57 protein-coding genes, 3 tRNA genes and 1 pseudogene (2 of these 61 running past the window's edge) are annotated in these 57,671 nt (G+C 63.3%); 16 read left to right on the forward strand and 45 right to left on the reverse strand.

All coding sequences use genetic code 11. The annotated features are described in order from the left end of the window. Positions 1–479: the end of an amidohydrolase gene (locus HPY55_04845; protein NPV69965.1), read on the forward strand. It extends 1,069 nt beyond the left edge of the window; only the last 479 of its 1,548 coding nucleotides appear in the window; its start codon lies off the left edge, out of view; its stop codon occupies positions 477–479. Positions 480–549: 70 nt separating this feature from the next. On the opposite strand, the gene HPY55_04850 is transcribed toward HPY55_04845, so the two are convergent. From HPY55_04850 to HPY55_04950, 21 genes are all read right to left on the reverse strand, one after another. Further along, on the reverse strand, positions 550–1,833 hold the full coding sequence (locus HPY55_04850; protein ID NPV69966.1) for a hypothetical protein: 1,284 nt from the start codon (positions 1,831–1,833) through the stop codon (positions 550–552). A gap of 141 nt (positions 1,834–1,974) precedes the next feature. Beyond that, a tRNA-Thr gene (locus HPY55_04855) sits at positions 1,975–2,049 on the reverse strand. A gap of 85 nt (positions 2,050–2,134) precedes the next feature. Then, a tRNA-Gly gene (locus HPY55_04860) sits at positions 2,135–2,209 on the reverse strand. 88 nt (positions 2,210–2,297) lie between these two features. Beyond that, the gene (locus HPY55_04865) at positions 2,298–3,578 is read right to left on the reverse strand and encodes an adenylosuccinate synthase (GenBank protein NPV69967.1); all 1,281 of its coding nucleotides are present in this window, start codon (positions 3,576–3,578) and stop codon (positions 2,298–2,300) included. Positions 3,579–3,669: 91 nt separating this feature from the next. Beyond that, complete coding sequence (locus tag HPY55_04870; GenBank protein ID NPV69968.1) at positions 3,670–5,067, reverse strand: NAD(P)/FAD-dependent oxidoreductase; 1,398 nt, start codon at positions 5,065–5,067, stop codon at positions 3,670–3,672. Between the two features lie 220 nt (positions 5,068–5,287). Beyond that, positions 5,288–5,944, reverse strand: a complete 657-nt coding sequence (locus HPY55_04875; GenBank protein ID NPV69969.1) for a hypothetical protein — start codon at positions 5,942–5,944, stop codon at positions 5,288–5,290. Positions 5,945–5,970: 26 nt separating this feature from the next. Further along, positions 5,971–7,284, reverse strand: coding sequence for a replicative DNA helicase (gene dnaB, locus HPY55_04880; protein ID NPV69970.1), 1,314 nt, complete (start codon positions 7,282–7,284; stop codon positions 5,971–5,973). Positions 7,285–7,378: 94 nt separating this feature from the next. Next, a complete protein-coding gene (gene lonC / locus HPY55_04885) occupies positions 7,379–9,262 on the reverse strand; it encodes an ATP-dependent protease, Lon family (GenBank protein ID NPV69971.1) in 1,884 nt (627 codons plus the stop codon). A gap of 41 nt (positions 9,263–9,303) precedes the next feature. Continuing rightward, positions 9,304–9,768: a 50S ribosomal protein L9 gene (locus HPY55_04890; GenBank protein NPV69972.1), complete on the reverse strand. Its 465-nt coding sequence runs from the start codon at positions 9,766–9,768 to the stop codon at positions 9,304–9,306. A 6-nt stretch (positions 9,769–9,774) separates the two neighbouring features. After that, the gene (locus HPY55_04895) at positions 9,775–10,740 is read right to left on the reverse strand and encodes a YybS family protein (GenBank protein ID NPV69973.1); all 966 of its coding nucleotides are present in this window, start codon (positions 10,738–10,740) and stop codon (positions 9,775–9,777) included. Between the two features lie 417 nt (positions 10,741–11,157). Further along, positions 11,158–11,388 carry a 30S ribosomal protein S18 gene (locus HPY55_04900; GenBank protein ID NPV69974.1) on the reverse strand — a complete coding sequence of 77 codons (231 nt, stop codon included), beginning with the start codon at positions 11,386–11,388 and terminating at the stop codon, positions 11,158–11,160. Between the two features lie 69 nt (positions 11,389–11,457). Beyond that, positions 11,458–11,853, reverse strand: a complete 396-nt coding sequence (gene ssb, locus HPY55_04905) for a single-stranded DNA-binding protein (protein NPV69975.1) — start codon at positions 11,851–11,853, stop codon at positions 11,458–11,460. 17 nt (positions 11,854–11,870) lie between these two features. After that, positions 11,871–12,158 (reverse strand): 30S ribosomal protein S6, encoded by a 288-nt coding sequence (locus HPY55_04910; GenBank protein ID NPV69976.1) that lies wholly within the window; start codon positions 12,156–12,158, stop codon positions 11,871–11,873. A 222-nt stretch (positions 12,159–12,380) separates the two neighbouring features. Further along, a complete protein-coding gene (locus tag HPY55_04915) occupies positions 12,381–13,514 on the reverse strand; it encodes a hypothetical protein (GenBank protein ID NPV69977.1) in 1,134 nt (377 codons plus the stop codon). 55 nt (positions 13,515–13,569) lie between these two features. After that, positions 13,570–14,664, reverse strand: a complete 1,095-nt coding sequence (gene ychF / locus HPY55_04920; protein NPV69978.1) for a redox-regulated ATPase YchF — start codon at positions 14,662–14,664, stop codon at positions 13,570–13,572. 1 nt (position 14,665) lies between these two features. Continuing rightward, complete coding sequence (locus tag HPY55_04925; protein ID NPV69979.1) at positions 14,666–14,905, reverse strand: DUF951 domain-containing protein; 240 nt, start codon at positions 14,903–14,905, stop codon at positions 14,666–14,668. Then, the gene (locus tag HPY55_04930; protein NPV69980.1) at positions 14,902–15,849 is read right to left on the reverse strand and encodes a mechanosensitive ion channel family protein; all 948 of its coding nucleotides are present in this window, start codon (positions 15,847–15,849) and stop codon (positions 14,902–14,904) included. Before HPY55_04930 ends, HPY55_04925 begins: the two co-directional genes overlap by 4 nt. Next, positions 15,846–16,286: a hypothetical protein gene (locus HPY55_04935; protein NPV69981.1), complete on the reverse strand. Its 441-nt coding sequence runs from the start codon at positions 16,284–16,286 to the stop codon at positions 15,846–15,848. The genes HPY55_04930 and HPY55_04935 overlap by 4 nt, the downstream gene beginning before the upstream one ends. A 22-nt stretch (positions 16,287–16,308) precedes the next feature. Next, a complete protein-coding gene (locus tag HPY55_04940) occupies positions 16,309–16,947 on the reverse strand; it encodes a hypothetical protein (GenBank protein ID NPV69982.1) in 639 nt (212 codons plus the stop codon). 15 nt (positions 16,948–16,962) lie between these two features. Next, positions 16,963–17,352, reverse strand: a complete 390-nt coding sequence (locus HPY55_04945; GenBank protein NPV69983.1) for a hypothetical protein — start codon at positions 17,350–17,352, stop codon at positions 16,963–16,965. Between the two features lie 17 nt (positions 17,353–17,369). Then, positions 17,370–18,533 (reverse strand): hypothetical protein, encoded by a 1,164-nt coding sequence (locus HPY55_04950; GenBank protein ID NPV69984.1) that lies wholly within the window; start codon positions 18,531–18,533, stop codon positions 17,370–17,372. A gap of 269 nt (positions 18,534–18,802) precedes the next feature. Here HPY55_04950 and yyaC point away from each other — a divergent pair, with 269 nt between their 5' ends. Further along, a complete protein-coding gene (gene yyaC / locus HPY55_04955; GenBank protein NPV69985.1) occupies positions 18,803–19,447 on the forward strand; it encodes a spore protease YyaC in 645 nt (214 codons plus the stop codon). Here yyaC and HPY55_04960 read toward each other — a convergent pair. The 18 genes from HPY55_04960 to rpmH form a co-directional block, all read right to left on the reverse strand. After that, positions 19,444–19,698 carry a YkuS family protein gene (locus tag HPY55_04960; GenBank protein NPV69986.1) on the reverse strand — a complete coding sequence of 85 codons (255 nt, stop codon included), beginning with the start codon at positions 19,696–19,698 and terminating at the stop codon, positions 19,444–19,446. The genes yyaC and HPY55_04960 overlap by 4 nt on opposite strands. Positions 19,699–19,749: 51 nt before the next feature. Next, on the reverse strand, positions 19,750–20,403 hold the full coding sequence (locus tag HPY55_04965; GenBank protein ID NPV69987.1) for a phosphoribosyltransferase: 654 nt from the start codon (positions 20,401–20,403) through the stop codon (positions 19,750–19,752). Positions 20,404–20,432: 29 nt separating this feature from the next. Beyond that, the gene (locus tag HPY55_04970; GenBank protein ID NPV69988.1) at positions 20,433–21,332 is read right to left on the reverse strand and encodes a diacylglycerol kinase family lipid kinase; all 900 of its coding nucleotides are present in this window, start codon (positions 21,330–21,332) and stop codon (positions 20,433–20,435) included. 102 nt (positions 21,333–21,434) lie between these two features. Next, a complete protein-coding gene (locus HPY55_04975) occupies positions 21,435–21,833 on the reverse strand; it encodes a polymer-forming cytoskeletal protein (protein NPV69989.1) in 399 nt (132 codons plus the stop codon). A 25-nt stretch (positions 21,834–21,858) separates the two neighbouring features. Further along, positions 21,859–22,806, reverse strand: coding sequence for a peptidoglycan DD-metalloendopeptidase family protein (locus HPY55_04980; protein NPV69990.1), 948 nt, complete (start codon positions 22,804–22,806; stop codon positions 21,859–21,861). A gap of 121 nt (positions 22,807–22,927) precedes the next feature. Next, positions 22,928–24,106, reverse strand: a complete 1,179-nt coding sequence (gene alr / locus HPY55_04985; GenBank protein NPV69991.1) for an alanine racemase — start codon at positions 24,104–24,106, stop codon at positions 22,928–22,930. 19 nt (positions 24,107–24,125) lie between these two features. Then, entirely contained in the window at positions 24,126–24,809 is a 684-nt protein-coding gene (locus tag HPY55_04990) for a DUF554 domain-containing protein (GenBank protein NPV69992.1), read from the reverse strand. A 215-nt stretch (positions 24,810–25,024) separates the two neighbouring features. Beyond that, positions 25,025–25,924: a ParB/RepB/Spo0J family partition protein gene (locus tag HPY55_04995; GenBank protein NPV69993.1), complete on the reverse strand. Its 900-nt coding sequence runs from the start codon at positions 25,922–25,924 to the stop codon at positions 25,025–25,027. After that, positions 25,902–26,678, reverse strand: a complete 777-nt coding sequence (locus HPY55_05000; protein NPV69994.1) for a ParA family protein — start codon at positions 26,676–26,678, stop codon at positions 25,902–25,904. Before HPY55_05000 ends, HPY55_04995 begins: the two co-directional genes overlap by 23 nt. A 209-nt stretch (positions 26,679–26,887) precedes the next feature. After that, positions 26,888–27,757: a ParB/RepB/Spo0J family partition protein gene (locus HPY55_05005; GenBank protein NPV69995.1), complete on the reverse strand. Its 870-nt coding sequence runs from the start codon at positions 27,755–27,757 to the stop codon at positions 26,888–26,890. 105 nt (positions 27,758–27,862) lie between these two features. Then, a complete protein-coding gene (gene rsmG, locus HPY55_05010; GenBank protein ID NPV69996.1) occupies positions 27,863–28,561 on the reverse strand; it encodes a 16S rRNA (guanine(527)-N(7))-methyltransferase RsmG in 699 nt (232 codons plus the stop codon). 10 nt (positions 28,562–28,571) lie between these two features. Further along, a complete protein-coding gene (gene mnmG / locus HPY55_05015) occupies positions 28,572–30,449 on the reverse strand; it encodes a tRNA uridine-5-carboxymethylaminomethyl(34) synthesis enzyme MnmG (GenBank protein ID NPV69997.1) in 1,878 nt (625 codons plus the stop codon). A 13-nt stretch (positions 30,450–30,462) separates the two neighbouring features. After that, the gene (gene mnmE, locus HPY55_05020; GenBank protein NPV69998.1) at positions 30,463–31,851 is read right to left on the reverse strand and encodes a tRNA uridine-5-carboxymethylaminomethyl(34) synthesis GTPase MnmE; all 1,389 of its coding nucleotides are present in this window, start codon (positions 31,849–31,851) and stop codon (positions 30,463–30,465) included. Between the two features lie 125 nt (positions 31,852–31,976). Then, a complete protein-coding gene (locus HPY55_05025; protein ID NPV69999.1) occupies positions 31,977–32,597 on the reverse strand; it encodes a protein jag in 621 nt (206 codons plus the stop codon). Then, positions 32,594–33,199, reverse strand: a complete 606-nt coding sequence (locus HPY55_05030; protein ID NPV70000.1) for a membrane protein insertase YidC — start codon at positions 33,197–33,199, stop codon at positions 32,594–32,596. Before HPY55_05030 ends, HPY55_05025 begins: the two co-directional genes overlap by 4 nt. 100 nt (positions 33,200–33,299) lie before the next feature. Further along, complete coding sequence (yidD, locus tag HPY55_05035; protein NPV70001.1) at positions 33,300–33,512, reverse strand: membrane protein insertion efficiency factor YidD; 213 nt, start codon at positions 33,510–33,512, stop codon at positions 33,300–33,302. 47 nt (positions 33,513–33,559) lie between these two features. Then, positions 33,560–33,904, reverse strand: coding sequence for a ribonuclease P protein component (gene rnpA / locus HPY55_05040; GenBank protein ID NPV70002.1), 345 nt, complete (start codon positions 33,902–33,904; stop codon positions 33,560–33,562). 125 nt (positions 33,905–34,029) lie between these two features. Then, positions 34,030–34,164 carry a 50S ribosomal protein L34 gene (gene rpmH / locus HPY55_05045; GenBank protein ID NPV70003.1) on the reverse strand — a complete coding sequence of 45 codons (135 nt, stop codon included), beginning with the start codon at positions 34,162–34,164 and terminating at the stop codon, positions 34,030–34,032. A 339-nt stretch (positions 34,165–34,503) separates the two neighbouring features. On the opposite strand from rpmH, the gene dnaA reads away from it, so the two are divergent. The 14 genes from dnaA to HPY55_05115 all read left to right on the forward strand — a co-directional run bounded on the left by dnaA (position 34,504) and on the right by HPY55_05115 (position 50,052). Beyond that, complete coding sequence (gene dnaA, locus HPY55_05050) at positions 34,504–35,895, forward strand: chromosomal replication initiator protein DnaA (GenBank protein ID NPV70004.1); 1,392 nt, start codon at positions 34,504–34,506, stop codon at positions 35,893–35,895. 221 nt (positions 35,896–36,116) lie between these two features. Then, positions 36,117–37,238 carry a DNA polymerase III subunit beta gene (dnaN, locus tag HPY55_05055; protein NPV70005.1) on the forward strand — a complete coding sequence of 374 codons (1,122 nt, stop codon included), beginning with the start codon at positions 36,117–36,119 and terminating at the stop codon, positions 37,236–37,238. Between the two features lie 44 nt (positions 37,239–37,282). After that, positions 37,283–37,528, forward strand: a complete 246-nt coding sequence (locus HPY55_05060; protein NPV70006.1) for an RNA-binding S4 domain-containing protein — start codon at positions 37,283–37,285, stop codon at positions 37,526–37,528. Then, a complete protein-coding gene (gene recF / locus HPY55_05065) occupies positions 37,525–38,673 on the forward strand; it encodes a DNA replication/repair protein RecF (GenBank protein NPV70007.1) in 1,149 nt (382 codons plus the stop codon). Before HPY55_05060 ends, recF begins: the two co-directional genes overlap by 4 nt. Positions 38,674–38,702: 29 nt before the next feature. Further along, complete coding sequence (locus HPY55_05070) at positions 38,703–39,233, forward strand: DUF721 domain-containing protein (GenBank protein ID NPV70008.1); 531 nt, start codon at positions 38,703–38,705, stop codon at positions 39,231–39,233. Positions 39,234–39,275: 42 nt separating this feature from the next. Continuing rightward, entirely contained in the window at positions 39,276–39,533 is a 258-nt protein-coding gene (locus tag HPY55_05075) for a DUF370 domain-containing protein (protein ID NPV70009.1), read from the forward strand. Between the two features lie 123 nt (positions 39,534–39,656). Beyond that, a complete protein-coding gene (gene gyrB, locus HPY55_05080) occupies positions 39,657–41,600 on the forward strand; it encodes a DNA topoisomerase (ATP-hydrolyzing) subunit B (GenBank protein ID NPV70010.1) in 1,944 nt (647 codons plus the stop codon). Positions 41,601–41,643: 43 nt separating this feature from the next. After that, complete coding sequence (gene gyrA, locus HPY55_05085) at positions 41,644–44,094, forward strand: DNA gyrase subunit A (protein NPV70011.1); 2,451 nt, start codon at positions 41,644–41,646, stop codon at positions 44,092–44,094. A gap of 1 nt (position 44,095) precedes the next feature. After that, positions 44,096–44,521, forward strand: coding sequence for an archease (locus HPY55_05090; protein NPV70012.1), 426 nt, complete (start codon positions 44,096–44,098; stop codon positions 44,519–44,521). Positions 44,522–44,552: 31 nt separating this feature from the next. Then, entirely contained in the window at positions 44,553–46,013 is a 1,461-nt protein-coding gene (locus HPY55_05095) for an RtcB family protein (GenBank protein NPV70013.1), read from the forward strand. A 500-nt stretch (positions 46,014–46,513) separates the two neighbouring features. Beyond that, positions 46,514–47,317: an S-methyl-5'-thioadenosine phosphorylase gene (locus HPY55_05100; protein ID NPV70014.1), complete on the forward strand. Its 804-nt coding sequence runs from the start codon at positions 46,514–46,516 to the stop codon at positions 47,315–47,317. Further along, entirely contained in the window at positions 47,318–48,397 is a 1,080-nt protein-coding gene (gene mtnA / locus HPY55_05105; GenBank protein NPV70015.1) for an S-methyl-5-thioribose-1-phosphate isomerase, read from the forward strand. Between the two features lie 12 nt (positions 48,398–48,409). Beyond that, entirely contained in the window at positions 48,410–49,699 is a 1,290-nt protein-coding gene (gene serS, locus HPY55_05110; protein ID NPV70016.1) for a serine--tRNA ligase, read from the forward strand. Positions 49,700–49,960: 261 nt separating this feature from the next. Next, positions 49,961–50,052 (forward strand) — tRNA-Ser (locus HPY55_05115). A 127-nt stretch (positions 50,053–50,179) separates the two neighbouring features. Here HPY55_05115 and HPY55_05120 read toward each other — a convergent pair. The 6 genes and pseudogenes from HPY55_05120 to HPY55_05145 form a co-directional block, all read right to left on the reverse strand. Beyond that, a pseudogene (locus HPY55_05120) lies at positions 50,180–50,707 on the reverse strand (molybdenum cofactor guanylyltransferase). Positions 50,708–50,713: 6 nt separating this feature from the next. Continuing rightward, positions 50,714–51,922: a 2-isopropylmalate synthase gene (locus HPY55_05125; protein NPV70017.1), complete on the reverse strand. Its 1,209-nt coding sequence runs from the start codon at positions 51,920–51,922 to the stop codon at positions 50,714–50,716. Between the two features lie 52 nt (positions 51,923–51,974). Continuing rightward, positions 51,975–52,643, reverse strand: coding sequence for a 4Fe-4S binding protein (locus HPY55_05130; GenBank protein NPV70018.1), 669 nt, complete (start codon positions 52,641–52,643; stop codon positions 51,975–51,977). Next, positions 52,643–54,991, reverse strand: coding sequence for a molybdopterin-dependent oxidoreductase (locus HPY55_05135; protein NPV70019.1), 2,349 nt, complete (start codon positions 54,989–54,991; stop codon positions 52,643–52,645). The genes HPY55_05130 and HPY55_05135 overlap by 1 nt, the downstream gene beginning before the upstream one ends. Further along, positions 54,981–56,867 carry a TRAP transporter permease gene (locus tag HPY55_05140; GenBank protein ID NPV70020.1) on the reverse strand — a complete coding sequence of 629 codons (1,887 nt, stop codon included), beginning with the start codon at positions 56,865–56,867 and terminating at the stop codon, positions 54,981–54,983. Before HPY55_05140 ends, HPY55_05135 begins: the two co-directional genes overlap by 11 nt. A 37-nt stretch (positions 56,868–56,904) precedes the next feature. Next, a protein-coding gene (locus tag HPY55_05145) for a hypothetical protein (GenBank protein ID NPV70021.1) crosses the window boundary here: on the reverse strand, positions 56,905–57,671 show its 3' portion. It continues 118 nt past the right edge of the window; the window shows 767 of its 885 coding nt (coding positions 119–885); the start codon falls outside the window, past its right edge — the gene reads right to left on this strand; it ends in the stop codon at positions 56,905–56,907.

Below are 57,671 nucleotides of genomic sequence, written 5' to 3' on the forward strand. Positions count from 1 at the left end.
ACTTCAGTGTGCCCACACACGATCAGATAGAGCGTGCCGCCAGGATTGGCGCCGCGGTATGCATCCAGCCCGCGTTTGACCTCTATACCAGCTACACGATGATGCCGGTGAGGCTCGGCCCCGAGAGGTTTCAGAGGGCGTACCCGCAGAGAACGCTGCTGGAAGCGGGGCTGCTGGTCGGGGGCGGTTCTGACTCCAGCATAACACCCATCAACCCGATGCTGGGGGTGCACAGCGCCGTAAACCACTCCCACTGCGAGGAGCGCCTGAGCGTGTTCGAGTCTTTGAGACTCTTCACGCTGGATGCGGCAGCCCTGGCTTTCGAAGAGGGCGCTAAAGGCACTATTACGCCCGGCAAGCTCGGGGACATTGCGGTCCTGGCGGAGAACCCGTTTACCGCGGATACTGACTCGTTGAAAGATATAACAGTCCAGATGACAATCGTCGGAGGCAAGGTAGTGTATGAGGCCAACTACTGAAACCCCGGAGGGCGTTGCGGGGGTTATCGCGCAGGTCTCCGATGGTATCCGCGACGTCCACGTCCGCAGGCTATCGCTCCTGGGAGCGATCTGAGGAGGGTTCGGGGCGCAGGAGCGCGTGGATGAGGAATCCGAGATACAGTCTAAACCGGTCATTCGCGTCGCTGATGCGGTGGCCGGTTATCTCCTCTATTTTCGTGAGGCGATAATCCAGCGTGTGACGGTGAACGAACAGCGCCTTTGCCGCGTCCTTACGGCTACTCACTCTCAGGAAAGTGTCCAGGGTGCGGCACAAATCCGTTGAGTTCTCCTTGTCGTACTCCGCAAGTGGGCCTACAGTCCTGTTGTAGAATTCCTCCAGGCTCGACTTGTCCTTGACACTGACCAATATTGATAGGGGTTCGATCTCGGAGTACTCGGACACGAATCCACTTCTCCAGAGACAGCGGCCAACCTCCAGGGCCTTGATCGCCTGCCGAAAGCCCTTCTGGAATTCAGGCCAGCTCCTGACGGGCAAACCGACTCCGACGGAGACCGGCGTGTCACCCGCAGCTGCAATCTCCCTCCGCACGGCGGTCCAGTCCATGGCCGCCGGTCTTGACCCCTTCCCTCCGGCTTCGTCGGTTGAATAGACAACAACGACCAGGTTCCCGATCACTTTGGCCATGGTACAGCGCCGCGCCAGGATGCTTCGGACCATGGCCGTGCTCCTTCGAGCCTCCGGGACGGCGGTATCCTCCCCATCACCCAGACTAACGACGGCGACCTTATACGTCCTCGAGAGCGTTATTCCCAGAGCACCCGCTCGAATCAGGGCTCCGTATCTCGAGACAGAGCTGCTGTCGAGTATCTCGTCGAAGAATTCCCCGATGAATGACCCTTCGTCTTCGGAGCCGTCTTCGACTTCCCGAGGAGTGCGGATGGGTGCGACCAGATTACCCAGCTGTCTCGAGTTCTCCAGCAGGCGGATGTGCCTGTTGGTCAGCTCGTCGAGTAGTGCCCTCGTGATCTTCCCGAAGGTGATCTTGGGAGGTATCTCGATAACCGGCAGGCCGTGCCGGTCCGCGTCATCGATGAGGCGGGCCGGAATACTGTTGATGTAATACCCGGGCTGAATGGCCAGCGCCGCCAGGTTTCGCGAGCAGAGATTGCCCACCAGCCCCTCGAGCAAATGGGAGCCCTCGAAAAGCCCATAACCTGTCGAGATCAGGAATTCTCCCTCCTGGAGCTGCTCGAGGGAGTCAAGGATCTCCATCAAGTTAACCCAGGTAACCCTTCTGTCGCAGTGTTCTTTGCCGGCTACCAATCTGGCGCCCCGCAGGACATCCAGTGAAAGGACGTCCCAAACGTTCATTGCTTCTGCCCCCAACGCGTATCATGATCGCCGACCAGACAACAGCGCAGGATTTCTCCGCTCTGGCCCACGACCCCTTTGGGAATTACTGAGCGCGTCCACATATCCGCTTAAGCAACGTGCACTACGCTGGCCAAAGAATGGAGCCGGCGGTGGGATTCGAACCCACGACCTGCGGTTTACGAAACCGCTGCTCTGCCACTGAGCTACGCCGGCTGGTGCTGGGACGTTTGGATGGGAGGCATCCAACTCTCAATCGGGCGGTTACCTCTGTACCCTCAAGTCCCCATATGCAAAAAAATGGAGCGAGAGACGGGATTCGAACCCGCGGCCCTCGGCTTGGGAAGCCGATGTTCTACCACTAAACTACTCTCGCTCGGGCTCTCGCATCCTGTATTATATCGTTACGCGAGCAAAAGATCAAGGAACGGCGCCAAACGTCGCTGCCCAGACGCGCGGATTCCCTAGAAGCATTCCTCCACGCAGATGGTTTGCGCCCTGTCGCGGCCGGCCGAGATGATGGACATCTTTGCTCCTACCAGATCCTCGAGCCGCGCGATGTAGCGGCGAACGCCCGCGGGCAACTGCTCGAACGATGTGGCCGACGAGCAGTCCTCCCACCCGTCCATCTCCTCGTAAACCGGCTCGCACTTCGCCAGTTCCGCAATGCTGTTCGGGTAGCCGGTGGTAACCTTCGACCCCACGCGGTACGCGGTGCATATCTTGACCTTCGGGAGTCCCGACAGGGTATCGATCTTTGTCATGGCGAGGCTGGTGACGCCGTTTATCGTGGCGGCATAGCGCAGCATGACCGCGTCGACCCAGCCGATGCGCCGCGGCCGGCCGGTGGTCGTCCCGTATTCGGCGCCCTTCTCCCGGAGCCAGGCGCCCGTCTCGTCGAGCAACTCGGTAGGGAACGGGCCGCTGCCGACTCTGCTGGTGTACGCCTTGACCACGCCGATGACCTTGCTTATCCTCGTCGGCCCAACGCCCGCTCCAACGCATGCGCCGCCCGCGATTGGGTTGGAGGCCGTGACGTACGGGTAGGTGCCGTGGTCGATGTCGAGGAACGTACCCTGCGCGCCCTCGAGCAGCACCCTTTTGCCGGCGTCGATGGCCTCGTTGACGATGGACACGGTGTCCGCCACGAACGGTCGCAGCCGTCGTGCGTAACCGGCGTACGCCTCGTATACTTCGTCGAAAGCGAAGCCCGGGTCGCCGTAAAGGCGGTCGAGCACCTTGTTCTTCTCAGGCAGCACAGCCTGAAGCCGCTGCTTGAACCCATCATTGTCCATGAGATCGCCGATGCGAATGCCTATCCTGGAGTACTTATCCACATACGCGGGACCAACGCCCCGCCTGGTCGTGCCTATCCTGTTCGCCCCGAGGGTATCCTCCTGGAGCTCATCGAGGCGGCGGTGGTACGGCATGAGCACGTGTGCGGACGCGCTGATGCGCAATCCCGACACGTCGCGGCCGCGCGTGACCAGCCTGTCGAGCTCCTGCACCAGCACCGAGGGGTCGATCACCACGCCGTTGCCTATGATGCAGGTCTTCCCGGGGTACAGGATCCCTGACGGAACCAGGTGGAGCCTGTGCTCCTCGCCATCGACCACGACGGTATGGCCAGCGTTGTTGCCCCCCTGGTAGCGGACGACGACTTCGGCTTGCTCGGCAAGAACATCGGTAATTTTACCCTTACCCTCGTCGCCCCACTGCATTCCTACTACTACCGTAGCCGCCACCTGGCGTCCCTCCGTTCTGCCCTGTAGAGTTTTGATTGGACTATTACCGTGAGCCACCGTGCTACCGACAACGCAACCTCCGTCCCGTCCTCTACTGCTCGCGCGCGATGATGGCCCGCGCTGCGTGCACCCCCGAGGCCGACGCCTGCGCCAGACCGCGGGTTATACCCGCGCCATCACCCGCGGCGAACAGGTTCCTTACCTGTGATTCAAGCCCGGGCCCGACCTCCAGCCTCGACGAGTAGAACTTCACCTCGACGCCGTAAAGCAGCGTGTGGCTCGAATTCAGCCCGGGGGCAACCCTATCCAGCGCTTCCAACATCTCAAGTATATCAATCAGGTGACGGTAGGGAAGCACCAGGCTGAGGTCGCCCGGCGTTGCGTCCTTGAGAGTCGGCTGGACCATACCCTTGGCTAAGCGCTTGTCGGTAGTGCGGCGCCCCGCCTGCAGGTCGCCCAGGCGTTGCACCAGCACGCCACCCCCCAGCATGTTTGCCAGGCTCGCGATGTACTTCCCGTACGCGATCGGCTCCTTGAACGGCTCCGTGAAGCTTTTCGAAACCAGCAGCGCTAAGTTCGTATTGCTCGTCTGATAGTCGCGCCGGCTGTGGCCGTTCACGGTCACGAGCCCGCCGCTATTCTCGAGGACGACCTCGCCGTGCGGGCACACGCAGAACGTCCTGATGAGGTCGTCGAACGAGCGCGAGTAGTAGATGATCTTCGGTTCGTAGACCTTCTCCGTAATCGACTCGAGCACCACCGCGGGGACCTCGACTCTGACGCCGATGTCCACGGGGTTGGTAGCCAGGGTAAGGCGGAGCCGCTTGGCCTCCGTCGAGAACCACTCCGAGCCTCGCCTGCCGGGGGCGCAGACAACATACCTCGCGAGGATCTCTTCACCCGACTCCGTAACCACGCCGCGCACTGCGCCGCGGCCGGCGAGAATCCGTTTTACCGGGGTCTTCGTCCGTATCTCCACGCGCCCGGAAAGGTACTCGTGCATCTTCCTCAGTATTTCCGGGCAATTCTCTGTGCCGAGATGCCTGATCCTGCCGTGAAGAAGCTGCAGGCCGACGCTGGAGCATATCCTCGTCAGGTTGGCGACGGATTCGCGGTCGGTTCCGTAGACTACCTCGTTGGCGCCGAATTCAAGGTATGCCCTGTCGACGTAGTCGACGAGACCCTCAACGTCGGACTTGCTCATGTATTCGCCGAGGAAACCACCGAACTCGGACGTCAGCGTCAGCTTCCCGTCCGAGAACGCCCCGGCGCCTCCCCACCCGCTCAGCACGGAGCAGGGGGAGCAGTCGACACACTTGGCCGATCTGATGTGTCGCGGGCAGATCCTCGCGGATATATCCGCGCCGGCCTCGAGCATGAGGACCTTGAGCTGCGGCGCCTTGCGCGCGAGCTCCAGGGCGGTGAATATGCCGGCGGGACCGGCGCCCACTATGATGACATCGTAGGTGGCGCCCTTACTCGTTGCCAACCCGACTCAAACCCCCCGTCCAACGTCAGGCGCGACCACCACGCGCAGTCGCGCAAAATAATAGACCCAAATAGAAGTATGCCTGCTTCCTATCTGGGCTCACCGTATGTCCAACGAAGCCAAATCGGTTTATGTCCGCTAGTTCAAACCTTGGACCCGTATCATAATAGCAGACGACCGGCTGGAAGTCAAAAGCCACTGCGGCGGGCGTGGCTGGGGATTACTCCATCTGCTCCTCCGTGGTGGGCAGGGTGAAGCCCTGGAACCCATTCACGTGGATGAACTTGCCTGGATCGGTGGGCCTTCCCACCTTAGGCGGTAGCACCTTCGGGTATCCGACCGGCAGTAGAGCGGCTATCTCCCAGTCTGCGGGCAGGTTGAGCATGGCCTTCGCCTTCGTGGTGTCGTCCGGTGGCATTGTGCAGGAATACAGGCCGTCCTCTGCCAGTGATAGCAAGAGGTAGGCGATGGCCATCCATATCGCGGCATGCGCGTTCAGGTCGGAAGGGTCTTTGGGCACGCGTTCGTGCTTCTTCGTCCGGTACACGGGGATGATGAGTTCGGACGCAGACAAGAGCATCTCACGCTGTACGGGGAGGGCCCTGAGATATATCTTCCTGGCCTCCGGCGGAAGCCCCGCAAACCACCGCTTGAGGAGGGCGGCGTCCTTCACGTCGCGGACGCCGAGACCCTCGTCCACAACCCGCCTGCGGAACTCCCTGTCTCTGAGCAGGATGAACCCCCACTCCCACAGGTGATTGTAGGCCGGGGCCATCAACGCCGCGCGGATGGCCTTCTCGATGAGGTGGGGTTCTACGGGCCGGTCCTGGAACGACCGGATGGTTCTCCTTTGTTCAAGGACCTGCCACAAATCCATCAGCCACGCCCCCCACAGCACACCTGCTACGCCGAATACCGCTCCTCCACAGCCTGGAACTTGCCGAGGTCCTTCAGGAAGTACAGCTTCAACGAGCCCGTGGGGCCGTTCCTTTGCTTGGCGAGGATGAGCTCGATGACGTTCGACGACTCCATGTCGGGGTTCGAGTACAGGAACATGACGACGTCGGCGTCCTGCTCGATAGCGCCCGACTCGCGGAGGTCCGATAGCATCGGCCTGCGATCCTGACGCTGCTCGACCGCGCGGCTCAGCTGGGAAAGCGCGACCACGGGGACCTTGAGTTCGCGGGCGAGCGCCTTCAGCGACCTCGATATCTCCGAGATCTCCTGCTGCCTGTTCTCCACGCGGTACCGGGCCTGCATGAGCTGGAGGTAGTCGATCACCAGCAGACCCAGGCCGTGCTCGGACTTTATCCGCCTGGCCTTCGTCCTGAGCTCCATGATCGAGATGTTCGGCGTATCGTCGATGAATATCGGCGCCTCGCCCAGCCGGCCGAGCGCGCCGGACAGCCGCGTCCAGTCGGTGTCGTTGAGGAACCCCGTCCGGAGGTTCTTGCCGTCGATGCCGGCTTCGGCGCAAAGGAGCCGCTGAGCGAGCTGTTCCCGCGCCATTTCGAGTGAGAATATCGCACAGGGAGTCTTGTCCTTTATAGCGGCGTTCCTGAGTATGTTCAGGGCGAGGGTGGTTTTCCCGACCGACGGGCGAGCCGCGAGGATAACGAGGTCCGATGGCTGGAAGCCGGACGTCAGGTTGTCGAGGTCCTTGAATCCCGTCGGTACCCCGAGCGCGCCGCCCTTGTTAGCGTAAAGGAACTCGATTCGCTCGAGCGTCTCCACCAGCACGTCCTTGAGCGGGACGTACCCCTGCACGCTACGACGCTGCGAAACGCTGAATATGCGTTGCTCCGCCTCGTCGAGCAGCACCTCGACGTCCTCCTTGGCGGCGTAGGACTTCGCCACCACGTCGGTGGCCGCGCGGATCAGATCGCGCAGGATCGCCTTTTCTTCCACTATCCGGGCGTAATACTCGATGTTCGCCGCGGTCGGCACGATGTTAGCCAGCGAGGTAAGGGCGGCAACGCCGCCCACCTTGTCCAGGGTCCCCTCCTGCCGCAGCGCCTCGGTTACGGTGATCAGGTCTATCGCCTGGTTCCGGTCGAACAGCTTGGTCAGCACCCGGTAGATTACCTGGTGCGATTCATAATAGAAATCCTCCGCGCGAAGGGTCTCCATCGCCCGGAGGATTGCCTGTTTCTCTATAAGCATGGAGCCAAGGACCGACTGCTCCGCCTCGAGACTCTGTGGCGGTATTCTCTCGATAACGCCCCCGGGGCCGCCGGCTTGCGCGCCCATCTGTGTGCTCACCCGTGTCCCCTCCGTTACGCGGCAGCTCAGCCACTCAAGGATCCGCGCGTCACGCCCCCGCTGCAACCAGCGGTATGGCCTCTTCGACGGTGTCTACAAGCCTGACCTCGATACCCTGTATATTCCGAGGGATGTCCTTCTCGTTCTCCTTCGGCAGGACGACGAGTTTGACGCCTGCCTGCTTGGCGCCGTATATCTTCTCGAACACCCCGCCCACCGGCTTGACCCTGCCCTGGATAGACACCTCGCCCGTCATGGCGACGTCCTGCCGCAAGGGTTTCTTCATCAGCGCGCTCCAGATCGCGAGCGTCACCGCGAGACCCGCGGACGGTCCGTCCACACGACCGCCGCCGATCACGTTGACGTGGACGTCGTGGTTCGACATGTCCTCGCCGGTGAGCCTCCGGATGACGCTGGCGGCGTTGAAAACCGAATCTTTGGCCATGCTCCCTGCGGATTCGTTGAATCGCAGGCTACCGTGACCCTGCTCGCGTGCGGGGAACGTCACGGCCTCGATCTCCAGGATCGAGCCGAGGTAGTTCCACACGCCCAGGCCGAAAGACTTCCCGACCTCGGGGTTTCCACCGGCCTTGTGCGGGACGTTCGGCACCAGCCTGCTCGCCTGTATGACCTGGTATATGTGTTCCTCGGACAACGGCACGAACTTGCGGCTGTCCCGGGGGAACTTGAGGTCGTATACCGCGAGCGCGTAAGCGTCGGCCAGGATGCCAACCGCCTTCCGGCCCTCGATCGTGTACTCGCTTATGACCTCGACCGCCTTTTCGCTGACGCGCGCCCTCAGGCGCTTTGCGGCGCTTCGCACGATATCCTTGATGTGCTCGGGCGTGAGCGGCTCGAAGAACACCTCGGCGCACCTCGACCTGAACGCGGGGCTGATGTCTTCAGGCTCGGCGGTAGTGGCCCCGATGAGCAGGAAGTCCGCGGGCGCGCCGTCCTTGAACAGCTTCCTGATGTACTTCGGGACGCCCGGCTGATCGGGGTCGTAGTACGACGAGTCGAACACGACCCGCTTGTCCTCGAGCACCTTCAGTAGCTTGTTCTGCAGGATCGGGTCGAGCTCGCCGATCTCGTCTATGAACAGCACCCCGCCGTGCGCGTCGCTGACCAGGCCGAGTTTCGGCTCCGGCACGCCGAACTCCGCGAGGTCGCGCCTCGCACCCTGGTAAATCGGGTCGTGTACGGACCCGATCAGGGGATTGGTGGCCTCCCTCGGATCCCAACGCAGCGTGGCACCGTCGACCTCGACGAACGGCGCGTCCTTGGCGAACACGCTCGTAGAAAGCTTCTTGGCCTCCTCCAGCACTAGCCTCGCCACGGTGGTCTTGCCGACTCCAGGCGGCCCGTAAAGCAGCACGTGCTGGGGATATGGTGACGCGATCTTGGCAAGGAGCGCCCTTACGGCGCCGTCCTGCCCGACTATATCCTCCAGCGACCTCGGCCGCAGGAACTCGAGCGCCGAGCGCGCCAGACGCTTCGTCTCCATCTTCTCGAGCATAGCGTATTTCTTCAGTGTCTGCGCGTTCTCAGCGTCGGAGTCCTCCTTGAGGACCTGATTCTTTATCTCGCGGACGTACTCCTCATGCCGCTCCTGCATCCTGTCGGCGATCTTCCGCTCGATCTTCTCCTCGACCCACTTGCGCGCGATCACGTCGGCGAGATGGTCCTGGACCCTCTCGATAATGCAGGGGATGTCCTTGCGCGCCGGCGGCGCCTCGATCGTCGGGTCCTCGAAGACGAGCTTCTGCAGGGCAACCACCTGCTCTTCGAGGACGGGCGAGCGCATGCCCGCCAGGGCCCCCAGCTTACCTGCCTTGACGACGAGCTTATCGGCTCCGTAGATGTTGGCAAGCAGGCTGAACAGGACCTTTACCTGGCGCTTCAGCAACGACTCGTCTTCGAGCCTGAGCCCCAGCGCTTCCCTGCCAACCTGTCTGTTTGCGTGCGAAACCCGCTTCAAACGCTTTCTCCCTTCTTCTCCTCCACGACGTGCACCCGTATTTCCGTGGAAATCTCGTGATACAGTCTGACCTGGGCGAAGTGAAGGCCCAGCGTCTTGATGTTCTCCTCGGGCTCGATCCTTCTCTTCTCGATCTTGACCCTGTGCTGCTTCCACAGCGCGTCCGCGATGTCCTGTGAGGTAATCGATCCGAACAGGCGGCCGCCTTCCCCCGCCCTCGCGGGGACGGTAACCATCACGTTTTTGATCTTCTCGGCCGTTTTCCTCGCTTCCTCGACGAGTCGCTGCTCCCTTGCGCTCGCGGCCTCACGCGCGGTCTCGAGAGCCTTGAGACTCCCCACCGACGCCTCTTTAGCGAACCTCCGGGGGAGCAGGTAATTGCGGGCGTAGCCCTCGGCGACGTCCACCACCGCGCCCTTTTTCCCCGTCCCGCTGACGTCCTGGAGCAAGATAACCCTCACGGGGCGTCACCTCCTGAACCTGAATCCCAGCTTCCTGTAATCGAAGAATGAATCGAATACTCCAACCCAGAGCAGAACCTGCTGGAACAACGGGTTGAAGAACGCCATAGCCAGCATGACTATGCGAAGCGGTTTTGACACGTTCCACCGGTTTGCCATGAACCAGTACCCGACGGCCGACCCGTGGACCAGGAACAAGACGCTCATGAAGAACTGGATGTTGACCCCGGCTGAGTAAACCAGGCTCCACGACTGATTGTCCTTCAAGAGGCCAGTAAGGCCACCTGCGAATACACCAATCGCCGCCAGGGCCGGCATCCTCCAGGTCTCGAACTTGGGTAGTTGCTCGATGCCGTAACCCAGGCGGTTGAGAACCATGCGTGCTACCTGGAAGTTCACCAGCGAACCGCTGATGGCCGACACACCGAATAACGACGGCAGGAGGTATCCCATCATCTGGCGCGCTACGTCCGTCTGTTGCTTGACCTCTGCAATCTGCGTTTCGCTAAGCAGCCCAAATCTGCGATAGATCTCCGTGGACTGGTCGAGCGCCTGGAGAATCTCGGCGAGCATCTCCTTCGGACCTATCTTGAAGAACAGGATGGAGACCACCAGGCCGATTACGGTGGATACCAGGCCCGCGACGGCCCCTGCGGCAACTGTCACGCTCGGGGACAGCTTCCGCCTGAAGCAGAAACCCAGAGCCAGTCCGGCCAGGCCGAACGTGCTGACGCGGACGACGGCTTCAAGGGGCCCCACGAACATCCCCAGCGTCAGGCCCGAAACGATGACTGTCAGGAGGCTGATGCGAAACCCGTGCCTCAGGTACACAAGAGCCACGGGCACCGGCCAGAGCAACGCAGCTACAGTCCCGAGTACGGGAACGTAGGAACCCATGAGTGCAAGTATTATGGTGATCGCGGCCAATAGCGCGCCCTCGACGAGCGGCTTTGGGCTACTGGAACGGGCCATCATTTGCACCTCACTCGATTTGCCCCTTCTGCGGCGATGCGACTGCTTGATGCCGCGTCGTGGCGGCTGCTGCCTGGGGTCTACTCTAACATTTCCGCTGCATAGTCGCAACTACCGCGCCGGTGTGTGCGCACGTAGTGACCGTATTCTCCACCATGGAATCTAATCCCTGTACCCAGCGTTGGAGTTGAAGCCTTGATCATGCCGGATGCCTCACCGGCGGAGCCGGCGTCGATCATCCTACCTTCAACCATCACTGAAAAGCGGTGTCAATCGCCGCCCGCGACGCAAGAGCCGCCGTTTCTCTGCCGACCCCCGGAAAAAGAAACGCGGGCACCTTAGTCGTGCCCGCGAGTGTCTCCCTCGCCTTACCGCCGATCCCTGCCGTGGGTGGGCGTCTCCCGATCGGGGGGCTTGCTATTCCATCGTAAACGGCAGGAGGGCGATGTTCCTCGCCCGCTTGATGGCCACGGTCAGCTGCCTCTGGTGGTGCGCGCAGTTGCCCGAGATACGCCTGGGCAGGATCTTCCCTCTCTCGCTGATGAACTTGCGGAGGCGCGCCACGTCCTTGTAGTCGACCTCGGCGACTTTATCCACACAAAAGCCGCATACTTTTCTTTTCGGCTTTCGCCCCTTGTCCCTTCTCACTTCAGTTCCTCCCTGGGGTCACGTACGGTCCTTGAAGCGCGGGCCAGCCACCTGGCCCGCCGCCGGGACCTAGAACGGGACTTCTTCTTCGTCGCCTTTCACCTCGAGGCCGAGGTCGCCCAGGTCTTCGCCGCTCGCCTGGCCTTTCGGCCGGTCGAGGAACGACACCACGTCCGCCACGACCTCCGCGACCTTCCTCTTCTGCCCGTCCTGTGTCTCGTAAGAACGGATCTGCAGGCGCCCGTCGACCCCGACGAGCCTGCCCTTCTGGAGGTGATTGGCCACGTTCTCGGCCTGCTTTCCCCAAACGACGATGTCGATAAAATCGGTTTCCCTTTCACCCTGCTGGTTGGCGAACCGCCGGTTCACCGCCAGGCTGAACCCCGCGACCGCCTTGCCGTTGGGCGTATACCTGAGTTCAGGATCCCTGGTAAGCCGTCCGACCAGAACAATCCTGTTTAGCACTCACTTCCCATCCTTTCTTAGTCTCCCTTGCGAATAATCAAGTGCCTGATCACGTCGTCGGAAATCTTCATCACGCGATCGAGCTCAGACGAAACAGCCGGTTCCCCCGAGAAATTGACCAGCACGTATGTGCCTTCACGCTGGCCCTTGATCTCGTAGGACAACCGGCGCTTTCCCCACTTCTCGGTGTTCGTAACCGTACCGCCCTTACTCTGGAGCAGGACGCTGTACTTCTCGATAGCGGCGGTCGTCTTCTCGTCATCAAGCTCCGGATGGAGAATGTACATTACTTCATAGTCGCGCACGCTTCTCACCTCCTCCTGTGGACTGTGCGGCCCCACAGCGAGCTGTGGAGCAGGGGAGACGTGGGGCGCAGTCCCACGCTCGTGCGGCGCCGGGACTGCCCGAAATGCCCGTTGTCAAAATGGACGGCCTTCGACGGGGTCAATTATATCATCGGCTATGGGCGCGGGCAAGCGTGCGGAACGGCCGAGCCGGAACGCCATGCATTCGTTACGCTTCCGTGTCTACCGGATGCCGGCCGGAGCCCTGGGCGTGCCGGAACCTCCTCTGGAGCTCCCCAGCGCAAGCACGTCCACTGCCTCGATGTCGCCGGTAAGGTCGTTGAACCTCCGCAGTACCGACGCCAGTATCGCAGTAGCAAACGGTGACGGTTGCTTCTTCTGTCCGAACGAGTAGTCCTCGAATCCCTTATAGCACGAACGGGGCGTGACTCTGCCGTCCGGCCCGAAGTTGTACGCAACTAGGCACGCTGCCATCTCGGCCACGGCGCGGCGGTCGTCCGGATCAGCTCCCGGCGCTTGCCATATCTCGGGGTAACGCCCGATTGTGTCGAGTACCCAGTAGACACTGTACCAGAACGGGGGCCACTTGACGGTCTTGAACGAGTAACCGTGCCCGAACATGTACGGCTGCTCATCCCCCCGGCGCCTCCAGGCCCGCGCGATCGTGCGGACAGCATCGAGCAGCCCCGCGGGGCGTTGCTCCACAGGCAGTCTCGAGAACGTGCGTACGGCCTGCAGGGTTACTTGCGGGCAGCCGTCCGCCTTCCGGCCGGGGCCGCGGAATCCGGTAACTGAATGTGGAACACACCTCCAACCCAAGCCCTGAGATGTGACGCCCATGTCCGCCGCCATCCTTTGAATTCCCACCTGGATACGCGGGTCACTCCCGCGACCAAACCGTACAAGCATCTCAATGATAGCGTGGGAATCGCAAAGAAGCGCTCCCCAAACAGGGTATTTCGAGCCTTTGGAGCCGTGTGCCGCTCGCCCGTAAGACTGGAAGTGGCCATCCGCTTCCTGGTGTTCCAGCATCGCGTCCAGTCTACGCTCGATACGGTCGTCATCACGGGGACCAACACCCATGTCCGCAAGGAGGTTCAACATATTCGGGAGAAAACCGGGCATAGCGTGGCTGGACACAAGGTCGTCTTTGCCCCACTCCGGCAGTTGCGCCAGCAACCGGTCCGTCTGCGGGTCGGCGAGCAGTTGCCTCCTCGCGGATTGGACCTCGGGGTGGCTACCGGGGTAATCACAGAGAGCAGTTAGAGTAACCCACCTCGCGGACGGCTCCCCCGACTCCAGGAGCCACGGGATGGGGTCCGCCGCGAGCAGGTCTATCCACGGTCCCTTCACCACTTATCTACCTCCTAGTTCTGGTGTCGGGCGCCTCTGGGGTTAGCCCGCATGCGCCTCACGCGAAGCGGAAAAAGATCACGTCGCCGTCCTGCACCTCGTAATCCCTGCCCTCAATGCGCAGCAGGCCACGGTCGCGGGCCGCGGCAAACGACCCGGACCTCTCGAGGCCGGCCAGCGGCAGCACTTCGGCCTTGACGAACCCTTTCTCCATGTCGGTGTGTATCTTGCCCGCCGCGCGCGGCGCGCGCGTCCCCCTCCTGATTGCCCACGCACGCGCCTCTTTCTCGTTGAACGTGTAGAACGTGATGAGATCCAGCGCCTCGTATGCCTTCTTGATTACCCGCAGGCTGCCGGGCACCTCCATACCCAGGTCCTGCAGGAACGCCTGCCTGTCCGCGGTGTCGAGCTCGGCGATCTCGGCTTCGATCTTCGCGGACACGGGCATCACCGCGGCGCCCTCTCGCCGCGCGACCTCGACCAGTTCCCGGTACCGTGGGTCGGGGTCCGACTCCGTTGTGCCCTCGGGGACGTTCCCCACATATATCACGGGCTTCAGCGTGATCAGGAACAGCGCCGCGACTACTGGAATGTCGTCCTCACTCAGCCCCGCGATCCGCGCCGGGATCCCCCTCTTGAGCGCCTCTTCTACCCTCGCGAGGAGAGCGTCCTCGGCTGCTTCCTTCTTCTCGCCGTATCGCGCCGCCTTGCCGATCCTCTCGCGCCTGCGTTCAATCGTCTCCAGATCGGCAAGCACGAGCTCGAGGTTGACAATGGCCGCATCTCGCGCAGGACTTATAGTGGCTTCCGAGTGTGGGACGTTGCCGTCCGTGTGACACCTCACGACGTGAACTACGGCGTCCACCTCGCGGATATGCCCGAGAAACCTGTTCCCCAGCCCCTCGCCCTTGCTCGCTCCTTTTACGAGCCCGGCGACGTCGACAACCTCGAGGGCCGCCGGCACCACCGTCCTTGGCTTGACTATCGCCGCGAGCCGGTCGAGCCGGGAGTCGGGAACTGGGACAGTCCCGACGTTCGGATCCACCGTAGTAAAAGGATACGGCGCCACGGAAGCGGCGCCGGACGTTATGGCATTGAACAGTGAGGACTTGCCGGCGTTGGGTAGCCCTACGAGGCCGCACGACAGCGCCATTTCACTTGCCCCCTCCGCCACGGTTGCCCCACGACGGGGCGTTGCCGCCGGTTTCGCCCGCGCGCTTGATCTCGCGGACGCTCCTCTCGAACTTGGGACGTGGTATCATCACGCGCCGCCCGCATCCAAGGCACTTCAGCCCAAAGTCGATGCCCGTGCGGGTGATCTCCCAATCCGACGAACCGCACGGATGCTGCTTCTTGAGCCTGACGACGTCGCCTATCTTGAACCTGTCCATCACGAGCCTCCAGCGGCAGGCCCGACGCCGTGTGGCGGCGCAGGCTCCCCGGCGGGCGCGGGTCCGCCTGTCTCGACCGGAGGCGCCGCCCCACGCGCCAGAGCCTCCCCGAGCGGATCAGGTGGATTGATGTTCATCCGCTGGAACACCTCGCTCACGGCCAGCCGGATCTCGCGCTCCAGCGCCCACTGCCCCATCGCCTCAGCCCTCGCCACGATTGTGTATACTACACGCTGCCCCTCGAGTGAGGTTATCCCGAGGACGCTTGGGGCCTCCCTGACATGGCTGCTCGTCTCCGCCACGGACCTGCACGCCTCGCTCAGTGCGTCGAGCACTCGCCGCGGTGATTCATCAAAAGAGACGGGAACCTCGACGAGCGCCCGCATCGTCCCGCGGGTGTGGTTCGTGACCTTGTCGGCAACGCCATACGGAATGAAATGGAGCTGCCCACCAAAGTCCCTTACCTTCGCAACTCTCAGGCCCATTTCCTCGACGATCCCGGTTACACCCGCCCACGTAACGTGGTCGCCCACGTTGAACTGGTCCTCGTACACGATGAACATCCCCGCGAGGACGTCGCGTATGAGGTTCTGCGCGCCAAGGCCAAGCGCGAGTCCGACGACTCCGGCTCCGGCCAGCAGCGAGGACGTCCGCACACCGAAGGTCTCCAGGATGATCAGTATCACGAGTGCGTGGACTGTGAAACGCAGTACGCTCTTGAGGATCCCCCTCAGGGTCAACGCGCGCCTCTCGTCCTGCGGCGCCCCGGCGGCACCGCGCTTGGCCAGCCCCCTGGACGTGAACGGCAGGCGGTCAATGATCCGTGAGCCGAGGCGGACCACAATCTGCCCTACGACAAGCACCGCGAGTGCCCTCAACAAGTTGGCGGCGCTGAACATCTCCAGTATTTCTATGGTGTATCGCTGTACCACCTCTACCACGCTCATAGCGATATTACCTTTGCCGCTCCCAGCAGCATTTCGGCAATGTGCAGCATGCTGGCACGGTAGCCTACCAGGGGCTCTACGTCGAGGTGATTGCACGTGTTGGAACAGCAGATGACCTGCGTACCCTGCCCCTTCAGGGTGTCTAGTGTGTGCAGGATGCTCGACCCCTCGCACGCCAGGTGAACGCCGTCGTTCACGAGCACCACCGCCTTCACCACCGACGGCATTTCGAGAAGACAGCTGAGAAACAGCCCCATCAGCCTGCGGCCGGCCTCTCCATCCGGTTCGCCCAGGGACTGCGACCCGACGAGCAGCACTACTCCGGGCCCCTCGTCCAGGCCCTCGATCTTGGGAAGCTCCAGGTAAAGATCCCGCGGCTTCGAACTGACTGCCAGTTCAGGCACCCCGGTCCCCGCACGGCGTTCGGCGCCACGCATTGGAACACCCCCCTGCACCAGATCATGCCCCTCCTCTTCCCAGGACGAACGGGGCCACGCGGCCCACAAGCTCGCCCACGAACTGGAGAAGCGCAGATGACTGAATGACGCTGGTCCTGACGACACCAAGCGTGAAGAGCGGCATCACGATGATCCATCCGATCACGACGTGGATAAGCCCGAGAACACCCCCGAGCGCCGCACCCAGGAGGTTGTTGAGAGCAGCCACCGGGCCGTGTTCGAACGGCGACGCAATCACCGTGCTCAGCGCGCCAAGCCCTATCCTGAGTATTATCAACAGTGCCACGAAGCAAGCGGCTGTCACCGTGAGTCGCGCAAGCATATCCGCAGTGGTACGAATGCCCGTGGAGAGGCTCCCGCCCAAAGCCGATTCGAGCCCGGTAACCTTCAGTACCGTCGAAAGCCATTCGGCCTGCTGCACCGTGGAACCGAAGACCCTCTGCACGTATGCGGAAACCGAGTCGAACGCCCCCGTGTAGCCATGGACAAGCGCGGCCGCGGGCCTGCAAAGGAGGAGCGCCCCGCCCACGGCGAGGACCACGGACAGGAGGCCGAGGAAGCTGGCCGCGAACCCCCGTCGCCAGCCCGCGGTTATCTGGGCCAGAAGGTATACGCCGATTACTGCGTCGATTGCGTTCAACCCCGTACCCCCTTGTCAGCCCCGGCGGATGCCCCCGCTCGCCCCTCCGGCGGGCTCGTGCTTCCGCTCGCGGGCCGGCATGAGCGTCATGAAGATATGCGCACCTACGCCTGGGAACAGCGGTTCGACATCGGTCCCCAGGTACCTGCGGGCGAGCCACGTGACAGCGGTGGCCGTTATCGCAAGGATGGCATACAGAATGGCATTGTTGAGCAGGTCCTCGAGATAATAGGTGTCGCGCCGGCCGAGGGTGGCCCGAGAAATGTCGCCGGCCACCAGGATCGAGAGGAACACCAGGAGGTTCCTCAGAAGCGGGGCGCCCATCAGCCCAGCCGTCCAGGTGCACGCGAGGGCCCCCGCCACCGCGCCCGCCACGATCTCAACGAGGTCCATAACACTGATCATAAGAACCGCCTGCCCGCTTACGGTTTCAACCTGTATGCGCCGAGCTCGCCGGCCTCAGTCAGCACGTACAGGGTGAATTCGTCGTTGGAGACCTCCATCGCCTTAACCGGCGAGGGGAGCTTCAGCTCCCACTGCGTCGAACCCGAGGCGCCGAGAGCGGTTACACCGCTCGAACCCCCGACGAGCACGCCTTCCTTCCACGCCCTCACGCGAGACACCCCGGGCGGGACCTCCGTCCTCCATACCCTGGCGCCCTGCCTGTCGTACATCGTCACCGAGTCCCGTACGAACAGGCCCCCGAACCCACCGCGATTTTCCTTCTGGCAAGCTACCAGTACCCCGCCCTCGCACACGGCGATGTCCGCTGGGACGGCGCCGGGTTCCACGCTCCAGACCAGGCGCCCGTCGAGTTCGTGCGCGTATACCGACGGTCCCGCGATGGAGATTATCAGGCCCGCCTGCAAGTGTACCTCGACACTCCGCGCGAACCCGGGGATCGCCTTGCACTCCACGGCCACGTTGTCCTTCACGGCGATCATCGTGGTGGACGGATAGTCCTTGACCTGGAGCACCGTTATCACCGCGAGGCCTCCCGGCCACGCGCGCGCCGCCAGCGGGATGCCGGAGAACTCCTTCTCCCAGGCCAGACGCCCGCGAAAGTCCACTCGCTTGAGTTTGAATGCCGCGCCGGCCGGTGCAGGACCGGTCGCCGCGCCGGCTGGCGAACCCGCCGTCGCGCCAGGCGCCGGCCCCTCGCTTACTACTGCAGCCACGAGCCCTTTCCGGTCGCCGGCCGCAACCGCTACGCCGGGGATCTTGACAGTCCCTACCGGCGTCGCCCCCGAGGGTGTCGCTCCTGCCCCATCGACCAGATAGTACTTGATGGCGCCGGTGGCCCTGTCCGCCACCGCCACCACGCCGTCACCGGCCCCGATCATCCCATCAGCCGCCGAGAGTGCCAGTCCTTCCCGGCCGGGGAATCGTACGGCAGTCACACCCTCGGCCGACTTCGAGAAAACGACAACCCCGGACGACGCTGGCACCAGCCTGGCCGCCGCCGGCGCCTTCACCACCCACATGGGCGAAGGCGGCTCGGGGCGGCGGGTGGTCAGCCTCCGGGCTGCAAAGAAAGCGACTGCCACAGTCAGCGCTAGGACAGCGATGGCGACCGCGCGCTTCAACCATATCAGCCCGCCCCGCTTCTCTGCTACGGGGGCGCGCGGATCCATGCTACCTCTGAGCGACGGCATCGTAACGTCTGTTCAAAACGCGGTTTCCGCTCGGGCTAACCATCAAGAGTCACTATTCTGTACGCGCGCCATCTCTCCTTTAATGCAGCCGGGGCAGGGCGGGGCATATACCGCGACGATGCATACCCCCAGCAGGCAGAGCCATATACTTCTATCGCGCCGCGCCCGGCGGCGCGCCGGTTTGCACGCGGCTGGCTAGTATGCGGCCAGCTCGTAGCGGAGGGAGTCCAGTGACATTGGTTGCCGAAGAACGCATCAACGCGCGCCATCCCGATGCATCGAACCTCGTATCATGCGCAGTGTTGCGGCTTCTCGAGAGCCACCCCTCTCCCCGCCCGCTGTCCATCCTCTGCATAGGTACTGACCGCTCGACTGGTGATTCTTTGGGCCCACTCGTGGGAACGGAGCTCCGGAAGGACCCCAGGATTCACGCATCCGTCGTGGGCCACCTCGACTGCCCGCTTCACGCGACCAACTTGATGGATGAGCTCGTGGTCCTCGGCCGGGCCAGGCCGTCGCCGCTGGTGATCGCGGTCGACGCGTGCCTGGGCAGGCACGACCAGATCGGGACTGTCGTCGTCGGGAAGGGCCCGTTGAAACCGGGAGCCGGAGTGAACAAGTGCCTTCCCCCGGTCGGCGACGTATTCGTGACGGGCACCGTTAACGTGGGAGGGTTCATGGAGTACCTGGTACTACAGAACACGAGGCTGAGCCTCGTGTTCGCCATGGCCAACGTGATTGCGCGCGGGCTCCGGGCCGCGGTATCGGAATACGCGGTCCGCCCGCCCGCCGATTACGGCCTGTGTTCCGGCGCGGTCCCTGCCGGCTCGACCCGCACCCTCTAGAACCGGCCGCGTGGTTCCTGCAGCGTGAGCCGGTCTTCGATGGCCTGGACTATTTCCTCCTCGGTAAGCCCGCTGGCATCGATGACCGGCGCCCTCGTGGTAACGTCCTGCACGTCCATGAAGTCTCTGTCCATGCCCTTTATCACGACCGCGTTGGCTTCCGCCCACCCCGGCTGATCCAGGGTTACCACGTCGTATCCCCTGCGTAACAGCGCATCCCTGACGTTCGTGAGGTCGTCGTCGACTGCGATCGTCTTCTTCACGGGGAACACCTCCGTCACGGAGTCTCCCCCGCGGCTCCCTTACGTATCCCACGGAGACCGGCCGCGCCACGACTCCTCGAGCAGGGCGATTACCTCTTCGTCCTCCACCTGCTCGAAGTTCAGGTACCACTGCCCCACGGCGGAGAATGGCTCGGGTGTCCCGAGGCAGACCAGGTCATCGACTTCCTCGCCGAGTCGCCGGACCGCGTCCTGCGGCGCGACCGGAATCGCCAGGACCAATCTGGAAGGTGAGCGGTTTTGTATGGAGCGGAGAGCGGCGGTTATCGTCAGGCCCGTCGCGACGCCGTCGTCCACGACGACGACGTCCATCCCCTCGAGATCCAGGGCTGGCCGGCCGCCCCGAAACACTCTGAGCCTGCGGTCGATCTCCCGGGTTTCTTCGCGAGCCTTCGAGGCTATGTACGCCTCGCCGACGTGGAGGGCGGCCACGAGCGACTCGTCCAGAATGATGGACCCGTCCTGCGCCACCGCCCCTATCGCCAGTTCGGGGTTGAATGGCGCGCCGATCTTCCGGGGTATGATGACGTCGAGCGGGGCGCCGAGGCCCCTCGACACCTCGGCGGCGACAACGACACCGCCCCTCGGCACACCGAGGACCACCGGCTTCTCCAGGTTGAGCCCGCGAACCTCGGCCAACAGCAGTCGTCCGGCCTCGCGCCTGTCTCTGAACAGCATGTTCCCACCCCCGGTAGTGTGGGGAGTCACCTCTCGCGACCGCGCGGCACGAGTACTCTCAGCGCCGATGGAGCCACAGTGAATACTGCGGGCAGGACGCCCACGATGTTTCCGTCGGCCTGCACTGGGGTCAGCGTCTCGGAATCGATCCTCACCTCGGTCCCCGAATACACAGCGCACTTACGGTACTCCATGTGCCGGCCCGAATACGTCAGGGGAAGCAGCCTCATGGCCTCCCAGCGGCCGACCCCGCTGACAATCACTATGTGGAAGATGCCGTCGTCGACGCGGGCATCCGGCACCATCTTGACTCCCCCACCGTAGTACTGCCCATTACCGACGGCCACGAGAAGCATCTCGTCCTCGATGACGTTCCCGTCGATACAGACTCTCATCCGCGGTGACCTGTAAGAAAGGAGCGTGGGTATCGCGGTGACCAGGTACGTGACCGTGCCGTTGATGTAGACCGGTCCCCTGTTGACGCGATCCGCTATCACCGCATCGATGCCGGCGCCCGCTATGTTAACGAAGAAGTCGCCGTTCATGCGGCCCAGGTCGACCCGAATGGAGTGGTCACCGATCAGTACGTTCGCCAGGGCCTCAAGTCCTTTAGGAAGATCGAGTGTCTTCGCGAAATCGTTGCCGGTCCCTGCGGGGACGATCCCGAATTCGCAGTCCGTCCCGGCAATACCGTTCGCAACCTCCTGGACGGTGCCGTCGCCCCCGACCGCCACGATGCGGTCATACCCCTCTTCGAACGCCTGCCGCGCGACCTGCGATACGCTGTTCGGCCCAGGCGTGACTCTGCATTCGATAGCCTCACCGCGTTTCCTCAACAACGGTTCCAGCAAAGCCCAGATCCTGAGGGACTTCCCTTTACCCGCGACCGGGTTGACTATGTAAACCGTTCGTTCCGTCCGGATCACCCCACAGGCGGCCTCGCGTCGAGCCTCACGCCATCTGCGCTCGCTGAAACCATCAAAAAAACTACCCAATCTGAAGACTGGGTAGTTGCCGTCGCCTCTATTTCAGGGTTTGGGGGCTTGCACCGGCGCCTTGGCGGTCTGGTCCTTTCCATCTCTCTTCATCTCGCTCGCGCCGCGAAACATCGCCCCGTCGGCCACAACCAGGCTGCTGACCTTGATGTCCCCGACCAGCCTGGCCGTCCCCGCGAGCTCGAGCTTCCCGTCGGTCTCGACGTTGCCCTTCAATTCGCCGGCCACGGTCACGTTTCGTCCCTTGATATTTGCTATCACGCTGGCGCTCTCACCGACTATGATGTCACCCTTGCAGTTGATTTCGCCCTCCACGCGGCCATCTATGCGCACGCCGCCGGAAGAAGCGATGGTTCCCTTGAACTCGGTGTCCTGGCCGACGATCGTCTCGATCCTGTCGCTCTTTTCAGGCCCGTCCTTCTTCCCGAACATAATCCCCAACCCCTTCAGGCATCTGTTATAGGCCACTCAATGAAATGAAGTCCTCGGGGTCCACACATTTTCCATTGAGGGTCAGCTGGAAGTGGAGGTGCGGGCCTGTTGAGGAACCGCTCGACCCTACCTGCCCGATAACCTGACCCCTCTCCACCTTCTGCCCGACCTTCGCGGCCAGGCGCAGGCAGTGACCGTACCAGGTCCTCATCCCGTATCCATGGTCGATGATGATGGTCCTGCCGAGCCCGCCATGCCAGCCCGCGTACACCACCACCCCATCACCCGCGGCGGCCACCGGCGCCCCATAAGGAGCCCCTATGTCGAGGCCTTCGTGGAAGTCCCTCGACCTCGTGATGGGCGACCGCCGGAACCCAAACCGCGATGTAACGGCACCGAGCGTCGGCCATATCGACGGCTTGACTCTGAGGAACGCCACGGTCTCCTGGAGATCGTTAAGGGCCTGGGTAAGGCTTTGCTCGCGCAGGCGCGCCTCCTCGATGAGTCCCTCGAAAAGGCCCTGTCTTCGCAAAGCCGCTCCGCTGCGGGACACCTCGGCCAGGGCCATTCTCTGCTCGATCGACCTTGCCGACATCGCCGCCGGGTCCGAGCGCGACGAAATCAGGGTCCTTTCCTTCTTGATGATCTCGCGAATCTGGTTGTCCAGCGCCTCGAGACTGTTCAGCTTCTCCTCAACCTCGGTGGCCTCGCACCTGAGCTTGTCGAGCAACTCCTTCTGGCTGGAGTTCTCCGCCCTCAGCTGTTTGAGCTCGACGTCGTTCTCTCCGACGACGCGCGTCATGTACCTGTACCTGACGGCGAAAACGCAGGTGGACAGAAGCGCAATACCGAGGATAGCCGCGGCTACCTTCAACCATACCGTTCGGAAGGGGAAGGAAACCGGCTTGTCCCCCGAGTGGGGAACCACCATTATAGTGAAGGCCTGATCGGCTTTCCTCTTGGAGCCGGTCAACTGTTGCTCCACCACCGGATTCTCTGCATATTAGTCAACACAAACCGACCGCCAATGATGACGGTCGCACTCACTATTCCACGCCCGCCGCGGTTTTCCTTCAATGGAAGCGAGACCCGCTTCACGAGCCGGGGTCTACGTCGAGTCTCGCCCCGCCGGGATCGAGCGTGAACCATTCCCCGCCGCGGTGATACACTCGCGGTAGTCGCGGGCTGAGCCCGGTCAGGATATCGTTGACGATCGTTCCACACGCGGCTGCAAGGTCGGCGGCGGTAGGACCGGCCTTCGGGTCGGATGACAGCACGGTCACTACGTCCCCGGCGGAAACCCCTTCGATGCCGCTAAGGTCCACCATGAACTGGTCCATGCAGACCCGCCCCAGGATGCGGGCGCGCGTGCCGCCCACCACGACCTCGCCCTTGTTGGAGAGGACGCGGCGGTATCCGTCGGCATACCCGAGCGGCAGCGATCCGACTCTGACCGCCCTGTCGGCTATGTAAGTGCGGCCGTAGCTTATGCTGTCGCCCGTATTCACCGTCTTGACGTGGGAAAGCCGGGCCTTGATGGTCAACGCTATCCGGAATCCCTGGGCGGGCACGGGTGGATATCCGTACAGGACGATGCCGGGCCGGATCATGTCGAGGTGGTACTCCCGGTACCCGATCAGCGCGGCGCTCCCACAGCAGTGAAGTGTGCGTGCCCTCAAGCCGCGCCTCTCGATCTTCTCGACCGAGTCCATGAACGTAGCGAACTGGTGTTCGGTGTAGTCGGGATCTGTGTCGGCGACCGAGAAGTGAGTGAAAGCCCCGTCGATTTCTTCCAGGCCCGCGCTCATCAGGGCCTCCACCAGCCGGTCGAGTTCCTCACCCGGTCGCGCACCGATGCGCCCCATCCCCGAGTCTATCTTCAGGTGCATGAGGGCTGGCTTCCCGAGCCGCCTGGCCGCCGATAGCAGCGCCTGTACGCCAGGGATAGTCCATACCGCCTGGGTTACGTCATTGGCCACGACGATTTCCGCCTGCTCTTCCGGGGTATAGCCCAGGACCAGCACCGGCGCAGTGATTCCCGCTCGCCGGAGCTCCAGCGCCTCATGCAACGTGGCGACACCGAGACTCCCGGCCCCCGCGTCCAGTGAAGCCCGGGCGACAGGGACCGCGCCGTGGCCATACCCCGCCGCCTTGACCACCGCCATGATCGACGAGCCGGGCGCCAGCCCCGCCTTCATCACGGAGATGTTGTTCGCGATGGCGTCGAGGTCGACCTCCGCCCAGGCCGGCCGGATCTGGCTGAGTCCTATCAACTGAATCACCCTCCCGCTATTATGCGAGAATCCCGGTCATCGCCAGCACGGCCGCGATCACCAGGCCGGGCAGCAGGTTCCCTACGGGGATCTTCGTGGCGCCCAGCATGTTCAACCCTATTCCCACGATCATGAGGCCGCCAGTGGCGCTAACCTCCCTGATCGCCGCCTCCGTGAGGAAGCGTTCGATTGCCTGCGCCATGAGGGATATGGAGCCCTGGTACACCAGGACAGGCACGGCCGAGAACATCACGCCGAGCCCCATTGCCGAGGAGAGGATCACCGATGTGACGCCGTCCAGGAGGGATTTGGCGTACAGTATGTCGCGTCTCCCCGACAACCCTTCCTCGATGGCACCCATTACCGCCATCGCCCCGATGCAATATATGAGCGTCGCCGTAACGAATCCCTTCGTGAAGTCGCCGCTCTTCTGAGGGAACCGGGCTTCAAGAGCCCTTCCGACCTGGTTTAGCCGGTCCTCTATCGCAAGGTTCTCGCCGATGACGGCGCCCCCCACAAGGCTCAGGATCACCGAAAAGACGCTGGCGGTTTTCATGGCCATGCCGATGCCGATGAGTACCACTGGGAGCCCCATCACGCTCGTGACGGTATTCCTGGTCTTCTCGGAAACGCCCTTGAGCCCGAAGGCCCCCACCAGGCTGCCAGCCACGACGACCGCCGCGTTGACGATCGATCCGATCAACGAATTCACCCCCGATCAGGTGCTCGCTCCGCCGGCGCCGGCCGTACTGCGGCACGGAACGCACCGGTAAGAACACAACAGGGGCCGGGGTAGCGTACTCGCCCTGACGGTTTGGAGCGTCCTGCCCCACGCGGGACCGGCCCTGCGGCCGGCGCGGTGTTCCACGTGAAACATGCGGCGGGATCTCGCGAATATGCAGGCCGGGAAGCGTGGGACTACCCGATCTTGCCGGCCGCTTTGCCTTGGGTCTCGCCCTTACCACCCAGTATGATGCCCACGATTCGCTCCAGGTCGTCCCTGCTGTAGAACGATATCTCGATGCGGCCCTTCCGCTCGTTACCTTCGATCCGGACTCTGGTGCCGAGGGCCTCCATCAAGAGTCCCTCCGCGTCCCCCAGTTCCGCGGTGCCGGCGCCCCGCCCCGTCACCTTCGAGCCGCGACTCTTTTTCCCCTTGTCTCCGGCCGCAATCTTCCTGGCGAGAGACTCCGTCTCCCTGACCGACAATCCACGGTCCACCACCGCCTGCGCCACCCCAGATTGCTCCGCCGGCCGAAGGCTTACTATCGCCCTCGCGTGACCCATGCTCAACCGTCCGTCCCGGACCATCATCTGAACCGGCTCGTGCAGTTGCAGGAGGCGTATCATGTTCGTTATGTGAGTACGGCTCTTCCCCACCCTGGACGCGGTCTCTTCCTGTGTCAGCCCAAACTCACGCGCCAGCCTTTCGAATGCTTCCGCCTCCTCCATGGGGTTCAGGTCCTCCCTCTGGAGGTTCTCTATCAGGGCGACCTCCATGACCTCGCGGTCGCCCATCTCGCGAACTACCGCCGGGACTGTCCGGAGGCCGGCGGCCTGAGCCGCCCGCCAGCGCCGCTCGCCGGCGATGAGCTCGTACCTGTCTCCCCGCCTCCTGACGAGCACGGGCTGCACTACCCCGTGCTCCTTGACTGACTTGACGAGCTCCTCCATCTTCGCGTCGTCGAACCTGCGCCGGGGCTGAAGCGCGTTAGGCATCACGTCGCCGACCGGTATCTCCTGCGGCTGAGCCGGCGGCCCGGCGTCGATGTCCGGGATGAGGGCCTCGAGGCCTCTACCTAGTCCTCTTTTCTGCACGCTCAGTCACTTCCTTCGCAAGCTCTTTGTACACATCTGCCCCGCGCGAGCGGGAATCGTACAACGTGATGGGTTTCCCGTGACTCGGAGCTTCGCTCAGCCGGACGTTCCTCGGGACGACAGTCCGGTACACCTTCGAGCGGAAGTACCGCTTGACCTCCTCCGCCACCTGTATCGACAGGTTCGTCCTGCCGTCGAACATCGTAAGCACAACCCCTTCGACCACCAGCCCTGGGTTCAGGTGCTGTTGCACGCGCGCCACAGTCCTCATGAGCTGCCCGAGTCCCTCCAGCGCGTAATACTCGCACTGGATGGGCACCAGGATGGAATCCGCCGCCGTGAGCGCATTGAGGGTGAGGAGGCCAAGAGAAGGAGGACAATCCATGAATATGAACTCGTAGTCGCCGCGGACCCCTTCCACCGCCTGCCTCAGCCGCGTTTCTCTCCTCTCGACGGCTACGAGCTCGATCTCGGCTCCCGCCAGGTCGAGGGTGGACGGAACGGTGTCCAGTCCCCGGATAGCTGTCGCGCAGACGATCTCCCGCAGCGGTACGTTGTTTATGAGGGCATCGTATATGGACCTGCGGACCTTTTTCCTGTCCAGACCCAGCCCGCTCGTCGCGTTGCCCTGCGGATCAACGTCGACGACGAGGACTCTCCGGCCCAATTCCGCGATGCACGTCCCCAGATTGACAGCCGTGGTCGTCTTCCCCACTCCGCCTTTCTGGTTCGCTATCGCAATAACCCTCGCCATCAAATCCCCCCTGCGCCGGGTCGCTTCCTCCGCTCCTATTCGTCACACTCCAACCAACCCCTTCCTGTGCGACACCATCCGACACCATAAAACGGGCGCTTTCGCGCCCGCACCTGGCACATCGAAACTCCGGGGCCCCGGTCCCGCCCGACGGCCGACGCCCTACCCGCTCCCCACTCTGCCGTTTCGAACGGGGCGCCTCCACTCCCTCACACCGTCCGTTTCGGCTTCGGTATCCTCATTACCACCTCGATGAATCCTTCGGATTCCCTTTCTTCGAGCGTCGCGTCGAGCCCCGCGCGGCGGAGCGCTCCAACTGCCGACCTGAAGGAGTTCACGAAAAGCCGCGCGTCCTTGAACACCCGCAATCGCAGCTTCTTCCGCCTGCCCCGTGGGGTGGCGTTCTCCACAGACCCCTCGACCAGCGCCTCCGATTCCTGCACAGTCAGCCGCTGCCGCACAATGCTCCCCAGTGCTTCCAGCTGGGCCTCCTTACTCTCGAGCCTCAGCAAAGCCCTCGCATGGCGTTCCGTGATCGCGCCGGACCTGAGCGCATCCTTCACCTCTTCAGGCAGCCTGAGCAGGCGGATCTTGTTCGCCACCGCGGGCTGGCTCAAGCCGACCGCCTGCGCAACCTGCTCCTGGGTGAGACCGAACTCCGCCGAGAGCCGGCAGTATGCCTCCGCCTCCTCCAGCGGGCGTAGATCCTCCCTCTGGACATTCTCGATCAGGGCTGCGAGGGCCGATGCCCTGTCGTCGTAATCCCTGACTATGGCGGGGATCCTCTCGACGCCCGCCATCTTGCAGGCCCTGACCCTTCTCTCGCCGGCAACAAGCTCATACCCTGCCCCGGTGCGCCTGACCACGACCGGTTGAATCAAACCGTGGGTTTTGATGGATTCACACAGCTCCGCGATGTCGCCGCCCGCGTCCTCGCGGGGCTGAAAGGGACTGAACAATATCGAGGCCGCGGGAATCTCCACGACTTCCGGGGGCTTCTCCGTCTTGCGGGCTGCTACTCCAGCCTGCACAGGGTCTCTGGAACCAGATAACGCCCTCAACCAGGGAGTCCGCTTCATTCCAGCCCACCGCCCCTGCCAATCTCTGGTAATATCTCCAGATTTCGGCGGGCCGGGGCGCTCTTCCTTCTCTCGGGGCGGGCGACTGAAGCTCAATCTCGAGCGCTAAAGGGGTTTTTTCGCCGGTGTGCCGGCATTGCGGGGATATGCTCGAGGAGTCGGCTTATCCTTGACAATCACCGGAATCGCCCTCGTTCCGGCGCCGAACGGTAGTTCGTATTCGTACACCGACTCAACCCTGCCTCCCAGCAGGCGAACGGCGCGCATCGCCGCCCCTACCTCGGCGGATGCATACCGGCCCTTCATCGCAAGCACGCGGCCCCCCACCCGGCATAGCGGCAGGCAGTACTCAGCGAGTATGCCCAGCGGCGCCACCGCCCTGGCCGTCGCGACGTCGAACCGCTCACGGAGGTCCTTCCGTTGACCGGCGTCCTCGGCCCTCGCCCAGACAGTATGGGCCGCTATCCCGAGCGCCGCAGTCACGTGCCGCAGGAACTCCACCTTCTTCCGGGTGGCGTCGAGCAGCCACAGGTCCAGGTCAGGCCGGAGAATAGCCAGCGGGATCCCCGGAAACCCCGCGCCGCTGCCCACGTCCACCAGTCTGGCGCGGGGCGGTATTTCGGCCGCCTTGAGGCACGCTATCGAATCCACGAAATGCTTGACCGCGATCTCCTCATCTCCGGTGATCGCGGTCAGATTAATGCGTTGATTCCATTCCAGAATCTCGCGGCGGTATGCCTCAAACGCGGCCAGATGCCCGCTTTCAAGCGCTATGCCAAGCGCGGCCGCTCCAGATGATAGAATGCTCCTCCAGTCACCCTCGGGCACGCCGTCTCGTCTCCTCCACGTATATCATCAGAGCAGTCACGTCGGCCGGCGAGACCCCGGGAATCCTGAGGGCCTGCCCTACCGACACCGGCCGTATCTTCGAGAGTTTCTGCCGGCCTTCGGTCGAGACGCCCGGTACCGAGTCGAACTCGACTCCCTCCGGAAGCAGCTTCCCCTCCAGCCGCCTGAACCTTTCCACCTGCGCCGCCTCCCTGGCCAGGTACCCCTCGAACTTGAGATGCAGATCCACCTGCTCCACGACGTCGGCAGGATAGTCGGGGAGGCTCCGGTGGATCCGCCTCAGGTCACTGTATCCGATTCCCGGCCGCCTCAGGAGCTGCGCCAGGGTGACGCTACCATGTATCTCTGCGGACCCCCGCTCCCGGAGCACCGCGTTGGCATCTGCGGACGGCGCCACGCACGTCTGCGTCAGCGACATGGCCTCGGCTATAAGGTCTCGCTTCCTGCGGAAGGCCGCGTATCGCGCCTCCGATACGAGACCCGCCTTCCAGCCGAGCTCGGTCAGCCGGAGGTCGGCGTTGTCCTGCCTCAGCAGCAGTCTGTGTTCCGCCCGTGAGGTCATCATCCTGTAAGGCTCGTCCGGCACCTTGGTGACCAGATCGTCAATGAGCACGCCGGTGTACGCCTCGGACCTCTGCAGGACAAAGGGGGATTTGCCGCGCACGCAGGCCGCCGCGTTGATACCCGCGATGACCCCCTGCGCCGCCGCCTCTTCGTAGCCCGAGGTGCCGTTCACCTGCCCCGCCGAGAACAGCCCGCGAACCTTCCTCGTTTCGAGCGTCGCGCCGATCTCCGACGGTACGATGTAGTCGTATTCGATAGCGTACCCCGGCCTCAGGATCTCCGCGTTCTCCAGGCCGGGAATGGTGTGGAGCATCTCTACCTGGACGTCCTCCGGGAGGCTGGTCGAGACCCCCAGAACGTACATCTCTACAGTGTCGCGACCCTCCGGCTCCAGGAACACCTGGTGGTGCTGCTTGTCTGCGAACCGGACCACCTTGTCTTCTATCGACGGGCAGTACCTCGGTCCCCTGCCCTTAATGGACCCATTGTAGAGCGGGGCCCGGTGCAAGTTGTCCCTGATAAGCCTGTGGGTCTCCTCGTTTGTATAAGTCAGGTAGCATGGGAATTGCTCGCGAACCGCCGGTTCGGTCATAAATGAGAACGCCAGCGGGCGATCGTCTCCGGGTTGCGGCGTAGTCTTCGAGAAATCGACGGTCCGGCCGTCGACCCTGGGCGGAGTGCCGGTCTTGAACCGCCCGATCCCCAGGCCCAGTTCGCGAAGGTTCCTCGACAGCCCGACCGACGGAAGGTAACCGGAGGGCCCGGACAGAGCAGAGAATTCGCCCGTGATAACCCGGCTCTCCATGTACACGCCCGATGTGATCACAACGGCGGCGGCCTCGTATTCCATACCGGTACTCGTGCGGACGCCCTTCACCCTGCCGTCCTCCACGAGTATCGAAGTCACCATGCCTTGCTTGATCCGCAGGTTGGGCTGACTCTCCAGCACCCTGCGCATGTTCGCCTGGTACACCTTCTTGTCGCACTGCGCGCGCAGCGCCTGCACCGCGGGGCCCTTGCCGGTGTTGAGCATCTTGATCTGTAGCAGCGACCTGTCGGTGTTCAGGGCCATTTCCCCGCCGAGCGCGTCGATCTCGCGCACGAGGTGCCCCTTCCCCGGGCCTCCGACGGCGGGGTTGCACGGCATGAGCGCGACGCCTTCGAGGCTGATGGTGAACACGGCCGTCGAGCAGCCGATCCGCGCCGCCGCGAGAGCCGCCTCGCAGCCGGCGTGTCCAGCGCCGATCACTATGACGTCAAACCGTCCCCCGAAGTGCATCGCTCTCACCCCCCTATTTCCCCACGCAGAACTCCCTGAAAATCCTGTCAATGATCTCTTCGCCGGCCGTGTCTCCAGTGATCTCCCCAAGCGCGTCGACGGCGTCACGCAAGGCGGTCGATGCGAGGTCTACCGGCAGTCCCGACTTCACTCCGCTCTCTGCCTCGTCCAGGGCAGCAGCCGCCCTCTCGAGCGCGGCGGCGTGCCTCGCGTTGGTTACGACGACCTGTGCAAGCGAGCCCCCGCTCGAACCGGTCCCGCCGGCTGCGGCCACGATGGCCTCTTCCAGCGCGCCAATGTTCTCGCCGGTCCTGGCAGACACCCTCACAGCACGCGACGCCCCGCACAATCCCTCGAGGTCCACCCTCGCGAGCGCGCCAGCCCCAAGGTCGACCTTGTTTACGGCCACCACCCGAACGCCCGGCGCGCGACGCGCGTTGTCGATCGCCCTGCGGTCTTCATCGCCCAGTCCCGCCGAGTCATCCAGCACGATCACCACAACGTCCGCGGCTTCTATCTCCCCGCGGGCGCGCGCCACACCCGCCGCTTCCACCGCGTCTCGCGTATCGCGAAGCCCCGCCATGTCGACGAGTGTCACCGGGAATCCGAGGATGTTCGCGCCTTCCTCAATCGTATCTCGCGTGGTGCCGGGGACGTCGGTCACTATCGCACGCTCCATCCTGAGAAGCGCGTTCATCAGCGACGACTTTCCCACGTTAGGCCTGCCGGCCAATGCCACGCGGATCCCTTCCCTCAGGATCCTCCCGCTCCCCGCGCTATTCAGCAGCCGTCCTATCTCCAGCGCCGCCGCTCCAATTTGCTTCGCCAGCTCGTCCCCCGGCGGGTCGCCCACTTCGTCGGGAAAATCGATCCCCGCCTCTATCCACGCCACGACATCCAGCAGGTCCTCACGAACCCTGCGAACCTTCCCCGACAACCCGCCCTGGAGCTGCGCCAGCGCGGCGGCCGCCGCGCGCCCCGTCTTCGAACGTACCAGGTCGAGCACGGCCTCCGCCTGAGACAGGTCCAACCGGCCATTAAGGAAGGCGCGTGCGGTGAACTCACCCGGCAGAGCCGCCCGAGCACCGGCCCTCAGCGCGGCCTGCAGCACCCCGCGCACCGCCGCGAGCCCGCCGTGGCAGCCGATCTCCACGACATCCTCCCTCGTGTACGAACGCGGGGCGCGAAACACCGTCACGAGCACCTCGTCTATGATCTCGCCCGACCTGGGGTCGACGACGTGCCCGTATACGACCGAATGGCTATTCGCCGGCAGGCCGCCACCACGCGGGCCACGAAACATCCGGCCCGTAATCCCGATTGCGTCCGGGCCGCTCAACCTGACTATTCCGATGCCGGCTTCTCCCGCCGCCGTGGAGATCGCGGCGATCGTGCCGCCGATGCCGTATTCCACCGTTTGACCCTCCCGGTCCTCCGCCGGAACCGTGCCGCCCGCCCCAACCCGCCGGCAGGCAGACTAAAGCCCGGCCAAATGAGTCACACGCGCAGGCCGGGCCTAAAGGTCGACTACCGTTTCGAGGAGATTATGATCTTTCTGTACGGCTCCTCCCCTTCGCTGTGGGTCTCGACGTTCGGGTCATCCTGCAACGCAAGGTGGACGATCCTTCGCTCATGCGACGACATGGGCTCGAGCGCGACGGGTTTACCCGTCCGCCTCACCCGGTCCGCCATGCGCGCCGCGAGCTTCTTGACCGCCTCCTCGCGCCGCTTGCGGTAACCTTCCACGTCCACGATGACCCGCCGGCCGTCATCGCTGGCCTTCGATGCCGCGAGGTTAACGAGGTATTGCAGGCTGTCCAGCGCTTGCCCGTGACGCCCGATGAGCATCCCCGCCTCCGCCCCCACGACCTCGGCAAACACGTGGTCCTCCGACTCTGACACCTTCACAAACACCTTGACCTTGAGCGCCTCGCCTATCTCCTCCAGGAACTTCCTCACGAACTCAACTTTCTGCGCCTTCTCCGTAACCCGGACTCGGGCCTCCTTGGAGCCGAGAAGCCCAAACAGGCCCTTGGCGCCCTCTTCCAGGACCTCCACGGTCACCTTCTCGCGATCCGTCCCCAGCTCCTCGAGGGCCAGGATTATGGCTTCTTCAACCGTCCTGCCTCTCTTCTCGACAGATCTCATGTCTGACCCGCTTCCCCTTTGGCCACCGGGATCTTCCCAATAGCGATTCTCTCGACGATGCTCCAGAGGTTACTGATCACCCAGTACAGCGACAAGGCCGCGGCGAACCTGGTCGCCATCCACCCTATCAGGATCGGGAATATATACATCATCGACTGCTGGCTGGTATCACCGGGCGCCGTACTCACCCTCGTCTGAACGAACGTGCTCGCCGCGGCCAGCAGCGGGAGCACAAACTTGTCGGGCTGGCCAAGGTTCCACATGAGGAACGTCGCGGTCTTGAGCGGCTCGTACTTGTCGAGCGCCTGGAAGAAAGCGATCAGGAAGGGGAACTGCACCAGCAGAAGCAGGCATCCCGACAGCGGGTTAACCTTGTTCTTCCGCCACAGATCCATGGTCTCCTTGTTGAGCCTCTCCGGGTCGGACTTGTATTTCTTCTGCAGAACGCTGATCTCAGGCTGCAGCGACTGCATCTTCGTAGTCGACCGCGTCTGAAGCACCGTGAAGGGCAGGAGCACTATCCTCACGGCTATCGTTAGAAATATGATTGCGAGCCCGTAGCTTCCCGTGAGGTTGAAGAGGTATGCGATGCCTTCCTGCATCGTGCCAGACAGCCAGCCCAAACGTGTACCCTCCCTTTCCTGCTCCTGCCAACATTATTCCCAAAATGTATCCTCCGCCACCACAAAGCCGTCCGCTGGATCACGGCACGGGGTCGTATCCCGAACCACCGAAAGGGTGGCACCTGCACACGCGCCTGAGGCCCAGCGCTATCCCCCTGGCCGCCCCGTACTTCCTGACAGCCTCGCTCATATATTCTGAGCACGACGGGTAATACCTGCAACGCCTGCCAAGGTATGGAGAGATGGCCTTCTGATACAGATCGATAAGGGCCAGCGCACCCCTTGCCGCCATACCCGGCGGCGCCCCCGCAGATTCTCCCGGCATTTCCTCGGCCCTCGTCACTCCATAAGTCCCGCCTTCACGAGCAGCCCGGTTACCTCCGCCTGGACCGCCTCGAAGGGCGCTTCCGCCGCGCCCGACCTCGCCGTGAGCACCATCCGGATCCCCTCGGGAATCTCCGGCAAGTGCTTCCTGACGGCCTCGCGGATCAACCGCCTGACGCGATTCCTTTTCACGGCCCCGCCTATCCTGCGAGAAACCACGATCCCCGCCTTCTTACCGGAGCCCTCTCGAAAGACGTACAGCATCACCAGCCTGCCCGGGTAAAGCCTCCCCCCCCGGTACACCGCCTTGAACTCAGCCGATGACCGCAGTCTGTTCTCCCGCCCAAGCAACCGGCACACCCACGCCTTCCGAGTAGACTTGGCCCCTGAGATATCGAGTGACGAATTGCCGGCCGAAAATAAAGGCGGTCCGCAACATGCCGACCGCATTATCGCACTCGATACTTAGGCCCGGCCCAGGGAACCTATGCCGACAACCGCTTCCGGCCCTGGAGCCGCCTCCGCTTGATAACCTTCTGTCCGCCCGCGGTCCGCATCCTTGCCAGAAAACCGTGGGTACGTTTCCTCCTCCTGACTTTCGGCTGGTACGTCCTCTTCAACGAACCCTACCTCCCGCTACCACGGACCACTTTCATACGTAGATCCTCGCGAAGTTACAGGGTGAATTATATACGATGCTTCCAGCGGGTGTCAAGGAACAACCCCATACAGCGCGCCCCGCCGTCAGTCTTCCCGCCCCTCTGGGGAGCCCGCCGATTCTTGCCAACCCCCTCACTTTTTGCTATCATATGCCATAGACAAGATCGCCGGACCTTCCGGCGATTCTTGAACTTTATCCACAGACTGTGGGTAATTTTGTGGGCAACTTGTTGATATTTAACGCCGCGGAATCCCGCGCGAACGAAAAGCCCGCCACATGCCTGAAAGGTGGGACGCCGATGCGGACTGAGTTGGGGCAAATGTGGGAGAAGGCCCTCGAAACCGTGGAAAGAGACCTCTTTAAACCGACCTTCCAGCAGTGGCTGAAGAACACGAAACCCCTCGCGTTCTACGGCGACACGATGGTGATCAGCATACCGAACGAGTTCGCGAGAAACTGGGTCGAATCCAGGTATACCCCTCTCCTCAAGAAAGTTCTCAAGGACATTTCCGGCCAGGATGTCAATTTGACTTTCGTGATACCTCCCACAGAGGATCCGGTGGAGGCTCCGTCCGGTGAGCACCCCGGGCAGTACGCTCCGGTCGCTCCCCCGCAGGCGTCCGGCGAGGCGTTCGCGCGCCCGGCCCTGAACCCTCGATACACCTTCGACACATTCGTGGTGGGTCCCAGCAACCGGTTTGCCCATGCTGCCGCGCTGGCCGTAGCCGAGGCGCCGGCCCGCGCCTACAATCCTCTCTTCGTCTACGGGGGAGTGGGACTCGGCAAAACCCACCTTATGCAGGCCATAGGTCACCAGGTCCTCAGGAATAACCCGAGGGCCAAAATCGTTTACGTGTCCACCGAGACATTTACGAACGAACTCATACTCGCAATCAGGGACCGCACTACTTTCGATTTCCGGAACAAGTACCGGAACATCGACGTCCTGCTCATAGATGACATCCAGTTCCTGGCCGGCAAGGAAGGCACTCAGGAGGAGTTTTTCCACACATTCGACGCCCTGCACCAGGCCAATAGACAGATCGTAATCTCCAGCGACCGTCCTGCGAGGGAGATCGTCACGCTCGAGGAACGGCTGCGTACGCGGTTCGAGTGGGGACTCACCTGCGACATCCAGCCTCCGGACATCGAGACCAGGATAGCTATCCTCCGCGCCAAAGCGCGCACCGAAAATCTCAGTGTCCCGTTGGACGTTCTGCAGTACATAGCCAGCCAGATCGAGACCAATATTCGCGAACTGGAGGGCGCCCTCATAAGGGTGGTCGCGTATTCCTCGGTCAACTGCAAGTCGATCGACCTGACCATAGCCCAGGAAGTGCTCAAGGACATAATACCCGCGGCCAAACCGCGCCAGGTAACAGTCGAGCTGATCCAGAGAGTCGTCTCCGAGCACTACGGACTTGACCCCGACGACCTGAAGGAGAAGCGCCGGACCCGCGCCGTCGCATTCCCCAGGCAGGTCGCCATGTACCTGACCAGGGAGCTTACCAATGCCAGCCTCCCGAGGATCGGCGACGCATTTGGCGGAAGGGACCACACCACGGTCATCCACGCGTGCGACAAGATATCGCGAATCATACAGACAGATCAGGGACTGGTCTACGCACTGGAACTCCTCACCCAGAAGATAAAGGGTAAGGAAACTCACAACCGCGGTGTGGACAAGTAGTGGATACACCATGGATTTCCCCACTTGTCCATCCAGGATATTCCATGCGCTGGATAACCTGGACAAGTCGTTACGCTTTCCACATCTTGTCCATAGGCTTAAAGAGTTGAGCACCAATGGCTTCGTACTGTTACCCACATAACCTACAACACTTACTACTTACTACTGGGTTCTTCTAAAGAGATATAGAATCAGTAAGTAACTCACAGGAGGGATCGTCCGTGAGGATTTCTCTCACGCAGCCCCAGCTCGCCGGCGCCATCCAGACGGTGGCAAGGGCAGTCTCGGGGAAGACAACCGCCCCAGTACTTACCGGAATCCTTATCAGTGCGGAGAACTCGCGGATTACGCTCAAAGCGTACGACACCGAGATAGGGATCCAGGCGCCCGCGGGCGGCACTGTCGAGAGAGATGGGTCTATCGTCCTGCCGGCGAAGATCATGGGGGAGATCATACGGAGTATCCCTCAGGGAAACATAACCATCGACGCCGACGTCTCCAATCATACGGCCACACTGACGTGGGGCCGCTCTGAATTCACAATTCATGGATTCGACGCCGTTCAATTCCCTTCACTTCCCGAGATCAGCGCAGCCGGGCCGATAACGGTAGAGACCGAGACAATGAAGGGTATGATACGCCAGACGGCGTTTGCGACGGCACAGAGTGATGCAAGGCCGGTATTGACCGGAGTGCTGCTCGAAGCGTCCGGTCGCGAGCTCAGCATGGTGGCGATCGACGGCGTGAGGCTCTCGTTCAGGCGGGTTTACCTGAGTAACGACGGGATACCGGAGTCGAAGGCAATAGTCCCCGCGAGGGCGCTTAACGAGGTTGCGCGATTGATCCAGAGCGGACCCGAAGTCCCGTCGGTTGGACTGGAAGCAGGGCAGGGACACGCGCTATTCACCATAGGAGAAGTCAGGGTAATCAGCAGGCTCCTCGAGGGCCAGTTCCCGCCATACCAGCAGATAATCCCCAAGTCGTACTCTACAACCGTAACCATACGGCGCCAGGACCTCCATGATGCATGTGAGCGTGCGTCACTCGTTTCGTCCGACGACGATAACACCATAAGGCTGAACATCTCCGGGGGCTGTGTGTCGATGTCGGCCGCGTCGCCGGAAGTCGGGCGCGTACGCGAGGATGTAGACGCTCAGGTGGAAGGCGAAAGCCTCGAGATAGCGTTCAACGCGAGGCTGCTCATCGAGGGGCTCAGGGTGATCGACGTCGATGAAGTCCTTCTTAGGAGCACCGGCAAGTTCAGCCCCGCATGTATCAGATACGTCGACCATGAAAACTTTATCTACGTGGTAATGCCCCTGCGGACGGCCGAGGTTTCGTAAGTGGACGGCCGCGGGGAATCTCTCCGGCGGGGGAGGACGCTTCAGTGAGCGGCCGGCAGGAGCGCGAGGTCGGGATCCGGACGCCGTCCATCAGGCTCGACCAGTTCTTGAAATGGGCAGCGGTGGTTCCAACGGGGGGAAGGGCCAAGGAGATGATCGTGGGCGGGAGCGTTAAAGTCAACGGCGTAGCCGAGTGCCGGCGGACCTCTGCGCTACGCCCGGGAGATCTGGTGGAAGTCGACATCGGCGGCCCGTCTCCCGCGGTCCTGAGGGTAGTCGCCCGGCCTTGATCGTACAACGCCTGGCGTTCTCCAACTTCCGGAACTACCACCTGGCCGGGATCGAGCCGTCGCCTGAGCGAAACGTTCTCTGGGGCGCCAATGCGGCTGGCAAGACTAACGCGCTGGAGGCCATCGTCGTACTCGCCACGGGGCGCTCGCCGCGCACCAGCAGGGACGCGGACCTCGTCAGGTGGGGAGAACAGGGCTTTCACGTCAAGGCGGTGCTCGCACGCAAGGTGGGGCCGGTCACCCTCGAGGTCGGGTACGATGACTCGGCGCAGAAGGTCGTCCGGATCAACGGGGCTCCTCAGAAGACGGGCGCCTTGCTCGGCAACCTCCGTGTAGTGAGCTTCTTTCCGGATGACGTGTACGTGATAAAGGGCTCGCCGGCCTTGCGGCGCCGTCTCGTGGACATTACCCTGTCGCAGGATAACCCCACATATTACTACCGTCTCATTCAGTACCAGAAGGTCCTACTCCAGAGAAACAGCCTTCTCAGGCAATGGTCGGGCAGGGTGGTGCCTGACGACCTCGTCGAACCGTGGGACGCGCAGCTGTCCAGGATCGGTGCGTCGATCATGCTCCGAAGGGCGGCCGCGATCGCGTTCATGGGGCGTGAAGGCTCGGAGGTCTATTCGCGGATCTCGGGGGGAGAGCGCCTCGAGGTCGTGTATTCGCCGTCTGTGCCCGTGTCCGGCGGGGAGGACGTCGGGACGGTGTCCGCTCGGATGCTGGAAGCCCTCAGGTCATCGCGGAGCGAGGACTCGAGGCGCGGTTCCACCGGCACGGGGCCGCACCGCGACGACATCCTGGTGCGGGTCAACGGGTCCGACGCCAGGCTGTTCGCCTCCCAGGGGCAGCAGCGTACCGCCATCCTCGCGCTCAAGGCCGCCGAGATGAGGCTGCTGGAGGAACGCAGCGGTGAGTCGCCGGTGTTGCTCCTCGATGACGTATTCTCCGAGCTCGACGATGCCCGCCAGGCCTCCGTTGTAAGGGAGATGACCGCCGGGGTGCAGTCGTTCATAACCTGTACCGATCCCGGCGAGACGGGAGGACTTGCGGGAGGCTCAGCAGTATTCAAGGTTTCGGACGGTAACATTGAAAAGCCCGCGCCCGACATGGCGCCGGGGGAGGAAGGGGTGCGCGGCACCTGACGCCCCTCAAGGACATACTCGACGAACTCGTGCAGCGGCTCGGCCTCGCAGGTAGAGCGTCGGGTTACCGCGCGATCTCGCTCTGGGCGGAAGTCGCGGGCCCCGAGATAGCGCGAAGGACCTTCGCTTCGAGATTCGTGGACGACGTGCTCTACGTCGACGTCGATTCCCCTGCGTGGGCTTCCCAGCTCACCTTCGTAAGGCAGGCGCTGATCGACCGGCTCAACGCGAGGCTCGCTGCCGGCGGTGTTGTGAGGGACATCAGGTTCCGCCCGCGGGGTTCGCGCAGGACGGTCGCCGGGGAAGCTCCGCTTACCGGGCTCGCGCTGGTGCGGTCCAGGTTCAGGACAGTAGCGTACGCCCGCGAGGATGAGGAGTCCGCGGCGCAACTCACCGGGCCGGACGAGGAGGCCGCAGCGGCGCTCAGGAAGCTCTTCCTTACCCACCGGCGTCTCGAGGTCGCCAGATCCATGTCGGGGTGGGAGAGATGTCCCAGGTGCGGCCGCACGCGCGAGCGCGCGGCCGGGGAGTGTCCTTGTCGCGGGGAAGGATCGTCGTAGGGACCCGGCCGGGCGAGGACTCGTGGAAGGGAGGCTACGGATTTGCTGCTACACGTCGGCGCCGACGTCACCGTGCTCGTGAAGGACGTCGTGGTTCTGGTGAACATGAGGAGCGGGATGGGAGAGGCCACCCGAGAGTTCCTGGGCAACATGCGCCACAAGGGCGCGGTCGAGCCGGTCGGCGAGGGCAAGCCCAAGTCCATGGTGGTGCTGCGGGACCGGGTGGTCTCGTCACCCATATCGTCGGTGACGCTGAAGAGGCGCGCCGAGGAAAAGGACGTCCTGGGGGATCTGGAATAGGGCCACGTGCAGGACGGGGGACCGAACATGGATTCGACACCCAGGTCCTGCCTGTGATATAATCGCCATGGACTGCAATCAATGGAAGTGCCGTTTGAGCAGGGAGGAGGTGTGCGGCGCAGCATGAAAGACGAGGACGGCAGGCCGAACGGTCAGAACGGACAAGCCAACGTCGTATACGACGAGACGCAGATACAGGTACTCGAGGGGCTCGAGGCCGTCCGCCGCAGGCCCGGCATGTACGTCGGCAGCACCGGTCCAAGGGGCCTCCACCACCTCGTATACGAGGTCGTGGACAACTCCGTCGACGAGTCGCTGGCCGGCTTCTGCAAGAATATCGAGGTCGTGCTGCTCAAAGATGGGAGCGTTAGCGTAGCGGATGACGGCCGCGGCATACCCGTCGGGATCCACCCGAAGGTCGGCCGCCCGGCGGTCGAGGTAGCGCTGACTATGTTGCACGCCGGCGGGAAGTTCGGCGGCGGGGGCTACAAGGTGTCGGGCGGGCTCCACGGCGTCGGCGTGTCTGTCGTCAACGGGCTCTCCGAATGGCTCGTGGTCAGGGTAAAGCGCGAGGGCGGCGAGTTCGAGCAGCGTTACGAGCGCGGAAAGCCTGTGACCGATCTCGTCAGGCTCGGCGATTCTGCAGAAACCGGCACGACCGTGACGTTCATGCCTGACTCCGAGATCTTTGAGGAACTGAATTTCGACTACGACACCGTGATGCAGCGACTCCGCGAACTCGCATTCCTCAACGAGGGGCTGCGTCTTTCAATACGGGACGAACGGGCGAACCAGCAGGACTCCTTCAAGTACGACGGCGGACTGTCTTCGTTCGTGGAATATCTCAACAAGAACAAAGACGCGCTCCACCCGAAACCGGTTTCGCTTCGCGGCGGCAAAGAGGGCACGGAGGTTGAGGTTGCCCTGCAGTACAACGACGGGTACCTCGAGGGCATCTACTCTTTCGCGAACACCATTCGGACAGTGGAGGGCGGTACGCACGAGTCCGGGTTCAAGATGGCCCTGACCAGGGTGATAAACGACTACGCCAGGAAAATGGGCATCCTCAAGGAAAACGAGGCTAACCTGACCGGCGAGGACGTGCGCGAGGGCCTCGTGGCCGTCGTGCACGTGAAGATAGCGGAGCCCCAGTTCGAGGGCCAGACGAAAACCAAGCTGGGCAACACCGAGGTCGCCGGGATCACCAACTCCGTTGTCGGCGAAGGCCTGGCGGTATTTCTCGAACAGAACCCGCCGATCTCGCGGCGCATCGTCGAGAAAGCGGTGCTCGCGGCGAGGGCGCGCGAGGCTGCGAGACAGGCGCGTGAACTCACGCGGCGCAAGAACGCGCTCGAGATCTCGTCGCTGCCCGGCAAGCTGACGGACTGTATAACGCGCGACCCCGCCATGGCCGAATTGTTCCTCGTGGAGGGCGATTCGGCTGGCGGCTCGGCTAAGCAGGGCCGCGACAGGAGGTTTCAGGCAATCCTGCCGCTGCGCGGCAAAATCCTGAACGTCGAGAAGGCGCGAATGGACAAGATCCTCAACCACGAGGAGATCAGGGCGATAGTAACCGCGCTTGGGACAGGTATCGGCGACGAGTTCGACCTCGGCAAGGCGCGTTATCACAGGACCATAATCATGACCGATGCCGACATAGATGGGGCGCACATACGGACGCTGCTGCTGACGTTCTTCTACAGGCACATGACTCGGCTCATAGAGGCGGGATACGTATACATCGCGCAGCCGCCGCTGTACCTGGTGACTAAGGGCAGGGCGGGGAAATACCTGTACAGCGACAGGGATCTCGAGAAGTACTTCAAGGAGAACGGCCGCGATGGGGTCAGCATTCAGAGGTACAAGGGCCTCGGCGAAATGAACCCCGATCAGCTTTGGGAGACCACCATGAACCCCGAGAACAGGACGCTGATGCAGGTCACGGTGGACGACGCGATCGCGGCGGACCAGACGTTCACGGTATTGATGGGCGACAGGGTGGAGCCGCGGCGCGAGTTCATCCAGCAGAATGCGGAAAAGGTCAGGAACCTCGACACCATCGGGTAGGGGTGATTCGCGGTAGGCGGGCCGCCGGCCGGCCTACCGGCCAATTCAAGAGGTGACGCGGGTGGATTTCACTGCGGGGAAGATACTTCCGGTCGACATAGAAGACGAAATGAAGCGCTCGTACATCGATTACGCGATGAGCGTGATCGTTTCGCGCGCGCTCCCCGACGTCCGCGACGGGCTGAAGCCGGTGCAGCGCCGCATCCTGTATTCCATGTGGGAGCTCGGGATGACCCCCGACAAGCCGTACAAGAAGTCGGCCAGGGTCGTCGGCGAGGTCCTCGGCAAGTACCACCCCCATGGCGATGCCCCCGTCTACGAAGCCATGGTGAGGCTGGCGCAGGACTTCGCGTGCAGGTACCCGCTCGTCGACGGCCATGGGAACTTCGGTTCGATCGACGGAGACGCACCTGCGGCGATGAGGTACACCGAGGTCCGCATGTCGCCGCTGGCGACCGAGCTCATGGCCGACCTGGACAAAGAAACGGTCGACTGGACGCCCAACTTCGACGAAACCCTCAAGGAGCCGGTCGTCCTTCCGTCCAGGTTCCCGAGCCTGATGGTGAACGGCGCCGGCGGCATCGCTGTCGGCTATGCCACCAACATACCCCCGCACAACCTGGGCGAGGTCATCGACGCGCTCGTCATGATGATAGACAAACCTGACGTGACCCCGGGCGAGCTGATGTTCGCGATCAAGGGGCCTGATTTCCCGACGGGGGCGCTAATCGTCGGGCGTGAAGGTATCAAGGAGGCGTACACCACCGGCCGCGGGATCGTCACGATGAGGGCCGTGGCGCGTATCGAGGGCACCAACGGCGGCAAGGCGCGCATCATCGTGACGGAAATACCGTACCAGGTCAACAAGGCGAACCTGATACAGCACATCGCCAACCTGGTCAGGGACAAGAAGATCGAGGGCATCTCCGATCTGCGTGACGAAAGCGACAAGAACGGCCTTCGCATTGTGATAGAGCTCAAGCGCGAGGCGAACGGGAACGTGTTGCTCAACCAGCTCTACAAGCACACCGCGATGCAGCAGTCGTTCGGCATCATCATGCTTGCGCTGGTCAAGGGGAAACCCCTGGTGCTCAACCTGAGGGACGTCCTGTTCCATTACCTCGAGCACCAGAAGGAAGTCATAATCCGCCGGACCCGGTTCGAGCTCCGGAAGGCCGAGGAAAGGGCGCACATCCTCGAGGGTCTCAGGATCGCCCTGGCCAACCTCGACAAGATAATAAAGTTGATAAGGTCGTCGCGGACCGTCGACGAGGCGCGGAACGGCCTCATGACCACGTTCGGCCTCTCCGAGAAGCAGGCCCAGGCGATCCTCGACATGAGGCTGCAGAAGCTGACCGCCCTGGAACGCGAGAAGATCGAGGAAGAGTACCAGGAGCTCGTCAAGACGATGGAATACCTGCGCGCCGTGCTCGCGAGCGAGCAGATGGTTTACTCGATAATCCGCAGGGAGATCCTGGGTATCAAGGATAAATTCGCGGACGAACGCCGCACACGAATCGTGGACGAGGTCAAGGACTTCGAGGTCGAGGACCTCATCCCCGAGGAGGATGTGGTAATCACCCTCACCCACAACGGCTACATAAAGAGAATGCCGGCGAGCACCTACAAGGCGCAGCGGCGCGGCGGGCGTGGCATCACCGGCGCCAGTACGCGGGAGGAGGATTTCGTCGAGCACCTGTTCATAACGTCGACCCACCACCATATGCTGTTCCTCACGAACAACGGGAAGGCGTACAAGCTCAGGGTGCACGAGATCCCCGAGGCGTCGAGGCAGGCCAAGGGCCTCGCGGCGGTCAACCTGATCCAGGTCGAACGGGATGAGAAGATAACCGCCGTCATCCCGGTGAAGGAGTTCTCGCCCGGGCAGCACTTGCTGTTCGCCACGAGGAACGGGACGGTCAAGAAGATCGATATCGGCGAGTTCGCCAACGTGAGGCGCGGGGGGATCCGCGCGCTCGAACTGGACGAAGGGGACGAGCTCGTCGGGGTGCACCTGGTGGCGCAGGGTGAGGAGGTAATCCTCGCCACGGAGTCCGGGCAGGCGATACGGTTCGTGGAGGGCGACGTCCGGCCGATGGGCAGGACGGCGCGCGGAGTAATCGGCGTCAGGCTCGGTAAGGGCGACCGCGTCGTGGGCATGGACGTCGTCCGGCGCGGCATGGACGTGCTGACCGTCACGACCAGGGGGTTCGGCAAGAGAACGCCGGAGGACCAGTACCCCGTCCATTCGAGGGGCGGCAAGGGCGTGCGTAACATCCGACTTACCGGGAGAACCGGCCGCGTCGCAGGCATCAAGGTCGTCCGCGAGGGCGACGAGGTGATGCTCATTTCGGCCGAAGGCATAATAATCAGGATGCCGGTCCGCGAAGTGAAACTCATGCAACGGGCTACTCAGGGCGTTACCCTGATGAGACTCGAGCCGGGTGGCGCCGTCACGGGGCTTGCGATCGCCGCGGCGAAGGAAGAGGATTGAATTGGATCGCGGGCTTGAGGTTTTCGAACACACCTCAGACCTCGGGATAATCGCGCGGGGGGAGAGTCTCGAGGAGACGCTCGCCCGCCTCCTGCGCGGGGTGTTCTCGATCATCACGGACCTGTCCGCAGTCGTGCCGGGCCGCGCGTGGACGATAAGCGCCTCCGGTCACGACCTGGAGGAAGCAACGGCCGGCATCGTCAACGAAGCCCTTTTCCTGCACGAGACGGAGAGGGCTTTGTGTTCATCATTTGAAGTGGCAGTGCGGGCGCCGTCGCCGGGCGACCAGGGAGTAGTGATCGAGGCCCGGTGTTGCGGGGAATGCATCGACCCTGGCCGGCACACCATTCAGAAGTACATAAAGGCCGCCACGTATCACGGGATCCGCGTGTTGTCCCACGAGATCAGGATAATCCTCGACGTTTGACTCTATCGTCCGTTAACCGGGAGTGAGTGTCATGGCCAAAAGCGGGTGGGCGGGTCCCTTGAAGCCCCTCGGCAAGGGGAAGTGGCTCATACCGAAAGAGTACAAGCAGGGCATGAGGGTCCCCGGGATCATTTACGCCGACGAGCGTTTGATGGAATCGATCAGGGAGGACCAGGCCCCCGAACAGGTCGCGAACGTCGCATGCCTGCCGGGGATCGTCGCGGCGTCGCTCGCGATGCCGGATATCCACTGGGGTTACGGCTTCCCTATAGGCGGGGTCGCGGCGATGGACGTGGAGACGGGCGTGATAGCCCCCGGCGGTATAGGTTACGACATCAACTGCGGGGTCCGTCTACTGAGGAGCAACCTGACGGTCGACCAGGTACTCCCGCGCGTGCAGGACATCGTGGACGAGTTCTTCGGGATGATCCCCACGGGCGTCGGCTCGGAGGGGAAGGTCAGGATGGAGCGCGGGGCGGAATCGAGCGTGCTGGAAAAGGGCGCAGCGTGGGCGGTGGAGCAGGGCTATGGCTGGAAGGAGGACCTCGAACGGTGCGAGGAAGGCGGCCGGATGCCGGGTGCTTCGGTGGACGCCGTGAGCGCCAGGGCGCTCAAGCGGGGGCACCTGCAGGTCGGGACGCTCGGGTCAGGCAACCATTTCGTGGAGATAAGCGCCGTGGATGAGGTGTACGACGAGCAGGCGGCACGCCTGTTCGGCCTGGAGAAGAACCAGGTCGTGTTTCAGGTCCACTCGGGGTCGAGGGGTTTCGGCCACCAGGTCTGTACGGACTACCTGGACATCATGTGCTCGGCCATGAGGAAATACGGGATCTCGGTGCCCGACCGGCAGCTCGCGTGCACGCCCGTGAAGTCGGACGAGGGGCGTTCGTATTTTGCGGCCATGGCGTGCGCCGCGAACTACGCCTGGGCAAACCGGCAGGTGCTGGGCCACCTGGTTCGCGAGGGCCTGGGGAGGGTTTTCCGGTCGTCCCCGCGGAACCTCGGGCTCGATCTTGTGTACGACGTGGCACACAACATCGCGAAGTTCGAGGAGCACGAGGTGGACGGCGTGAAGCGCAGGCTGTGCGTGCACCGGAAAGGGGCTACGCGGGCGTTCCCGCCGGGTCACCCCGGTGTCCCCGCCAGGTACCGCGACGCCGGCCAGCCGGTACTCGTGCCGGGTGATATGGGCAGGAACTCCTACGTCCTGGCCGGCACGGCGGCCGCCATGAGGGAGACCTTCGGCTCGACGTGCCACGGAGCGGGACGGCTCCTCAGCCGTGAAGCCGCCAAGAGGCAGATCCACGGGCGCGAACTCAGGGTGAGCCTGAGGGAGAAGGGGATCATCGTCCGCGCCCCGAACGACGCCTCGCTCGCGGAGGAGGCCCCCGGCGCATACAAGGACGTAAACGTGGTGGTGGACGTGGTCCACAACGCGGGCTTGTCGAAGAAAGTGGCGCGGCTCAGACCGCTCGGCGTCATTAAGGGGTAGGCGGTGGGGTGGTGACGAGTTCGCCGTCCTTCTCCCGCAGACCCCGGTAGAAGTCGCCGCGGAGGAAGAGTAGAGCCCGGCGGTGCTTGCGCCCGCCGAGCCGTGGAAATATAATTGAGTGTGACCTGGTCTGTAAAGATGACACACGGATGACCATTCCGGTGAAGGGGAGCAGTAGGCCTCGCCCCTGGCAGAGAGCCGTTTATCAGGTGAGAGGACGGCAGGACAGGCAGGACCGAATCCGCCCCCGAGGATCTGGCGAAAAGGCGGCGCCTTCCGTACGGACGTGCGGTGGGGGAGGCCGGTAAGCGCAGGCGCTGGGGAGCGTTAGAGCCCACTTGAGGGGATCGCGTGTTCGCAGGCGGTGTCGTGGACAGCGGTCAATCGGGGTGGCAACGCGGGAGCACGCTCTCGTCCCTTTGGGGCGAGGGCATTTTTGTTTGGGCCATCACGGTATCCGGAGGGTGAACTGGAGCAAGCATACAGGGGAGGGGACGAAAATGAAGCACACGGCTCAAATCGGGGTGTTCGGCGGGACCGGGTTCTACAAATTCCTCGAGGGTGTAACCGAGGTCTGGGTTGAGACCCCGTACGGACCCACCAGCGATAAGGTCGCGCTGGCCACCGTGGCCGGCCGGAAGGTGGCGTTCATTCCACGGCACGGCAAGGAGCACACGATACCGCCCCACATGATCAACTACAGGGCAAACCTCTGGGCGATGAAGGAGCTCGGCGTCACCAGGATAATCGCGCCGTGCGCCGCGGGAAGCTTGCAGCCCGACGTCAAGCCCGGCGACCTCGTGGTGTGTGACCAGTTCGTCGATCGCACGAGCGGCAGGAAGGACACGTTCTACGACGGGCCGGTGACCACGCACATTGGGACGGCCGAGCCGTACTGCCCCGAACTCAGGACCCTCGCGATCGACAAGGCGAAGGCGCTGAACCTCCCGGTCCGCGAGAAGGGCACCGTGGTCGTCATCCAGGGGCCGAGGTTCTCGACCAAGTCGGAGAGCCGGTGGTTCTCCAAGATGGGCTGGGAAGTCATCAACATGACGCAGTACCCCGAGTGCGTGCTGGCGAGGGAGATCTCGATCTGTTACGTGAACATTTCGGTCATCACCGATTACGACGTGGGCCTGGAAGGGCAGCCCCACGTCGCATCCGTCACACACGAGGAAGTAGTCAAGGTGTTCCAGGCCAACATCGGGCATTTGAAGAACCTGCTGTTCGAGATGATCGCCGCAATGCCGGCCGAGCGGGGCTGTGCGTGCAAGGACGCGCTCAAGATTGGGAGGTTCGAATAGGTGCTAAAGCCCGTACGCTATGGGGACGGGGTGGTGTACATACTGGACCAGCGCAGGTTACCGCTGGACGTGCAGGTAGTCGAGTGCCACCGGTATGAAGGGGTCGCGGATGCTATCAAGGGGATGGCCGTGCGTGGCGCGCCGGCCATAGGTATAGCGGCGGCGTACGGGATCGCCCTGGCGTCGAGGCAGGTTGCCGCCAGCGACGACACTGTCGCGGGTCCGGCTGCCGCAGAGACTGGCTCCGTGGGAGATGCGCTCCGCTTCATCGAGCACGCGGCCTCCGTGTTTGCGAAGACCAGGCCCACCGCCGTCAACCTGTTCTGGGCGATCGAGCGGATGATGCGCGTGGCTCGCTCGGTGACGGGGGACGCCGCCGCGCTCTCCGCGGCGCTGGAACGGGAGGCCCGCGCCATCGACGAGGAGGACGTGCGGCACAACCGGGAGATGGGCGAGCACGGGAGCCGGCTGGTGCGGGATGGCGCCTCCATACTCACGCACTGCAACGCCGGCGCGCTGGCCACGGGCGGGCACGGCACCGCGCTCGGGGTTATCAGGACGGCGTGGGAGCAGGGGAAGAAGGTACGTGTCTACGCGGACGAGACCAGGCCGCTCCTCCAGGGCGCCAGGATCACCGCCTGGGAGCTCCAGAAGGACGGGATACCCGTCACAGTGCTGGCGGACAACATGGCCGGTTACCTCATGCGGCTCGGCCGCGTCGATATGGTTATCGTCGGGGCGGACAGGATCGCCGCCAATGGCGACGTGGCCAACAAGATCGGGACCTACAGCCTGGCAGTGCTCGCGCGCGAACACGGCATACCGTTCTACGTCGCCGCGCCGGGGTCAACCGTAGACCTTCGGATACCCGACGGGGCGGCCATTCCGATAGAGGAAAGGTCGCCGGAGGAGGTAACTCACGTGGCGGGGGTCCGGGTCGCGCCGGAGGGCGTGGAGGTGTTCAACCCCGCCTTCGACGTGACCCCCGCCGCGCTCATCACCGCGATCATTACGGAGAAGGGAATCATCCGGCCTCCGCTCGCCGAGGGCCTGCGGGAGGTATTCTCAACACCAGAATAGGGAGTGGGGGTTATGCTGGATATCAGGTTCATACGGGCGAATCCCGAACTGGTTGAAGAGGCTGCGGCCAGGAAGAACATCAAACTCGACCTGACCGGGCTCCTCGGCGTCGACGAGCAGAGGCGCAAGATGCTCGTCGAGGTCGAGAACCTGAAGGCCGAGCGGAACCGCGTTTCCGAGGAAATAGGGCGGTTGAAGAAGGCCGGGGCCGCCGCTGCGGACAAGGCGGAAGAGATGACCGCCAGGATGAGGGAGACCGCCCAGCGGATCAAGGAGATCGACGCGCAGGTCGCGGAGGCGAACGCCCGCCTCGAGGCGCTGCTGCTCAACGTCCCGAACATCGCGCACGAGTCTGTGCCGGTCGGGCCGGACGCGGAGTCGAACAAGGAGGTCCGTAAATGGGGAGAGCCCAGGGCGTTCGCGTTTGAACCCAGGGCTCACTGGGACGTCGGCGCGGCCCTCGGGATACTCGACTTCGAGCGGGCCAGCAAGATGGCTGGGGCCAGGTTCCCGCTGTTGAAGGGGGCCGGCGCGCACCTGGAGAGGGCGCTCATCAACTTCATGCTCGACCTGCACACCACGAAGCACGGGTACACCGAGTCGGTGCCGCCGTTCATGGTCAACCGGGATGCCATGGTGTGCACGGGCCAGCTCCCGCGGTTCGAGGAAGACATGTTCAAGGTGAGCAACAACGGTTTCTACCTGATCCCGACGGCCGAGGTCCCGCTCACAAACATCCACAGGGAAGAGGTCGTAGACGAGTCGGCTTTACCGCTGTACTACACCGCGTATACGCCGTGCTTCCGCGCAGAAGCGGGCTCGGCGGGGCGCGACACGAGGGGCGTCATCAGGAACCACCAGTTCAACAAGGTGGAACTCGTGAAGTATTGCCTGCCGGAGAACTCGTTTGACGAACTCGAGTCCCTGACGCGGAACGCCGAAGCCGTCCTTCAGGCTCTCGGGCTTCCTTACCGCGTCATGCTGCTGTGCACCGGCGACATGAGCTTCGGGTCCGCGAAGACCTACGATCTCGAGGTCTGGCTGCCGAGCTACAACGCGTACAAGGAGATATCGTCGTGCAGCAACATGACGGACTTCCAGGCGCGGCGCGGCGGCATCCGGTTCAGACGGGCGGCCACCGGCAAGGTGGAGCTGGCCCACACCCTGAATGGCTCAGGCCTGGCGGTCGGGCGCACCTGGGCTGCCGTCCTGGAGAACTTCCAGAACCAAGACGGTTCCGTGACTATCCCGGAGGCCCTGCGCCCATATATGGGCGGAATGGAGGCGATCCGCCCCGGTTAACGTGGCGATATTCAGCCGGGCTGCGTTAATCTGGGCGGCACGGCATTCGCCAAGAGTTGACACAATTCGACATTGCGTGGTACATTGAAGCAAGCTGGACGCTATTCGCAGCACGATCCGGATCAACTGATGCGGCTCACACGCGGCAGCATTCGTAGACGGGTTCACACAGGCGTCTGGCTCTTTCTTTTCCCCCCATGCGGGAGCCGGCAACAGCGATGGCTCCCGCGTTACGTTTTTGATATACTATTACCGCTACGCGGAGGGGTGCCGGAGCGGTTGATCGGAGCGGTCTTGAAAACCGTCGAGGTCCTCCAGGGCCTCCGTGGGTTCGAATCCCACCCCCTCCGCCATACCATAGTCGTTCATCTCCAGCGCGCGCTGGTAGTCGGCCCTGGTATTGATGTTGAAGAACAGGCGCCGCGGGTCCCCGCAGGACGCCAGGAGGTCTCCTTCGAGGTAGAATACGTCGACGTCACCCAGGAATGACCGGACCTCCCTGGCACCCCGCTCGAGGGCCGCGAGCACGGCGCCCAGGACGGCCGTGCTGTACCCTGCAACCAGTGGCTCGATATACCCTTCCCAGCGGGGGACGACGGCGGAATGATGGTCCAGGCGCCTCGCGATGGATGATATTATGCAGGGATTCAGGAACGGGAGGTCGCAGGCCACGAATATGCCCGCGCCGCCTGCCGGGAGCGAGCTGAGGCCCGCAGCGATACCGGCCAGGGGGCCGGTCTTTCCAGGGTAATCGGGTATCGCGCGGGTCGCAGCGCAGAATGGGGCCGCTGGCGCCCGCAACGCGCCGGGCGGTAGGACTGCCGGCGAGGCCGGTTGCGAACCCACGATGACGACCTCACGGCACACCGGGGCTACCGCGGCGACTACCCGCTCGAGGAGTGTCGCTCCTCCGAATGCCAGGCCCGCCTTCAGTAGCCCCAGCCGGTTGCTCTTTCCTCCCGCGAGGATAAACCCCGTGTACACGCCGGTGTGACCGCTGCGCCCGATCGGCGTCTACCCCCTGACCTTCCTGTAGAGGTCGAGGAACTCTTCCTCGGAGACGAGACCACGCTTCTCGATGCCGAGGTTCTTCACCATCTGAAGCAGCTTCTCGATCTCGACATCAGGCAGCGGGTCGAGTCCGAGGTCGTGCATGGCCTGCTTTATAGACCCCGCGCCGCTCTTCTTGCCGAGCACGACGCGCGGCGCCTGCCCGACGAAGGGCGGGTTGAGCGAGAACATCGCGAGCGGGAACTTGTAGACCATGTCGATACCTATGCCGGACTCGCGCACGAAATTTCCGGACCCTACTATCGGCTTGTTCGGCGCCATGGGGAACCGCGTGAGCTCGCGGACGAGCGTCGAGAGCTCCTGTAGCTTATCGATCTTGTACTGGTTCTCGTATCCGTAGAGCAGCTTGAGGCAGACCATTACTTCTTCAAGCGCGGCGTTACCGGTCCTCTCGCCGAGGCCGTTCACGCAGGTGTGTACTACTTCGGCGCCCGCTGCCACGGCCGCGAGGGCGGTGGCCACTCCGAGTCCCAGGTCATTGTGGGTATGTATCTCCACGGGCAGCCCCGTTATTCTCTTCACCAACCTGGTCAGGTATGCGGCGGCGGATGGAAGCGCACAGCCGGTGGTGTCCACCACCCCGATGGAATCGGGCTTGCTCTGGGCGAGGACTCCCTTTAATACTTGCTCCAGGACCGCGGGATTTGCCCTTGTGGTGTCGTAAGGGAAGAACACCGCGTGGAGGCCGCGTTCCTTCGCGTAGGCTACCGCGTCGACGCTCTTGTTCACCACGTCCTGGCCGGTCCAGCCGAACTGGTGAATCAGCTTCGGTTCGCCGATGGGGACCTCGATGACGACCCCGTCGGCGCCGCAATCGTGCGCCATGTCGATGTCCACCCTCATGGCGCGGGCGAACGTGAACACCTTGGACTTGAGGCCGAGCTTGCATATCTCGGCTACCGCCTGGGCGTCTTCGGTGGACACGGCGGGCATGCCGGCTTCGATTCGCTCGACCCCGACCTCGGCGAGCTTCTGCGCGATCCTCACCTTGTCTTCCTTGCGGAGCACGATCCCCGGTGTCTGCTCGCCGTCGCGCAAGGTTGCATCGTGAATTCCTATGGTCTTCGGCAGGTCCAGCCCGTCGCGGACCTCCTTCACGTGGTTGAACGGGCTGGTCCACCAGAACTCGCTTCGCCATGGTTCGTAGTGCATTGTCCTTCCTCCCAGTGACGACAGATGTCTTCCCGTGCGTTGTTGCCTGGGCCTATCGCAACGCCCGCCCAAGGGCGGGCCACTCGGTCGAAATGTAGACGACGGCGCCGGTGCTCCAGGCATACCGGCCCAGCCGTACTTGTTCAAACGATTCGTCGTCCAGCAGCGCTATGGCGCGGCCCTCGCAGTGCTGCAGGCACGACGGGGGAAGCCCGGTCGACAGCCTGTCCGTGCAGAGGTCGCATTTGACGGGTGGCCCATAGAGCGCCGCATGGGGCGTCGTACCGGGCGCCGTGGCAGGCGTGCGGGCTGGTGCTCCGGCCACGCCGTCGCTCACCCTGTCGCCGCCGCCCAACTCAATCGCCCCGTATGGGCAGGCCTCGGCGCACTGGCCGCAGCAGGTGCACCTGTCGCGGACGATCCTGACCTCGCCGTGGGGCCCCTTCTCGAACGCCTCGAAGGGACAGGCGGCCGAGCATACGGGGTCTTCGCAGTGCTGGCAAAGACACGGCACGTACGCCGTGCGGAGCCGCCCCCCGATCCGCCTCGGGCCGATCCTCTCCACGCGTATCGCGGCCGCTCCCGGGGGCAGGCCGTGCTCCCGCTTGCACGCCACCTCGCACGCGTGGCAACCCCAGCAGCGGTCGAGGTCGATCACGAGCCGGCGTCGCCGCCAAGGATGGCCAGTGCCTTGCTGGACCGCCGCATTTGCGTGCGCCATCATCGCTCACCACCCTTCCGGCCAACGCCGGTGGAGATGCCCGCAGGAGCTACGCGGCCCAGCGCCGGGGTGTCCGCCCTGCGGACTCTGCACAGCAGCCCGCGCAGCGGGGTGGTCCCCGTGCCCTCAGCGCACGGCGAATTGGGCACCGCCAGGTTCACGTTGTACTCACCCCACCAGCCGGGGGTAAGCTGCACGACCCCGGGCTTGATACCCTCGCTCAATTCGGCAAATGCCCTGCACTGGCCCGTCGGAGTCTCGACAACCACTTCGTTCCCCTGCGCGATGCCCAGCGCCGCAGCCGTCCCGGGGTGAACCCACATCAGCGGCTCGGGGGCAATCTCGCGCAACAGGGGTATCTGGCGATACTCCGTGTGCCTGTATGCGGAAACCCGTCCGCCCGTTGTGAGTATGAGAGGGTAATCGCCGGCAAGAGACCGTCCGTCCGCGTCCCTCCTTAGAGGGCTCTCGAATGGTTCGGTGTACACTGGAAGCGGCTGCACGCCCTCTTTCTCGAGGAGTGACGAGTAAATCTCAACCTTGCCGGATGGTGTATCGAAGCCCTTCTCCTCGAACTTGCGGTACCGGATCGGGCTATGGAGGCGGTGTACCTCGCAGAGCTGCTTGAACGTCAACCCTGTGGGTTCGAGCAGGTACTCGAACATCGCATCCTCGCTCGGCCAGAACCGGTCCTCCAGCCCCAGCCGGCGCGCGAGGTCGAGGACGATCTCCACGTCCGAGCGCGGCCCCGAGCCCGGAAGCCCGATTTCCGAGGCCTTCTGCTGCGCGATGGTGTACTCGGGCGAACACTGGAACGACGAGATGATGTTGTTCCGCTCGAGCCACGATGACGCCGGCAGCACCACGTCCGCTATCCCGGCCGTGGGAGTCAGAAAGAGGTCGGCGACCGCTATGAACTCGAGCCGGGAAAGCGCGTCCGCCACGCGGGTGGAGTTGGCGTAACTCACCAGCGCGTTGCTGCCAAATATGAGCGCCGCCTTGATCGGATTGGGTTCCCCTGTAATCATCGCTTCGAACACCGACGGCATGTGCGCCGACGGCACAGGCGAGAGGTCGCCGCAAAGAAGAAGGTACTTATCGTGGCCGCAGCGCTTCTTGCGGAGGTCTTCCGGCACGGCGTCGATCATGATGTGCCTGTGAGTGTTCCGGCTGCGGTCTCCGCGAGAGGACGGGAATACGTTACCACCGCGGACGTCGATGTTGCCAGTGATGGCCGCAAGCAGCGATAGGGCGCGGCAGGCCTGCACGGGATCGCTCGTCTGCTCGATTGCCACGCACCGGCTGACGCACGCGGGGCGCGTCGTGGCGTAGACCGACGCAGCCTTCTCGATAAGGTCGGCAGAGACTCCTGTCACATCGGCCACCTTATCCAGCGTATAGCCCGCCAGGTGCTCGCGCAACCGGTCGAAACCAGTAGTCCACTTCTCCACGAACTCCCCGTCGTAGAGCCCGCGAGACACTATGACGTTAAGCATCCCGAGCGCGAGCATCGTGTCGGTGCCGGGCCTGAGCTGGAGCCAGATGTGCGCCTTCGACGCCGTCTCGGAGAACACGGGGTCGACGACGATGAGCCTCGCGCCGCGGGCGCGCGCGTCCATGATGTCCGCCGCGCGCACCGGCCATGTGGCCGGGGGGTTGGTCCCCCAGACGAGAATGCAGGCCGTGTGCGCGTAATCCGGTGATTCCATGACCGCGCCGCCGAAAGTGACTTTGCCGTCGACGAGCCGCGGCCAGAGGCACTGCGCCCAGCCGGGCGTTCCCGAGTTCACCGCGCCGAATACGTTGGCCAGGCGGCTATACTCACGACTCCAGCCCCTGCGCGTGCCCAGCATGAACGACACGCCCTCGGGCCCGTACCGATCCTTGCACTCGGTGAGCCGCCGGGCCACGAGATCGAGCGCCTCGTCCCACGAGACCTCGCGCCATTTGCCCGACCCGCGCGGGCCCACGCGCACCAGCGGGGTCCGGACACGGTGTGGGCTGGACACGAGGTCCGGCGAGGCAAGGCCCTTGGGACACAGCACGCCCTTCGTCACCGGCGATTCGGGGTCGCCTTCGACCCGCGCGACCTGGCCTGACTCGCAGTCCACGAACACCAGTACTTCGCAATTCGAATTGCATGAGAAGCAGGCCGATCTTACCAGGCGCATGCGGCGCCCGGCGATCTCGAACGGCCTGTCGTCGTGCCGCGACCACAGCCCCCTGAACTCGGATACGGGGCAGCCGAGCCGGTTCTCCGCCCAGACCTGCGCCTGGGAGGCGTCCGCGCGGAACTCCGCGGCCTCATCGCCGGCGAGCCTCCGGGCGAAATCCAGCTTACGCTCCACCGGAAATCCCCCTACCGGCGATCCCCCTCGCCTTCCGCGCGCGACCCATGTGAATCACCACGAACAGCACGAGCATGCCTAGTCCCGCGAGGTCCGTGATCAGCCGCGTGTCGATCAGGAGGACGCCGCCAAGGAACGCGAGTACACGCTCGAGCGGGGTACATTCCGTCAACCCGTAGCCCTGGATGGCCACTCCGAAGCCGAAGACGCCGACGGTTGCGCCGGTCGTGACTCGGATGATCTCGAGCAGGGGGCCACTCATCATCAGACCGGGACCGTATACCAGCATGTAAGGGACGATGAACGAGATCAGCCCGAACCTGAACGCCGTCCAGCCGACCACGTTCGGATCGGCCCCGGCGATCGCCCCACCCGCGTATGCCGACAGCGCCACGGGCGGCGTGATCGTCGAGATACAGCCGAAGTAGAACACGAACAGGTGCGCAGCGAGCACCGGAACGCCCAGTTTCACGAGAGCGGGGACCGCCATCGTCGCCAGCACCACGTAAGCCGCGGTCGTCGGGAGGCCGCACCCGAGTATCAGCGACGCGACCATGGTGAGGAGCAGCGCGAGCAGTATGTTGCTGCCCGCGAGGGCCAGCATTATCTGGGATATCTTGAGGCCCAGCCCCGTCATAGACGTGACGCCGACGATTATGCCCGAGCAGGCACACGCCGCCGCCACGCTGATAGTGCTCTTCATCCCGTCCGATATCGCGGCGTAGAACCTGGCGGGGAACTGAGCCTGCGCGCCACCCAATACCAGGTCTAGGCCGAGAATGAACGCCACGGCCCATACCACGGCTTTCATGGGCGTCATCCCCTTGAGGATGAGCGCGATGAGCACGAACACGGGGATGAGAAGGTACAGCTTCCTCGCGAACGCGCGGTCTATCTTGGGCCTTTCCTCGTCGCTGAGTACCGGGATATTCTCCTTGACCGCCTCGAGGTGGACTATCAGGTAGATGCTCAGGAAATACAACAGTGCGGGGATGGCGGCGGCTTTCATTACCTCGATGTATGGTACGTTTATCATCTCGGCCATGAGGAACGCCGCAGCGCCCATCACCGGGGGCATGATCTGGCCGCCCGTAGAGGCCACGGCCTCGACGGCCCCTGCTACGTGGGGTTTGTACCCGATTCTCTTCATCAACGGAATCGTGAACGTTCCCGTGGTGACCACGTTGGCGACCGCCGATCCCGAAATGGTGCCCATCATCGCGCTGCTTATGACGGCCGCCTTCGCCGGCCCACCCTTGAGCCTGCCGGTCGCCATGAGCGCGAGGTCCACAAAGAACTGCCCGCCGCCGAACTTCTCCAGCACGGCGCCGAAGATGACGAACAGCGCGACGTACGTGGCGGAGACGGACATTGCGATCCCGTAGATACCCTCGGTGGACGAGTAGAGAAACGCGATTATCCTCTGCACGGTGTAGAACCTGTGTCCCATGAATCCGGGTATCCAGGCGCCGAAATACGCATACAGCAGGAAGAGCCCTCCGGTGATCGTCAGGGCCAGGCCCACTACCCTTCGGGTGGCCTCGAGCACCACGATCAGGGCGATAACGCCCATCACCATGTCGGTCGTATTGGTTACACCCGCCTCGACGGCCACTCGCTCCCAGCTTAGCAGCCCGTATACTCCGGTGACGGTCGCGGCGGCCGCGAACAGGTAGTCGATGACCCCGGGTTTCTTGCCGCTCTTCTTCCCGGCGGGGTAGAGCAGGAACACCAGGACCGATAGCACGGTCCAGTGCAGGCCGCGCTGGAGCATCGCGGAGGAAACGCCGAACGCCCCCGTGTACAGGTGGAATAACCCTAGCGCGAACGCCACGACGGCCGCCGCAATACCGATAGTCCCCGGGTCCTTCCTCATCTGAGGGCCTTCTTCTATTATCTGTGACATGGAATCGTCACTCCTCGAGCCCCAGCAGGTAAGCGGGGTTGTCCCTCGTCATCAGGTGGATGTCCTCGCGCGAGACCCCGCACTTCAGCATGAGCTCGCAGTAGACGCGCATGCCTTCGACCGGCGACGGGGTCTCAACCTGGCCGTAGTCGGTCATCATGACGCAGTGTGAGGCGCCCACGCGCTTGATTACGGCTGCAATTTCACGCGGGTCCTGACGCCCGTGTAGCGGTGAGCACGCCCCGAGCGACAATTCGAGGAAAGCGCCGGCCTTCACGAGCTGCTCCAGGATATCCATTGTGAAGTCCTCGAGCCAGGCGTTCGGATGACAGACGGTGAACCTCTTCAACCCCGCCTTGATCGACCCGTCCGCCAGCGCCAGTGTTTCCTGGGGAGAAACGTGGCCGCTGCTGACCACCGCCCCATAGTCCGCCGCGACTTTCAGTACGTCCATGGCCTCGGGTCTCAAGGTGGCGGCGCTCCCGTCTTTCAGTACGGAAATGCCGGGAACGCTGAAGCCGAACGACTTCTTCTCGAGGTACTCCTTGATCCAGTGACCCTTCCTGCCCTTGTCGATGCAGTACTGGGCGTCGACCGTCGGCATCCAGATGTACTTGCCGCCGGTCTTGAGCATCGATACCACCGCCCGCGGATTCAACCCGCCGACGGTCTGGTTCAGCGAAATCCCCCCGAACGTGAGGATCTCGGGAACGACCTCCCTGGTCAGCGCAGCCTTCTGCGCGGAAGGGGCGAGGTGGTCCTTCACGACGATCG

The organism is Bacillota bacterium (genome assembly GCA_013178305.1).
In the GTDB taxonomy this organism is placed as follows: Bacteria; Bacillota; Sulfobacillia; order JABLXB01; family JABLXB01; genus JABLXB01.

What these genes read in the sequence shown, in the direction of transcription:
- HPY55_05125 (NPV70017.1), bottom strand. Translation starts at nt 51,922, where the DNA reads ATGCACTACGAACCATGGCGAAGCGAGTTCTGGTGGACCAGCCCGTTC.
- HPY55_04935 (NPV69981.1), bottom strand. Translation starts at nt 16,286, where the DNA reads ATGCGTGGCGCCGAACGCCGTGCGGGGACCGGGGTGCCTGAACTGGCA.
- HPY55_04850 (NPV69966.1), bottom strand. Translation starts at nt 1,833, where the DNA reads ATGAACGTTTGGGACGTCCTTTCACTGGATGTCCTGCGGGGCGCCAGA.
- serS (NPV70016.1), top strand. Translation starts at nt 48,410, where the DNA reads ATGCTGGATATCAGGTTCATACGGGCGAATCCCGAACTGGTTGAAGAG.
- HPY55_05100 (NPV70014.1), top strand. Translation starts at nt 46,514, where the DNA reads ATGAAGCACACGGCTCAAATCGGGGTGTTCGGCGGGACCGGGTTCTAC.
- HPY55_05030 (NPV70000.1), bottom strand. Translation starts at nt 33,199, where the DNA reads ATGCAGGAAGGCATCGCATACCTCTTCAACCTCACGGGAAGCTACGGG.
- yyaC (NPV69985.1), top strand. Translation starts at nt 18,803, where the DNA reads ATGCGGCCAGCTCGTAGCGGAGGGAGTCCAGTGACATTGGTTGCCGAA.
- dnaA (NPV70004.1), top strand. Translation starts at nt 34,504, where the DNA reads ATGCGGACTGAGTTGGGGCAAATGTGGGAGAAGGCCCTCGAAACCGTG.
- HPY55_05140 (NPV70020.1), bottom strand. Translation starts at nt 56,867, where the DNA reads ATGAGGAAGGACCCGGGGACTATCGGTATTGCGGCGGCCGTCGTGGCG.
- mnmG (NPV69997.1), bottom strand. Translation starts at nt 30,449, where the DNA reads ATGCACTTCGGGGGACGGTTTGACGTCATAGTGATCGGCGCTGGACAC.
- HPY55_04875 (NPV69969.1), bottom strand. Translation starts at nt 5,944, where the DNA reads ATGGATTTGTGGCAGGTCCTTGAACAAAGGAGAACCATCCGGTCGTTC.
- gyrB (NPV70010.1), top strand. Translation starts at nt 39,657, where the DNA reads ATGAAAGACGAGGACGGCAGGCCGAACGGTCAGAACGGACAAGCCAAC.
- HPY55_05005 (NPV69995.1), bottom strand. Translation starts at nt 27,757, where the DNA reads ATGAAGCGGACTCCCTGGTTGAGGGCGTTATCTGGTTCCAGAGACCCT.
- HPY55_04895 (NPV69973.1), bottom strand. Translation starts at nt 10,740, where the DNA reads ATGGCCCGTTCCAGTAGCCCAAAGCCGCTCGTCGAGGGCGCGCTATTG.
- ychF (NPV69978.1), bottom strand. Translation starts at nt 14,664, where the DNA reads ATGGCGCTGTCGTGCGGCCTCGTAGGGCTACCCAACGCCGGCAAGTCC.
- HPY55_05025 (NPV69999.1), bottom strand. Translation starts at nt 32,597, where the DNA reads ATGAGATCTGTCGAGAAGAGAGGCAGGACGGTTGAAGAAGCCATAATC.
- HPY55_04975 (NPV69989.1), bottom strand. Translation starts at nt 21,833, where the DNA reads ATGTTCGGGAAGAAGGACGGGCCTGAAAAGAGCGACAGGATCGAGACG.
- HPY55_05095 (NPV70013.1), top strand. Translation starts at nt 44,553, where the DNA reads ATGGCCAAAAGCGGGTGGGCGGGTCCCTTGAAGCCCCTCGGCAAGGGG.
- yidD (NPV70001.1), bottom strand. Translation starts at nt 33,512, where the DNA reads ATGGCGGCAAGGGGTGCGCTGGCCCTTATCGATCTGTATCAGAAGGCC.
- HPY55_04945 (NPV69983.1), bottom strand. Translation starts at nt 17,352, where the DNA reads ATGATCAGTGTTATGGACCTCGTTGAGATCGTGGCGGGCGCGGTGGCG.
- HPY55_04930 (NPV69980.1), bottom strand. Translation starts at nt 15,849, where the DNA reads ATGAGCGTGGTAGAGGTGGTACAGCGATACACCATAGAAATACTGGAG.
- HPY55_05130 (NPV70018.1), bottom strand. Translation starts at nt 52,643, where the DNA reads ATGGCGCACGCAAATGCGGCGGTCCAGCAAGGCACTGGCCATCCTTGG.
- HPY55_05000 (NPV69994.1), bottom strand. Translation starts at nt 26,678, where the DNA reads ATGGCGAGGGTTATTGCGATAGCGAACCAGAAAGGCGGAGTGGGGAAG.